This window comes from Mesorhizobium sp. WSM4840, from assembly GCF_055811755.1.
The window spans coordinates 1-57172 of record NZ_JBVVQD010000023.1; the positions used below are offsets into that span (position 1 = coordinate 1).

Annotated in this window: 52 protein-coding genes (1 of these 52 cut by a window edge); 27 read left to right on the forward strand and 25 right to left on the reverse strand. The window is 59.7% G+C overall.

Annotated elements, in window-relative coordinates:
* Positions 1-130 precede the first annotated feature (130 nt).
* The 4 genes from AC0L3I_RS25890 to AC0L3I_RS25905 all read left to right on the forward strand — a co-directional run bounded on the left by AC0L3I_RS25890 (position 131) and on the right by AC0L3I_RS25905 (position 3424).
* Positions 131-763: an alpha-ketoglutarate-dependent dioxygenase AlkB gene (locus AC0L3I_RS25890; RefSeq protein ID WP_473528777.1), complete on the forward strand. Its 633-nt coding sequence runs from the start codon at positions 131-133 to the stop codon at positions 761-763.
* A 46-nt stretch (positions 764-809) separates the two neighbouring features.
* Positions 810-1196 (forward strand): GFA family protein, encoded by a 387-nt coding sequence (locus tag AC0L3I_RS25895; protein WP_473528710.1) that lies wholly within the window; start codon positions 810-812, stop codon positions 1194-1196.
* Positions 1197-1292: 96 nt separating this feature from the next.
* A complete protein-coding gene (locus AC0L3I_RS25900; protein ID WP_473489110.1) occupies positions 1293-1991 on the forward strand; it encodes an MgtC/SapB family protein in 699 nt (232 codons plus the stop codon).
* Between the two features lie 158 nt (positions 1992-2149).
* Complete coding sequence (locus tag AC0L3I_RS25905) at positions 2150-3424, forward strand: DUF763 domain-containing protein (protein WP_473528711.1); 1275 nt, start codon at positions 2150-2152, stop codon at positions 3422-3424.
* A gap of 48 nt (positions 3425-3472) precedes the next feature.
* Here the strand turns inward: AC0L3I_RS25905 and AC0L3I_RS25910 are convergent, their stop codons facing one another.
* The gene (locus AC0L3I_RS25910) at positions 3473-3916 is read right to left on the reverse strand and encodes a PPC domain-containing DNA-binding protein (protein ID WP_123149561.1); all 444 of its coding nucleotides are present in this window, start codon (positions 3914-3916) and stop codon (positions 3473-3475) included.
* 101 nt (positions 3917-4017) lie between these two features.
* Positions 4018-4989, reverse strand: a complete 972-nt coding sequence (locus AC0L3I_RS25915) for an SDR family oxidoreductase (RefSeq protein ID WP_473489108.1) — start codon at positions 4987-4989, stop codon at positions 4018-4020.
* Between the two features lie 33 nt (positions 4990-5022).
* On the opposite strand from AC0L3I_RS25915, the gene AC0L3I_RS25920 reads away from it, so the two are divergent.
* Positions 5023-5319: a hypothetical protein gene (locus AC0L3I_RS25920; RefSeq protein ID WP_473489107.1), complete on the forward strand. Its 297-nt coding sequence runs from the start codon at positions 5023-5025 to the stop codon at positions 5317-5319.
* Positions 5312-6844 carry an FAD-dependent oxidoreductase gene (locus AC0L3I_RS25925; RefSeq protein WP_473528712.1) on the forward strand — a complete coding sequence of 511 codons (1533 nt, stop codon included), beginning with the start codon at positions 5312-5314 and terminating at the stop codon, positions 6842-6844. Before AC0L3I_RS25920 ends, AC0L3I_RS25925 begins: the two co-directional genes overlap by 8 nt.
* 37 nt (positions 6845-6881) lie before the next feature.
* Here AC0L3I_RS25925 and AC0L3I_RS25930 read toward each other — a convergent pair whose 3' ends face one another.
* On the reverse strand, positions 6882-7652 hold the full coding sequence (locus AC0L3I_RS25930; protein ID WP_473528713.1) for a TIGR01458 family HAD-type hydrolase: 771 nt from the start codon (positions 7650-7652) through the stop codon (positions 6882-6884).
* Positions 7653-7754: 102 nt separating this feature from the next.
* Positions 7755-7982 carry a hypothetical protein gene (locus AC0L3I_RS25935; protein ID WP_473528714.1) on the reverse strand — a complete coding sequence of 76 codons (228 nt, stop codon included), beginning with the start codon at positions 7980-7982 and terminating at the stop codon, positions 7755-7757.
* Positions 7983-8800: 818 nt separating this feature from the next.
* Here AC0L3I_RS25935 and AC0L3I_RS25940 point away from each other — a divergent pair.
* From AC0L3I_RS25940 to AC0L3I_RS25960, 5 genes are all read left to right on the forward strand, one after another.
* Positions 8801-10009, forward strand: coding sequence for an acyltransferase family protein (locus AC0L3I_RS25940; RefSeq protein ID WP_473528715.1), 1209 nt, complete (start codon positions 8801-8803; stop codon positions 10007-10009).
* 1059 nt (positions 10010-11068) lie between these two features.
* The gene (locus AC0L3I_RS25945; RefSeq protein ID WP_473489102.1) at positions 11069-11788 is read left to right on the forward strand and encodes a Crp/Fnr family transcriptional regulator; all 720 of its coding nucleotides are present in this window, start codon (positions 11069-11071) and stop codon (positions 11786-11788) included.
* 411 nt (positions 11789-12199) lie between these two features.
* Positions 12200-12970, forward strand: a complete 771-nt coding sequence (locus tag AC0L3I_RS25950) for a response regulator transcription factor (RefSeq protein ID WP_473489101.1) — start codon at positions 12200-12202, stop codon at positions 12968-12970.
* Between the two features lie 118 nt (positions 12971-13088).
* Complete coding sequence (locus AC0L3I_RS25955; protein WP_473489100.1) at positions 13089-14972, forward strand: GNVR domain-containing protein; 1884 nt, start codon at positions 13089-13091, stop codon at positions 14970-14972.
* Positions 14973-15270: 298 nt separating this feature from the next.
* Complete coding sequence (locus AC0L3I_RS25960; protein ID WP_473528716.1) at positions 15271-16137, forward strand: sugar transferase; 867 nt, start codon at positions 15271-15273, stop codon at positions 16135-16137.
* Between the two features lie 72 nt (positions 16138-16209).
* Here AC0L3I_RS25960 and AC0L3I_RS25965 read toward each other — a convergent pair whose 3' ends face one another.
* A complete protein-coding gene (locus AC0L3I_RS25965) occupies positions 16210-16452 on the reverse strand; it encodes a hypothetical protein (RefSeq protein WP_473489098.1) in 243 nt (80 codons plus the stop codon).
* Positions 16453-16602: 150 nt separating this feature from the next.
* On the opposite strand from AC0L3I_RS25965, the gene AC0L3I_RS25970 reads away from it, so the two are divergent.
* On the forward strand, positions 16603-18078 hold the full coding sequence (locus tag AC0L3I_RS25970; protein WP_473528717.1) for a hypothetical protein: 1476 nt from the start codon (positions 16603-16605) through the stop codon (positions 18076-18078).
* 12 nt (positions 18079-18090) lie between these two features.
* Here AC0L3I_RS25970 and AC0L3I_RS25975 read toward each other — a convergent pair whose 3' ends face one another.
* From AC0L3I_RS25975 to AC0L3I_RS25985, 3 genes are all read right to left on the reverse strand, one after another.
* Positions 18091-18864: a TylF/MycF/NovP-related O-methyltransferase gene (locus AC0L3I_RS25975; RefSeq protein ID WP_473528718.1), complete on the reverse strand. Its 774-nt coding sequence runs from the start codon at positions 18862-18864 to the stop codon at positions 18091-18093.
* A gap of 139 nt (positions 18865-19003) precedes the next feature.
* A complete protein-coding gene (locus AC0L3I_RS25980) occupies positions 19004-20326 on the reverse strand; it encodes a polysaccharide biosynthesis/export family protein (protein WP_473528719.1) in 1323 nt (440 codons plus the stop codon).
* A gap of 128 nt (positions 20327-20454) precedes the next feature.
* On the reverse strand, positions 20455-21321 hold the full coding sequence (locus AC0L3I_RS25985; protein WP_473528720.1) for a glycosyltransferase family 2 protein: 867 nt from the start codon (positions 21319-21321) through the stop codon (positions 20455-20457).
* 342 nt (positions 21322-21663) lie between these two features.
* Here AC0L3I_RS25985 and AC0L3I_RS25990 point away from each other — a divergent pair, with 342 nt between their 5' ends.
* From AC0L3I_RS25990 to AC0L3I_RS26005, 4 genes are all read left to right on the forward strand, one after another.
* Positions 21664-22947: a glycosyltransferase gene (locus AC0L3I_RS25990; RefSeq protein WP_473528778.1), complete on the forward strand. Its 1284-nt coding sequence runs from the start codon at positions 21664-21666 to the stop codon at positions 22945-22947.
* Positions 22948-23180: 233 nt separating this feature from the next.
* Positions 23181-24164 carry a class I SAM-dependent methyltransferase gene (locus tag AC0L3I_RS25995; RefSeq protein WP_473528721.1) on the forward strand — a complete coding sequence of 328 codons (984 nt, stop codon included), beginning with the start codon at positions 23181-23183 and terminating at the stop codon, positions 24162-24164.
* 30 nt (positions 24165-24194) lie between these two features.
* On the forward strand, positions 24195-25154 hold the full coding sequence (locus AC0L3I_RS26000) for a glycosyltransferase family 2 protein (RefSeq protein ID WP_473528722.1): 960 nt from the start codon (positions 24195-24197) through the stop codon (positions 25152-25154).
* 40 nt (positions 25155-25194) lie between these two features.
* Positions 25195-26250: a DUF707 domain-containing protein gene (locus AC0L3I_RS26005; RefSeq protein ID WP_473528723.1), complete on the forward strand. Its 1056-nt coding sequence runs from the start codon at positions 25195-25197 to the stop codon at positions 26248-26250.
* Here AC0L3I_RS26005 and AC0L3I_RS26010 read toward each other — a convergent pair.
* The 5 genes from AC0L3I_RS26010 to rfbF form a co-directional block, all read right to left on the reverse strand.
* Entirely contained in the window at positions 26237-27409 is a 1173-nt protein-coding gene (locus AC0L3I_RS26010) for an acyltransferase family protein (RefSeq protein WP_473528724.1), read from the reverse strand. The genes AC0L3I_RS26005 and AC0L3I_RS26010 overlap by 14 nt on opposite strands.
* A 145-nt stretch (positions 27410-27554) precedes the next feature.
* Complete coding sequence (locus AC0L3I_RS26015; RefSeq protein WP_473528725.1) at positions 27555-28727, reverse strand: class I SAM-dependent methyltransferase; 1173 nt, start codon at positions 28725-28727, stop codon at positions 27555-27557.
* 41 nt (positions 28728-28768) lie between these two features.
* Positions 28769-30022 carry a class I SAM-dependent methyltransferase gene (locus AC0L3I_RS26020; RefSeq protein ID WP_473489089.1) on the reverse strand — a complete coding sequence of 418 codons (1254 nt, stop codon included), beginning with the start codon at positions 30020-30022 and terminating at the stop codon, positions 28769-28771.
* Between the two features lie 19 nt (positions 30023-30041).
* A complete protein-coding gene (locus tag AC0L3I_RS26025; RefSeq protein WP_123149260.1) occupies positions 30042-31085 on the reverse strand; it encodes an NAD-dependent epimerase/dehydratase family protein in 1044 nt (347 codons plus the stop codon).
* A complete protein-coding gene (gene rfbF / locus AC0L3I_RS26030; RefSeq protein ID WP_077381112.1) occupies positions 31021-31860 on the reverse strand; it encodes a glucose-1-phosphate cytidylyltransferase in 840 nt (279 codons plus the stop codon). Before rfbF ends, AC0L3I_RS26025 begins: the two co-directional genes overlap by 65 nt.
* 89 nt (positions 31861-31949) lie before the next feature.
* On the opposite strand from rfbF, the gene AC0L3I_RS26035 reads away from it, so the two are divergent.
* From AC0L3I_RS26035 to AC0L3I_RS26045, 3 genes are all read left to right on the forward strand, one after another.
* Positions 31950-32390, forward strand: coding sequence for a PIG-L family deacetylase (locus AC0L3I_RS26035; protein ID WP_473528726.1), 441 nt, complete (start codon positions 31950-31952; stop codon positions 32388-32390).
* A 369-nt stretch (positions 32391-32759) separates the two neighbouring features.
* Positions 32760-33512 (forward strand): FkbM family methyltransferase, encoded by a 753-nt coding sequence (locus AC0L3I_RS26040; protein WP_473489087.1) that lies wholly within the window; start codon positions 32760-32762, stop codon positions 33510-33512.
* Between the two features lie 170 nt (positions 33513-33682).
* Positions 33683-35767 (forward strand): oxidoreductase, encoded by a 2085-nt coding sequence (locus AC0L3I_RS26045; protein ID WP_473528727.1) that lies wholly within the window; start codon positions 33683-33685, stop codon positions 35765-35767.
* Between the two features lie 308 nt (positions 35768-36075).
* Here AC0L3I_RS26045 and AC0L3I_RS26050 read toward each other — a convergent pair whose 3' ends face one another.
* Together AC0L3I_RS26050 and AC0L3I_RS26055 are read right to left on the reverse strand one after the other, a co-directional pair.
* Positions 36076-36441, reverse strand: a complete 366-nt coding sequence (locus AC0L3I_RS26050) for an oligosaccharide flippase family protein (RefSeq protein WP_473528728.1) — start codon at positions 36439-36441, stop codon at positions 36076-36078.
* A 91-nt stretch (positions 36442-36532) separates the two neighbouring features.
* Positions 36533-37990, reverse strand: coding sequence for a DUF4214 domain-containing protein (locus tag AC0L3I_RS26055; protein WP_473488814.1), 1458 nt, complete (start codon positions 37988-37990; stop codon positions 36533-36535).
* A gap of 408 nt (positions 37991-38398) precedes the next feature.
* Between AC0L3I_RS26055 and AC0L3I_RS26060 the strand changes: the two genes are divergently transcribed.
* Entirely contained in the window at positions 38399-39553 is a 1155-nt protein-coding gene (locus AC0L3I_RS26060) for a glycosyltransferase family 4 protein (protein WP_473528779.1), read from the forward strand.
* A gap of 8 nt (positions 39554-39561) precedes the next feature.
* Here AC0L3I_RS26060 and AC0L3I_RS26065 read toward each other — a convergent pair whose 3' ends face one another.
* Genes AC0L3I_RS26065 through AC0L3I_RS26075 form a run of 3 tightly spaced genes read right to left on the reverse strand, consistent with a single transcriptional unit; the run spans position 39562 to position 42468 of the window.
* The gene (locus tag AC0L3I_RS26065) at positions 39562-40515 is read right to left on the reverse strand and encodes a dihydrodipicolinate synthase family protein (RefSeq protein WP_473488764.1); all 954 of its coding nucleotides are present in this window, start codon (positions 40513-40515) and stop codon (positions 39562-39564) included.
* Positions 40505-41500: a Gfo/Idh/MocA family protein gene (locus AC0L3I_RS26070; RefSeq protein WP_473488765.1), complete on the reverse strand. Its 996-nt coding sequence runs from the start codon at positions 41498-41500 to the stop codon at positions 40505-40507. Before AC0L3I_RS26070 ends, AC0L3I_RS26065 begins: the two co-directional genes overlap by 11 nt.
* Positions 41497-42468: a Gfo/Idh/MocA family protein gene (locus AC0L3I_RS26075; protein ID WP_473528729.1), complete on the reverse strand. Its 972-nt coding sequence runs from the start codon at positions 42466-42468 to the stop codon at positions 41497-41499. Before AC0L3I_RS26075 ends, AC0L3I_RS26070 begins: the two co-directional genes overlap by 4 nt.
* Before the next feature lie 112 nt (positions 42469-42580).
* On the opposite strand from AC0L3I_RS26075, the gene AC0L3I_RS26080 reads away from it, so the two are divergent.
* The 7 genes from AC0L3I_RS26080 (at position 42581) to AC0L3I_RS26110 (ending at position 49809) form a co-directional block, all read left to right on the forward strand.
* Complete coding sequence (locus AC0L3I_RS26080; protein ID WP_473488767.1) at positions 42581-43330, forward strand: FadR/GntR family transcriptional regulator; 750 nt, start codon at positions 42581-42583, stop codon at positions 43328-43330.
* 41 nt (positions 43331-43371) lie between these two features.
* On the forward strand, positions 43372-44958 hold the full coding sequence (locus AC0L3I_RS26085; protein ID WP_473488768.1) for an ABC transporter substrate-binding protein: 1587 nt from the start codon (positions 43372-43374) through the stop codon (positions 44956-44958).
* 83 nt (positions 44959-45041) lie between these two features.
* Positions 45042-46001, forward strand: a complete 960-nt coding sequence (locus AC0L3I_RS26090; RefSeq protein ID WP_473488769.1) for an ABC transporter permease — start codon at positions 45042-45044, stop codon at positions 45999-46001.
* Positions 46001-46891, forward strand: a complete 891-nt coding sequence (locus tag AC0L3I_RS26095; RefSeq protein ID WP_473488770.1) for an ABC transporter permease — start codon at positions 46001-46003, stop codon at positions 46889-46891. Before AC0L3I_RS26090 ends, AC0L3I_RS26095 begins: the two co-directional genes overlap by 1 nt.
* 19 nt (positions 46892-46910) lie before the next feature.
* Complete coding sequence (locus tag AC0L3I_RS26100; protein ID WP_123149250.1) at positions 46911-47828, forward strand: dihydrodipicolinate synthase family protein; 918 nt, start codon at positions 46911-46913, stop codon at positions 47826-47828.
* A gap of 2 nt (positions 47829-47830) precedes the next feature.
* Complete coding sequence (locus AC0L3I_RS26105) at positions 47831-48838, forward strand: oligopeptide/dipeptide ABC transporter ATP-binding protein (RefSeq protein ID WP_192358944.1); 1008 nt, start codon at positions 47831-47833, stop codon at positions 48836-48838.
* Between the two features lie 2 nt (positions 48839-48840).
* The gene (locus tag AC0L3I_RS26110; protein WP_473488771.1) at positions 48841-49809 is read left to right on the forward strand and encodes an ABC transporter ATP-binding protein; all 969 of its coding nucleotides are present in this window, start codon (positions 48841-48843) and stop codon (positions 49807-49809) included.
* Positions 49810-49837: 28 nt separating this feature from the next.
* Here the strand turns inward: AC0L3I_RS26110 and AC0L3I_RS26115 are convergent, their stop codons facing one another.
* The 7 genes from AC0L3I_RS26115 to AC0L3I_RS26145 form a co-directional block, all read right to left on the reverse strand.
* The gene (locus AC0L3I_RS26115; protein ID WP_473528730.1) at positions 49838-50326 is read right to left on the reverse strand and encodes a nucleoside deaminase; all 489 of its coding nucleotides are present in this window, start codon (positions 50324-50326) and stop codon (positions 49838-49840) included.
* Positions 50327-50594: 268 nt separating this feature from the next.
* Positions 50595-52232: an ABC transporter ATP-binding protein gene (locus AC0L3I_RS26120; RefSeq protein ID WP_473528731.1), complete on the reverse strand. Its 1638-nt coding sequence runs from the start codon at positions 52230-52232 to the stop codon at positions 50595-50597.
* Complete coding sequence (locus tag AC0L3I_RS26125) at positions 52229-53152, reverse strand: ABC transporter permease (protein ID WP_473528732.1); 924 nt, start codon at positions 53150-53152, stop codon at positions 52229-52231. Before AC0L3I_RS26125 ends, AC0L3I_RS26120 begins: the two co-directional genes overlap by 4 nt.
* 3 nt (positions 53153-53155) lie before the next feature.
* Complete coding sequence (locus tag AC0L3I_RS26130) at positions 53156-54070, reverse strand: ABC transporter permease (RefSeq protein ID WP_473528733.1); 915 nt, start codon at positions 54068-54070, stop codon at positions 53156-53158.
* 82 nt (positions 54071-54152) lie between these two features.
* On the reverse strand, positions 54153-55667 hold the full coding sequence (locus AC0L3I_RS26135; RefSeq protein WP_473528734.1) for an ABC transporter substrate-binding protein: 1515 nt from the start codon (positions 55665-55667) through the stop codon (positions 54153-54155).
* A gap of 107 nt (positions 55668-55774) precedes the next feature.
* Entirely contained in the window at positions 55775-56680 is a 906-nt protein-coding gene (gene kdgD, locus AC0L3I_RS26140; protein ID WP_473528735.1) for a 5-dehydro-4-deoxyglucarate dehydratase, read from the reverse strand.
* A 62-nt stretch (positions 56681-56742) separates the two neighbouring features.
* On the reverse strand, positions 56743-57172 hold the 3' portion of the coding sequence (locus AC0L3I_RS26145; protein WP_473528736.1) for a FadR/GntR family transcriptional regulator. 323 nt of this gene lie beyond the right edge of the window; only the last 430 of its 753 coding nucleotides appear in the window; its start codon lies beyond the right edge, outside the window — the gene reads right to left on this strand; the stop codon is at positions 56743-56745.

Genomic DNA, 57172 nt, shown 5'->3' on the forward strand with positions numbered 1-57172 from the left:
CGCGCTGATCAGTCCGGCCCATGCCGGAGAGCACGGCGTCCAATGCCGTCAGCTACACCACGCCAGTGGGCACGATCCTCGGCGCCTCCAAGACCTTGCCTCCGCCGGCCGGCTTCACCAATTAGGGTTGATGCCATCGGTCAAAACCAAGCAGCCGGAATTCGCTGGGCAAGGCGACCTGTTTCGTGCGCCCAACGATCTGCCGGAAGGATTTCACTACCAGCCGGAGCTGATCACGGCGGAGGAAGAGGCCGAACTGGTGCGGCAGCTCGAAAGTCTCGCCTTCCAGCCTTTCGACTTTCATGGCCATCTCGCAAACCGGCGCGTCGCCGGTTTTGGCCTGCGCTATGATTTTGACCAACGCAAAGTCGTCGAGGCGCCGGCGATCCCTGCTTTTCTGATGCCGCTCAGAGACAAGGTGGCGGCATTTGCGCGGCTGCCCGCCGATGCTTTCGTGCAGGTTTTGATCAACGAGTACCGACCCGGCGCGGGTATCGGCTGGCATCGCGACAAGCCGCATTTCGATGCCGTGGCCGGCGTTTCTCTTCTTGCGCCATGCAGCTTTCGGCTCCGCCGGAAGAACGGCGCTGGATGGGATCGCGAGACCATCATCCTCGAGCCAAGGTCGGCTTACCTGATGACGGCACCGGCGCGCACCGAATGGGAGCACAGCATCCCGCCAGTTGTCGAGCACCGCTATTCGATTACCCTGCGGACCCTGCGGCCGAAACGGCCGCTTCGGTCAGAAGTGGTGGTTCGATGACCAGGATCGAGACCGGCTCCTGTTTTGCGGTTCGATAACGGCTAAGATGGATGGTGACCCGTTCTGGATTTGCTCCGACCATGATGACGATTGCCGCAAGGCCATAGGGAGCCCGCTGGCCGTCTGGGTCGGCTATCGACCGGCCCAATTCAGACTGCTGACCGGCTGGCCAAAGACGTTCTCAAGGACCCGAGGCGTGCTCCGCACCTTCTGCGCCGATTGCGGTACATCCATAGCCTATCTCGACCGAGGGCTTCCGGAAGAACTCTATGTGACGATCGGCTTCTTCGACCACCGCGAACGCTTTGCGCCGCAGGCCCATGCCTATTGGGATGTGAAGCTGCCGTGGGTGGAATTTCGTGACGATCTGCCGCGTGTGGGAAGATATTCAAGACGGCGCGATCCGGCAGTCGGAAATCCAGCCGATCGGTGACCGGCAAAACGCCGCCGATGGAACCCGAATGGCCCTAGCCGAATTGAATTGCGATCAGTTCGTAATCCAAACACCAGCGGCGATCAGGGTTGACCGATGTCTCTTATCCCGGCCTACGAAGACATCGCGGCACGCCTGCTTCTGACCGTGCTCGCCGGTTCATTGATTGGCCTCGACCGGGAGGCGCGCGGACAGGCGGCCGGCCTCAGGACAACCATCCTGGTCGGGCTGGCCGCCGCGATCGCAATGACACAGGCCACCATTCTGCTGGAGGTTGGCGGCAAAGCTCCGAATTCCTTCGTCCGTATGGACGTTCTGCGCTTTCCCCTGGGCGTGTTGACAGGCGTCGGCTTCATCGGTGGCGGCGCCATTCTTCGCCGGGGCAGTCTTGTCAGCGGTGTCACCACAGCAGCCACGTTGTGGATGATGACGATGATCGGATTGGCTTTCGGGGGTGGCCAATACGCCTTGGGCGCAGCCGGGACGGCGCTGACGCTAATCATTCTGCTCGTGTTGAAATGGGTCGATCTGGTGATACCGCGCGAACACCACGCCGTGTTGGCGCTCACCTGGAAGGCGGCGGATCATGACGACCTCGACGCGATCATCGGGCCCTCCGGTTATCGGGCGCGCCTGGTTGGAATGGAGCGGCGCCCAGATCGCGACAGCCCCATGGTGTTGTTTGAGATCAGCTGGAGGCGGCCTGAAAGGGGACCGCCGCCGACGGATTTATTGACACTGGTAGGTGAGCATTGCGAAATCGAGAAGTTTAATCTCGTCAGCGAATCTGTGTGATAACCGCTACACTGATTGCCAAGCAGGTCGGGCACTAGGCCGGCAATCGAATTCGGATCGCGCATCGACAGCCTAAAACGGGCATCATCGCTTCTTCACTCCGCTTTCGGTACCTATCGGTTGAGCGCAAGGCATAGATCGGGAACAGGCAGCAAGATTTGGCACAACGATCGGGAAGCGCAGACCTTCCACTTCATGGCGGACGCGTGCCGAAATGGCTTGGCGACCGCATGACGCGCCTTGGCGCGGTCATGTGCGAGGCGATCATTCACCACTACGGTCGCGAGGAGCTGCTGCGCCGGTTGGCGCATCCCTTCTGGTTCCGGTCGTTTGGCGCCGTCATGGGAATGGACTGGCATTCATCCGGCATCACGACCAGCGTCATCGGCGCCCTGAAACGTGGTTTGACTCCGCTCTCCGGCGAACTCGGTATTCACGTGTGCGGCGGCCGCGGCGCGCATTCGCGCAAGACCCCGCACGAGCTTGCCGCCATCGGCGAGCGCGTCGGCTTCGACGGAACAGGCCTGGCAACTGCCAGCCGGCTCGTCGCCAAGGTTGACAGCGCCGCCGTCCAGGACGGCTTCGATCTTTATCTGCATGGCTTCATCGTGACCGATGATGGCGACTGGGTCGTGGTGCAGCAGGGCATGAACGGCGACAACAAGGTGGCGCGCCGTTATCATTGGCTGTCCGAAGGCCTGAAGAGTTTCGTCGACCAGCCGCATGCCGCCATCGAGGGCGCCAACCAGGGCGAGATCGTCAACCTGACCGACCGCCGCGCCGATGCCTCGCGCAAGGGGCAGCCGGAGCTGCTGCAGGACCTCGGACCGGATCGCATCCTGAGGGAATTCGCCGCGCTCGAGCGTGACGTGACTACAGAACCGGAGCCCGAGCAGCCGGTGCTGCCGCACCTAGTCATGCCGGCGCACCACGACGTTCGCGAAAGCGATGTCGTCATGCGCCGTCTTCATGGCAACATGGCTGCGGCTGCCGAGCGTGGCCCCGCCGATTTCTCCGACCTTCTCCTGGTCCCCGGCGTCGGTGCGCGCACGGTGCGGGCGCTGGCGCTGGTGGCCGAGGTTCTGCATGGCGCGCCATGCCGTTTTTCCGATCCCGGCCGCTTCTCGCTGGCGCATGGCGGCAAGGACAGGCATCCATTCCCGGTGCCGCTGAAGGTCTATGACGAGACGATCGGCGTGCTGAAGTCGGCCGTCCACAAAGCAAGGCTCGGACGCGACGAAGAAATCGGCGCCTTGAAGCGGCTCGACGACCAGTCACGGCAGGTCGAACGCTATGTCACAGGTCCCAGCTTGAAAGAAATTGTCGCCGGAGAGTTCGATCAGTCGCATCTGCTCGGCGGTCGCAGCGTGTTCGGCTGGGAGGCCGCATCCGAGGCCCCCGCGGACGTCGAACAAATCAAGCAAAAGGGATAATCGGCCCGGAACGCAATTCAGCGGACCTGTCTCGATCCGCGTTCGGCTTCAGGCATCCAGATCGATCAAGGCGATGCCGAGTTCCGGCCGCTTCCTGCGGCGCAGGTGGCCAGGCGCTTCCACCAATGTGACTTCGAGTGTCGGCCGAACAATGCCTTCGAGCAGATGTCCGCCCCGCGTCGTGCCATCGCGCAACCCGAGCACCGCGTGGATATGAAGGCTGGGCTTGCCGTCGTCGCCGATCGCGACATCGCCGATAGCGCTGAGCACCTCACACTGTTCGCGGACCGGGATTTTGCGAAAGGTCTTTTGCCCAAAGTCGAACCAGCCGACGGTCGCCGTTTCGAAGGCGCCGAGCGCAGTCAGCGAGGCGCCGCCAATGTCCTGCTCGACCGCGAAAGAGGTAAGCGCCGCGAACGCTTCCTCGCCAGGATCAAGCACCACCACAAACGTCCGTTGTCCGGCGCTTTCGGCGACGAGTTGCGATTTCATGATTTCACTCCAGACGCCATCTCGGCTTTTGCGTTGTCGTCTGTTCTGTCGATGGGGTTTGGCGGCGCTAATTGTGTCGCGCCACCAAATCGGAAATGTAACTAGTAGCCGCCGATGATCGGCAATATCTCGCCGGTGATGTAGCTCGAGCAGTGCGGCGAGGCGAGGAACACATAGGCCGGCGCGATCTCCTCCGGTTGTGCGGGCCGTTTCATTGGCGTGTCCGCGCCAAATTTCGAAACGTCACCGGCTTGCTTGTCCGACGGGTTGAGCGGCGTCCACACCGGGCCCGGCGCCACGCAGTTCACCCGAATTCCCTTTTCGATGAGGTTGCCGGAGAGCGCGCGCGTGAAGGCATGAATGCCGCCCTTGGTCATCGAATAATCGACCAGCTGCCTCGAGCCCTCGATGCCGGTTACGGAGCCGCTGTTGATGATCGCCGAACCGGGCTTCATATGCGGCACGGCCTCCTGCGTCATGTGGAAGTAGCCGTAAAGGTTGGTCTTCAGCGTCGTGTCGAAATGCTCTTCGGTCAGCTCGCTGAAGTCGCTGGAATGGACCTGGAAAGCGGCGTTGTTGACCAGCACGTCGATCCGGCCGAATTCCTTCACCACCTCAGCCACAGCCTTGTGGCAGTGGCGGCGTTCACTGACGTCGGCCTTGACCAGCATGCAGCGCCGGCCCTCGGCTTCGACGGCCTTCTTCGTCTCTTCGGCATCCTTGTCCTCGCAAAGATAGACGATCGCCACATCCGCGCCTTCGCGCGCATAAAGCACGGCGACGGCTCGGCCGATGCCGGAATCGCCGCCGGTGATGACGGCCACTTTGCCATCGAGTTTTTTCGATCCGATATAGAAGGGCGCGTCATAAAGCGGCGCCGGCTCAATCGCCCATTCGTGCCCCGGCTTCGGCTGATGCTGTTCGGGAAAGGGCGGCTCGGGATATTTGCGTGCTCCGGCCTGCATGGCGCCTTGTTGCTTGCCCTTGCCCTTCGATTTGTCCTTGGCATCGATGCCGCGCTGGATATGGCGTTGCTTGGCGGCCTCGCCGGCGATTTCCGATTTCATCTGCATGGCTGCCTCCTTGGCTTGGAGGAAGGACAACGCATGTCCGGCGAAAAAGTTTACGCGACGGCGTCTTTGCTTCAGTCCCGCGATGCGTTCGACAAGCGACGTTGCAGCCGCGGCAACGCGTCCAAAGCGCCAGGAAATCGACGGCGCGTACTGCCCAACCGGCAACGAATGGCGCGGCCGGACGTTTGGGTACCAGCGGTGTCCGAGAACCTGAAGGCGCGCCAGCCCGGCAGAAGGTATTCCGAGGCTGGTGACCTGAAGATTTCCCGCTTCTCGGCCGTACAGGCGATCTTGTCACTGGATCGCGCCAAGGGAGAGGAAAATGGCTGAAGGTCATACCAAACCAACCGGGCCGGATCTGGTCGAGGGCATCGCGTTATCCGACCTTGCCGATGGCGCAAAGCTCCTCGGCCATTGCGGCGATGAGCAGGTGCTGCTGGTGCGCCGCGGGGCCGAGATCTTCGCCATCGGGGCGACATGCACACATTATGGCGGGCCGCTCGTCGACGGTCTTGTGGTGGGAGACACCGTCCGGTGTCCCTGGCATCACGCGTGCTTCGATTTGCGTACAGGCGAGGCCTTGCGCGTTCCAGCTTTCAGTCCACTCGCTTGCTGGTCGGTGGAACAACGCGATGATTGGATATTCGTGGGCGAGAAGCGCAAACGGACGGCAGCCAAGCAGCGCGATGGAGGCTCCGGCCAGGTTCCAGAGAAGATCGTCATTGTCGGTGGCGGCGCGGCCGGTTTCGCGGCGGCAGAAACACTGCGGCGCGAACATTATCAAGGCAGCCTTGTCATGCTCAGCGACGACGAAGCGCCGCCCGTTGATCGGCCCAATCTTTCCAAGGACTACCTCGCCGGCAAAGCACCGGAGGATTGGATTCCGCTGCGCCGAGAAAGCTTCTACTCGAAGAACGATATCGATCTGCGCCTCAATGCGAACGTCGCCAGCATTGATGCACGTTCTGGCGAAGTTGTACTCGCGGACGGGGCCCGGACTGCTTACGACAGGCTGCTGCTTGCGACCGGAGCCGAACCGGTTCGCCTGACCATACCCGGCGCCGACCAACCACATGTTCACACACTGCGCTCGTTCGCAGATTGCAAGGCGATCATCGAGCGAGCCACGACTGCGCGCTGCGCCGTCGTGCTTGGCGCCAGTTTCATTGGCCTGGAGGTTGCCGCGGCCCTGCGCTCGCGCGAGATCGAAGTTCATGTCGTGGCGCCGGAAAAACGGCCCATGGAACGGATCCTGGGTCCGCAAATGGGCGACTTCATCCGCGCCCTCCATGAGGAGAATGGTGTCGTATTCCATCTCGAGGACACCGCGAGCAGCATCGACGGCAGCAAGATGAAACTCAGCAGTGGCGATACGTTGGCGGCGGATTTCGTCGTCGTCGGCATCGGCGTGCGACCGCGGACAGGGCTTGCCGAAACGGCGGGGCTCATCCTTGACCGCGGTGTCGTAGTAAACGCCTTTTTGGAGACGAGCGTACCAGGCATCTTCGCGGCCGGCGACATTGCGCGGTGGCCAGATCCTCACAGTGGCGAGAACATTCGGGTCGAGCATTGGGTAGTTGCCCAGAGGCAGGGGCGAACCGCGGCCCTCAACATGCTCGGCCATCGCGAGAAATTCGTCGCCGTGCCGTTCTTCTGGAGCCAGCATTACGATGTTCCCATCAACTACGTCGGCCATGCCGTGCAATGGGACGAGATCGCGATCGATGGAGACATCGTTGGCAAGGATTGCCTGCTCCGCTTCAAGCGCGAAGGGCGCACGCTGGCGGTCGCTTCGATCTTCCGCGACATCGAAAGTCTAGAGGCCGAGGTGGAAATGGAGCGCCAAATCACCTAGCGAAGCGCCCGCTGTACGGCCGGTTCAGCCCGCGCAATCAGTCTCGGCGCGCAATGATCCAGTCGGTTGCTGCCGCGAGATCGGCGACGGTTGCGGTCGGGCGCGGATCAAACCGTTTCTCATCGCCCTGCCGGTATTTGCCTGTCCGCACCAGCAGCGCGCCCGAAAGTCCGGCGCGCAGGGCGCCAGCTATATCGGCCTCGGCGTCGTCGCCGACCATGATCGCCTGATCTGGCGGACAGTCCATGCTTGCCAGCGCCGACAGAAAGAATTCCGGCGAGGGCTTGCCGAGAACGGTTGCGCGTTTCAGGGAGGCAAATTCCAATGCCGCGACGAATGGCCCTGCATCGAGGCTGAGCTCGCCGTCAGCATCCCGAAACGTCCGGTTAGTGGCAAGGGCCAGCAACTCGGCCCCCGCGCTCAGTTCGCGGAACGCGTCATTCAACGCCGCATATGTGAAGGCCTCTCCGGCATCGCCGACGATGACGGCACGCTTGTCGCGATCCGGCAGGTCGCAAAAATCCGGCGCAAGGCCGGGGTGAACCAACAAGTATGGCGCGCGGCCATTGCGAAGCAGCCATTCGCGTGCAGCGTGCGCCGGCGTGAAAACATCTGCATTGGTAACGGTGAGTCCCATCGCCTCCAGACGTTCGAGAACCCTCTGTTTCGACGAGCGCGTGGTATTGCTTATGAAGCGTATGGCCAAACCGGCCTGACGCAAACGCGCGACGGCGTCGATCCCGCCTGGTATGGCAATCTCGCTATCGTAGATGACGCCTGCGAGGTCCAGCAGTACACTCCTTGTCATTGGTCCAGCATGACTACGAGTCCGCCATGCGTCAAATCCGGAACAAGGCCATTGTTGTTCCTTTTGGATCAGGGCGGGCAGGCGCACTCGATTAACCGGCGGTCACTGCCACCATTCGAGGAAGGCCGTGCGGGCGGCTTCGGCCAGCGTCGCGATCTCCCGGTCGGGAACCGAGCTGTAGGGTCGGAGCAGTCGCGGGCCAAGCGGCTCCCAGCCGCCGGCCGCCACCATCGCTTTGTCGAGCGTGAATTGCACCGCCGCCGGGCGAAGTGCCAACACCCGCATCAGGCTGATGCCGATCTGGAAGGGCAGGCGCGCGCGGTCGGCCATCGCGGCCACCAGGTCGCTAAGCCGGTCGACTCCGCAAGCGCAGGAGGCACCTCTTCGCGACGCAATGCGTGTGGACCCGCAGACAACGAGGCCGGACGCGACCCCAACCGACAACGATCCTGCCGGGCGGCGGTGAACGACGACGTTGGGCCCTGTCGGAAATCCGCCAGGAGCGATCTTTACAGTTGGCCGCCCAGCCATTCCCGCAAATCGCGGTCTTGCTGACTTTCGGCAATGGGCGGCGAGGGCCGCATCCGGACATACCAGATGGCGGCAAGCGCTCCGGCAGCCCACGCGCCGGCGAAAACATTCGCAATGAGGTCGATTGGAACCTCCCAAGCCGGCCAGAACATTAGCACGGCATCATTTAGGGGCGCGACACCAATTAGGAGTAGAGCAGGTGGAGCCGTGGGAGCAGAGGGAGCGTCACCGCAGTCCACCGTCTCAACCAGCTTGCGAGGATGCAGCCAGCCGGCCAAGGCCTGGATGGGCGCTTGTGAATCGGAACAATCGTCGCGGCCAAGATGGCGATGAGCAACAGCCATGCGGCCTTGAAGGCGGCGCGTAGCATTCTCAGGCAATAGCAATGATCGGAGGATCGGTCGCAACGCTCAACGTATTAAGGCGCCGAACAATCCATAAGTTATTAAACCTCACCTGGAGGAGGCCATGCGTAGCAGATCGGTGGATCTGCCGCAGGAAACAGGTCATATCCGACGGTTAATCAATTCGGCTTATGTCCGAATGTAGTAGCAGGTGTACTGACCGTTTCACGATAGTATTCGACCTTGGCCTCTGGCAAGGTTCGGAAACATTATATGGAACGCAATGTCCACTACCTCGTCATGGACTTCTTGCGCATTTTTGCAGCGCTTTTGGTGTTACTGAACCATTTCGCGACATTCGCCTGGAGCAGTGCGTCAGTCGCCGAGGGAAGCGATGTCGCCTTCGGTTTTCTGTCGGCGTTTGCCGGTTTGGGTGCTGTAGGGGTCGAAGTTTTTTTCGTAATTTCCGGGTTTGTCATTGCCATGAGCGCCTCAGGCGAAGGGGGCGCGTCGCACGCGCTGCGTTTCGCGCGCATGCGCGCTACGCGTATATTGCCCGCCTTGTGGCTGTCCGCGCTCGTCAGCCTGGCCGCACGAACTCTTTATGGCGAGGATTTTTCCCGTCTTCTGATGGATTTTTGCAGATCGGTAACGTTGTCTCCTAAGGGCCCTTATATCGACGGGGTCGTATGGTCTCTCGTCGTCGAGGCCGTATTTTACGTCTTGGTGGCCGCGTCAATTTTGTCGAGGTTTCGTTTATCACTCTATGATCTGGCCAAAATAATAGGGTTTTCCAGCTCGGTATACCTTCTTGTTCTCTCCGGGTTGCATTTGCTGCCGTCGTCCTCGTGGTCGGAGGAAGCGATTTTGGTGCTTTCGCGGTTCCCCTTCAAACTGCTTCTGCTGCAGCACGGCGTTTTCTTCGCTACAGGCATGATCTTCTTTCTTGTCAGGAACGGCGGTGATGACCGTAACAAAATGGGGCATGCGGCGAAGACAGTATTGATATTGTTTTTTGGCAGTATGAGCACGGTGGAGATCTTCATTTCGATTGAACGCGGTTATGAGTACAAGCTCTCAGCAGTGATAATTTGGTTGATATGCATGTATGCAATGGTAGCAGGAATAAAATATGGTGAGTTCGTTAAACATAAGCTTTATAGGTACAACGCACTTGTGAAGTATATTGGAGGAATAAGCTACCCTATATATCTGAATCACTATTCATTTGGCATGATTATGGTATGGTGGTTGTTTTCATTTGGTTTTCCGATGCCCATTGTTTTCGTTCTCTCCATCCTGCTCGTTTTAGGTTTGAGCATGGCCGTTATGTGGTTGGAAAAGAGGATTCAAAACGCCGTCAGGGGACGGTTCCCTAAGCCCGCCGCCAAACGAGATCAAAATGGCGGTTTAGCGTCCCCGATAGGGAATCAGGAAACCCCACGGCTATTGGGTGGTGAGCAGTGGGGACGTAACCGATGAGATGCGGGCCGACTACATCAACAGCCAGGTCCTGCCCGAGTCAGGCGACATTTTCAGCGTGACCTGAACTCAGTCCGCCAAGGGTATACCAATTTGGCGGTGGAGCGTTCACGCTATGGAGCGCAATTAAGGCGGTTGAAGTGCCGCTCGCCCTAAGCGCTGGATTCCATGATGCGCAAAAGCCGATGCGCCCCCCGTTGCACGGGCTTCGGTCGGTGGCATCGGCACTCCAGACATACCCTCTTCCGGGTACGTGGCAGGCGGTCTCTTCGCAGTTGCGAGGTAATCGGGGAGTCATAGCTACCGCGAATGAGGTATACCTTGCCACTGTCGCGGCTGAAACCGGAGACAGTTTGGCTCGAAAGAGGGGCGTCAATCGACCCATTCCGGGTCCTGGAACTGCAGCGAAGGTTACTCATCGAGCCGGAGTAGTTCCGAGCGTGTGAACTAACGCTCTTGTCCGGTGAAACGTCGTCACGGCAAAGAGAAAATCTCGTGCCGGCCCCATTGGCGAGCCGCTGGTCCTGTGAGGCAGCTGACCTACAGCGGCTTGCAGCGTTGCACTTGAGTGAATCGGGGCTGCTCGAGTTGGAGCATTCCGAGGTGTTACCTGCGAGTGAAATCAGAGGGTTGCATAAAGGAAGTGGCACGTTCCGCCCGATTGAACGACCGGGCGGTTCGCGCCGGACAACGTCAGCGCGACCTCAAGTCAGCAGCGATGCTTGGCTTGCAGTCGGTACGGCGAGCCAGTCACACCGAAGGTCGTAAGCGATCCGTAAGCGTGCGTGTTCGAAAGTTGCACGGTGAGTGGCTGGTGTTACCAAGCGCTTCCGACCGCCGGAGGCCTTGCCATTCGAATGGATGGTGCAGAGAGTCGGTCAAACTTTATGATGAATTTCGGGTCCTACTGCGCTCGATCAGGCGTGATCCTTGCCTTTTTGTGAGAGTGCAGTGCAATATCACCCATTGGTTGTAGCCCGCGCAGGGTACTCAACATGTCAAAGCTGGAGTACGTTTTTGCGTAGGGAGGTTATCTAGGGGCGGATTGGCGGGGTTCGAATGACGTATGCTACAAGCCTTTCATTGAGTGAGAATGAACACCGGCCGACGTCAGTCGCAATCAAAAGCGACGATAAGGCGTATATCAAGGCGCTAGGCTTCGTGCCAAAGCGATATGCGGCGGAAACCGCTATCGTCAATCAGGGCGAGGACGGCGATCGCGTCTTCATAATCGAGTCTGGCTGGGGATGCATTTCCCATGATCTTGCCGGTGGCCAGCGACAGATTTTGGATTTTGCGCTGAAGGGCGACATTGTCCGGCCACAGACGTACTCGGGCACTGCTCTTGAGACATTTGTGGCTCAAACCGACCTTGCGGTGTTAGAAGCCTCGACCAAGACACTTGCTCTTGGCGCAGCGAAGTCGCCCTACATAGCCTCCCTTTTTCTCGAAACTCTCGCGCGCCAGAGAGCGATTGTTGCCCAACACCTAACCAATGTAGGTCGACGCAGCGCCTTGGCCCGTACAGCGCACCTGCTGCTCGAACTGAGAGCGCGATTGGAGCGCGTCGGCGCTGGCAGTCGCACTGCCTATGCTTGCCCTCTCACCCAGTACGACCTCGCGGACGCGCTCGGGCTGACGCCCGTCCATGTCAATCGAAAGCTGCGGGAATTGCGGGAACGCGGGTTTCTGGAGTTCCGCCAAGGTCATGTCCGCGTGCTGGATCGACTGGGCGTAACGAAATTTGCCGAGTTCGATGACAGATATATCGATGGTTGACACTTACATTGGCGCTCGACGCCAAGGCGGCGCGACGCGCGTCAAAGCAACACCGCCATCGGCGAAGCCGGCTGTCCTTTATTTTCGGCGACTACCCGCGCCTGGCAAACAACGCGAGATCCAGATTCCGGTCGGTGTGTTCTCTGATACCCTCCTTCCTAGACCAAATGAATTAGGAAAAGTGAAGGAGTAGAAATTTTTTAGGTTTTGTTAACCTAAATTAGTGAAGGCGCATCTTTTCGGCGATAAACATTATGGACGGGATAGTGCTGGTCCATGGCGGGGCTTGGGAAATCCCACAGTTATAGTGAAGGCGACGCGAACAGAACATCGCTCGTGGGAAATAGTATTTGCCTGAAGTCCATCTCGTACTGGTCTTGAAACGTGGGTAAAAGTTTGGGGAGTAAGTTCATGGTTCCGACAATTCAAATGGATAGCAAATCACCCGGTGCACTGGAATTCGTATCGCGGACGACCGGGAATGGAATACATCTTCATAGACACGGCTTAGCCGAATCCTGCCTGGCTCTGCTGGATGAGCGAGTGCTTGACCGACAATGTCTTGCGCAATGCCTGACCGCCTATGGCATCGGGAAGGAAATCCTGTCGTTCAGTTCGATCGAAGAGTGGCGGCATCAAGAGAATACACTGTCGACGTCGGCTATTCTGCTGAACGTGGGCAGCCGAAAGGTGACAGACGCAAAGACCGGCAGCGAAATCGCCGATCTTGTGAATGAGGCCCACCCGGTTCCGGTGCTGATTTTGGCCGATACCGACGATCTAGAGCAGATTCTGAAGGCGTTGAATTATGGCGCAAAAGCCTATATCCCGTCGTCGATCCGTTTCGAAATCTGTGTTGAAGCCGTAAATCTTGTCCTTGCCGGTGGCACATTTGTCCCTGCAAGCAGTGTGCTTGCCCAGCACAAGGCAATCGACACGGGCGTCGATGTGACAAGGCCCATGGCGAGTGTGTTCACGGAGCGGCAAGAAGAGGTCGTCCAGGCTCTCAGGCGCGGGAAGGCGAACAAGATAATCGCTCACGAGCTCAACCTCCGAGAGAGCACGGTCAAGGTCCATATCCGCAATATCATGAAGAAGCTGAAGGCGACGAACAGGACGGAGGTCGTCTACAAGCTCAATGAGATGTTTCCTGGCGTCCACGTGTTGAGCCGACCGAGCTAAACGGTTTTGTCGTCATGACAGCGGCACGCTGCATGCTCGCAATGGAGTCCATCGGTGGCGATCCTGCTCGACCGTTGCAGTTCGCCGCTCTTTTCGCTGCAAGATATGGATTGAAGCCATGCTAGACCGGCCGTTGGCGGCAATTGCTCACAAGCCATGGCTCGGGGCGGATGCCGCGCAGGACTTTATCAGCCTCGCTGACGTTGTTTCATTTGTTCGGCAGTACCTTTTCTCGATACTGGCGTTCATCGTCGCCGGAATCGTTTGCGCCACGTTTTACTTTGCTACATCGGATCCTATTTATGTCGCGCGAACCCAGATCCTGATCGAACCAAAGATACCCAGAAACCTTCAGCAGCAACCCGCCGAAGTGAATCTGTCGCTCGATACCGCTCAGGTCGAGAGCCAGCTCGCAGTTCTGCGCTCCCAGAAGATCGCGATGATGGTGATCGATGACCTTGGACTCATGGACAATCCAACGTTCAGGGATATGCACGGTCCGAACATCGGCGAGAGGTTTCGCAGGGCTTGGATGAGTGTCGTTGAGGCCGGCGGGCTCAATACCAGCTATGCTGCATTGACCAATTTCTTCCAACGAGTGCTGCCCGGGCCGGATCGAATCCAAACCAATAGTCCGCAGCTGGAATCCGAGCGTCGGCGTAGCGCGGTCGAAATATTCAGCGATGGCCTGGATGTCCAGCGCGTCGGTGTCTCGTATGCAATAGACATTTCGTTCCAGTCTCTGGACCCGGCATTGGCGGCACGCATCGCAAACGCCACAGCGGAGGCGTTCGTGCGTGAGCAAGTGCAAACGACAACAAAAGCGGCCGGCGAAGGCATCGCATGGTTGGAAAGGCGGATGCGGGAGGTCGGCGATCAGATGAACAGGGCGACCAGGGTCGCCCAGGAGTTTCGCGCAAAACACGACTACAGCATAGGTCAGGACGAGACGCCCATCGAGGGACAGGGTCTCGCGCCCAGCGAAGAACAGCCAGCACACCAGACAACGCTAGAGCAGTTGGAAGTTACAGCCGACACCTATCGCAAGATGTATGAAAGCCTGCTCGGGGCGTATACGAACTCGGTCGACCAGCAGCCTTATCTGATCGCCAATGCTCGTGTCATTACATCCGCAACGAGCCCAAAGAAAGCAAGTCAGCCGCGCAAGACGCTGATCCTCGCCTTTGGCGCACTTGCCGGAATGGTGGCTGGCATCGGATTTGCCGTGGCGCGGCGCGGCCTCGATCGGAACGTGAGGACTCCGCATCAGATCCGCCGCGAACTGGGCCTGGCCTGTATCGGAGAATTGCCGGTGGTCAGTTTCAGGCGGGGTGGTTTTGGCCGGCTTGACGAGGTGCTCAAGAATCCGGACTCTTCATTCAGCGGCAGCCTCGGGAGCGTCAAGGCGATCATGGGCTTGGCCGGGGCCACCCCTTCAAGACGTCGCATCGGAATCACATCCGTGTCCCCCGGTGATGGAAAGAGCACCGTTGTAAGCAATCTGGCGGCTCTGTGTGGGGTGTCGGGCACCGCGACCCTCGTGATCAACGCCGACCATAGGTCGGCACTGGCCAACGAACTTCTCTTGTCCTCCGATCTCAACGTGATCGATGGGGATTCCGGGAGCCGCAAAGATATCGGCACGCAAATCCAGTTCATTGAAAAGACATCGTTTTATTACCTGAAGAACGATGTGTCGAGTTCGACGAATTTGCTTGTTCCCGATAATATGGAGAAATTACTGAGCGACGTTGGCGCCTACAGTGTCGTCATTGTTGAGCTCCCACCGTTTAGTTCAGGTGCCGAAGGGCTTGCTGTCTGCCCGCTTCTTGATGGCGTGATTGTGGTGGCGCAGTGGGGCGTGACGCCGCTTGATCAACTGGAAGACCTGACGCAGACACTCAAAAACACCAATTCGTCCGTCCTTGGCGTGTTGATGACACGTGTTCGTTCTGTTTCGGCTCATCGTTACCGGAAGCGCGCAGGCCAAGCACCGCGCTGACATACTGTCTTCCTCGCGGCGGTGTCAGTCGAGCGCGAGCCCAGCGGCAAGTCTCGACACCGCCTGTCAATTCGAACACCTGCCTGTCAAAATGAATCTGCGCCCCTGGCAGGGCGATCGATTCTGATATCGTGCCACATTGGACGGAGCAGCCATTCGTCCGTACCCCAGCCTAGCATCTTAGGGGTAGCCCCCGCTGCCAATCATCCCCAATCTACCACCTTTTCCCTGCTTGCCGGAGATCATCCGTCGTTGACAAAATGCAAACGAAAACAGCTGAAATCGAGCGCAAGCGAAAATGTCCAACGTGATCGAAAGCAACCTGCGGCACTGCGATGACTTGGCTATTGAAGACTGGGCCATTCTGGTCGGAGCTAGGCCTGCGGCGACATTGCTTCTTCGGCGTGAAAGCGACGCGCCCGCCACATCGAACACGCCAGACCCATCGTCGCCTCAACTCAACGCAAGCCAAGACCATGGCACCGTCTCGCTTGAGCCGGATATGCAAACGGCAAGCATTGAAGACGACGCGCGGGGCGACCGGCGACAGCCTCTCGGCGGTTGGGCCAAGAGGCTGCTGGATCTGATGGTAGCCTCGACAGCGCTCATCCTGGCCAGTCCGATCCTGGTTCTGATCCCGCTTCTGATCAAGGCCACCACAGGCGGTCCGGTGCTGTTCGTTCACCGCCGTATTGGATTCAACGGAAAGGTCTTCGACTGCTACAAGTTCCGCACCATGGTACAGAATGCCGAGGAGGTGCTCGAACGGCATCTGAGCTGCAATCCACAAGCCGCCCAGGAATGGGCAGCCAACCAGAAACTGAAGTGCGATCCGCGTATCCTGTTTTTCGGAAACATGCTTCGCAAATCGAGCCTGGATGAGCTGCCGCAGTTGTTCAACATCTTGCGGGGCGACATGAGTTGCGTCGGTCCGCGTCCTGTCGTTGCCGACGAATTGCAACGCTATGGCGCCGCATCGCATGAATATTTGAAGACGCGGCCAGGACTGACCGGCCTCTGGCAGATAAACGGGAGAAACATGATCGAGTATTCGCATCGCGTATTGCTGGATACGCGGTACGTTCGGACATGGTCTCTACGCCTCGATCTTTCGATCCTGATGCGGACGATACCGGCAATGATGAAGTTTGATCAGACCTCCTGAACTTGGCTATGTCAGGGGGTGCGGCAGAAACGGCCTCAAGCGATTGGCGCCCGCAAGGGATTGCCGCCCACTCTATTGTCGTCTTGGGCGGTGCCGCAGCACGGCAATTGCAAGGCCGACCAGATAGGCAATTTGGGTGACGACAACAAGATAAAACGTCGAGCGGATGGTGCTTTGAACAGTCAGGTGAAGAAAACTGCCTACAGCGATGCTGCCGACGATCACTACCAAGGTCGCCACTATCAGCGCCGGCGCGCGCAGCGTAAGCCCTATTGTCAGGGCAACGCCCGCAACGCCGACAATGGCAAGCAACACGGCGACCTCCTTCCAGGGGCAATTTACGCCGCGCAAGACCAACCCTGTCCCAAGGAAATCAGAGTCGCTCGTTTTTGTGAAGCCAACCATTTAGCTCAGCGGTTCCGGCGGCGCCGTCAGGGTCTGGATCATTGATGGTCGGAGTGTGAAATGCAGGTTTCCCTCGTTGGGGCACTGATTTGCACGGGACTCCTGGCCCTCGTCGTTTATATGCGCTGGTCGCTGATCACTGCACTGATTGCCTCGCTGGCTTTTGGTGCGACGGCAATCGGGACAATAACCTCGCTTGGCGGTTCATCGCCGCTTATCTTTACCGTCTTTGATATGCTCGTGATAGTAGCCGCGCTGGCTCGACGGGGAATCTGGAGAGAAATAGGCGCGGTCTTCGTTCGTATAGGTGCCGCATGGATCGTCTGCGCGCTGATGATCTATGTCTGCATCGGAGCGCTGTTATTTCCGAGGCTCTTTGCAGGGCAGACAAGCGCCTTCGTCGCTTCCCGCACCGGCAAGGGCGTCTACGAAGCGGCCTTGGCGCCGGTATCGGCCAATATCTCTCAGGCGGGATACTTTGTTCTGGGAGGGCTGACGTTCCTGGCGGCCTGTCTGCTGCTTCAGCGCAGCGGCACGTTGGCCGACATCAGGCGAGGCTTTTTCCTTTGGTTCAGCTTGCACGTGCTGATGGGCATTCTGGATTTGGTGGGCAAGGTGACCGGCGCCGGCGACATCCTCGCCCCGATTCGTACGGCCAACTACGCCATGCTGACGCAAGTTACGGAAGCTGGGTTTTGGCGGATCGCGGGGGCGTTTTCAGAGGCATCGTCGTTCGGTGGGGCATCGCTGGCAGGGCTGGCGTTCACCTACACCTATTGGCGCAAGACCGGATCCAAATTCGCATTGGCGTTAGGAGCGGCCCTGTTTGTTCTTCTGCTGCTGTCGACATCGTCGACCGCCTACGTTGGTCTTGCAATCGTAAGCGTGCCCGTTGTCTTTTCCATCGTGAAGTCGCTCGCTTCAGGTCGGCTGAGGTCGGGGGAGGCACTGCTTATCGCGTTGCTACCGCCCTTGCTCCTCTCCGCGATGGCCGCCAGTCTGTTCTATCCGCATTTCTTCGATCCGGTCTTGCAGCTTGTCGACAACACGGTAATCAACAAAGTCACATCAGCCTCCGGCCAGGAGCGCAGCTACTGGAACTACAAAAGCCTGCAGTCTTTCTTCGATACAGGTGGACTGGGGGTCGGGTTGGGAAGCTCGCGGGCCTCGAGTTGGCCGATCGCGGTGCTTTCCCAGTTGGGGCTGTTCGGCACCGCGATGATGACAGTTCTGTTGGCAATGCTGGTGCGGGGGGTGCGGGGTGGCCGCGGTCGCATCGATCCCGAGATCGACGCGATCGCGTCGAGTGTCCGCGCTTGCGCCTTATCGGCGCTCGTGGCTGGATCCCTGGCAAGCGGCGGCGCCGACCCGGGTATTGTGTTCTTGATTCCTCTCGCTGTCGTTCTTGTCAGCCGGTTCTTGCCTGTTGAAGACGACAGTGTTGCTGAGGCTCCTGTAAGGACGCTCCGGCATTGGCGCGATTCCAGCGAACAGGTGATTCAATCGCAGGTCGGCACTGTTCCCGGCCGCGCCTAAAGCGATATAGGCTCAGAGCTTTCGGAAGTATCCATGAGCTCCGAAACCCATAGTGCTATCGAATCCACCATACAAAAGCGCAACCTTTTCGGGTTTATCGCTAAGGAACTCGTCGCAGGCCTTCTTTACCCCCGGATAGAGATCGACCGAGTCGAACAATCCAGGATCACTGTAGTCGTCTATCAGACATGCAGCACCCTTTGATAGGCGAGGATACACATACTCCAAGCTGACCTTGACCGAGTCGTATAGGTCACCATCCAGATGCGCAAATGCAATTTTGTCCGGCAACTGTGTGGGAAGCGTATCTTCGAACCATCCCTGGTGAAGAATAGGCTGCCGAAGATTCAAACGCTTGAAGTTTGCCATGAGCGCATCCTTCGTAGTGGCCATGTCGCCTTTGTGAGCGTTGGCGTGGCCGTCTTCGGCACTGGCGTTCGGGAGACCTTCGAAGCTGTCATACAAGTGAAGGTTCCTGCTTGGATCGTAGTGCTGAAGTATGCGTTGGAATACCACGGCTGACTTGCCTTCGTGGCATCCCAATTCACAGAAGTCTCCCGGTACGTTGTAGAAAAGCGCTGCGCCTGCCAAGTGATACATGTCCATTCTCTGTTCAACACTGGTCATCCAGCCCGTGCGAACAGGTGGTGCGAGGGCGAGATTTATTCCAAGTTTTCGGAGAACCTTGTTGGCAAAGCGAACCGCCTGAGACTTGGATGGCTTCTGTTGAATCCATTCATCGAACGTGTTGGTCAAGAAGACGTTCGGTAGTTCAGTTGCTTGCATAGCGAAGTCTCTTTTCCTATCTAAGAACGCGATGGCGATAGAGCCATATAGTGCGTGTATTTGTCAAAGGAAGTTACCTGATCTACATCAAGCAGTCGCGCGTTTCTACCTAATCCTTCTTGCAAGACCCGCCGGGAGGCTACGGAATGCCTACAGTATCGCCGACGGTTTCTGCTTTGAGTTCTATTCCTGGCGCCTCATGCCGCTCGGTCGATGTCAAGTCCAGCGCGCCTGTTTCATCCGGAGCCAGTGGTATTTCAATCTTGATCGTGTCTCCGGGCTCCACGACACTCGTCTCGTTAGCTTGGATTTGCACTGTCGTACCATCCGCCGACGGTCGGAAAATCGTGTAGATCGGCGCAGCCAGATCCGCGTCGGCTCGCCGGGCAAGAAGATTCGGGGCAGATATCGCGGAGTCGTACAATAGCCGCCTTGCTGTTTCTGTCTTGCTGTCGAGAGCATCGAGTTCAGCTTGAGTTTGACGCAGGTCGATCGTTATCTCTTTTTTCCGTCCGTCCTCGAGTTCGAGAATTGATATGTCTGTCTTACTGATTTCCTGACGCCCGCGCAGCAGACTGGTTTCCGCCGACAACCTCTCGCTCTGCGCCTGGGCAAGGGCTCGTTCTAGAGAAAATTCCCGCGGCGCCGCCGCAAGACCTTTGACCACAAGCGCCGAAACCGCTGTCAACTCTTTCTGGATGGAGCCGATCTGCTTGTCGAGGAAAACGAGTTGCTCTCCCAGCGAGGCGAGTTCTTTCTGGAGGAACTCACGCAGACCTTGAAGCGCCTTGATCTGAGTGTCCAATCCTTCGCTGCGCGCTTGGAAGATCAAACGCTCCTGCTTCATGAGCATAGCAAAGACGTCGTCCTGAATGCGCGACGTCAACTGGGCTGGAAACTGAATGTCGCTGGCATGCGAGAGTTCCGCCTCGAGTCGTGCCTTGCGAGCGAGGAGATTGGCCTCGTTCAGTCTAAGCAGGTTCACATCCCCTCGACCTTGGATCACCTCGCGCTCGAACCTGGCATCCCTGTCCTCTCGAGTCCGCAACCCGCCCGCGATGCTCAATGCCTGCAAGACGGTCAGCCCAGGCCGATATGCGAATTCTCCCGATTGCGTCACCTTGCCGACAACGTAAAACGGTCGGAACTGGACGATCTCCACCGCCGTGTCCGGTTTTCGCATAAGGCCGACACTTTTCATCAGCCTGTCGCCGATGGAGTTCGCAATCTCGCCGGTGGTGAGGCCGGCAGCCTTGATTTCACCGACCAGCGGTAGCGAAAGGGAGCCGTTGGGACCGACCGTGTATTCGTCGTTGAGAGCCTCCCAGCCAAATATCGTGTCGCGCGACGCACGCCATTCGTAAACCTTGATGCGGAGCTTATCCTGCGGGCCGAGCACATAATCTTTGGCGTTTGCGGCCGAAACACCCAACATGCTGGCCAAGGACATCACCGCCGACATCACGACGTGAAGCAGGCGCCAAGCCTGGCGCCGATTGGACAGCCTGCCGGAGCACCGGGCTCGGTGATTTGAGCAAGTGCCTCTGTCGATCGAAAAGGACGGGTCATCGAGCATCTTTTACCTCTGCGTTAGATCTCCAGAATATATTCTGGCTGCACCCGGCCTCTTGCGACGTGTGAAAGAGCCAGGAGATTGCCGCGCAGGCGTCCTCTCCGGTCGATATAGGATTCCGGCCAGAGGCTGCGCGCGAGATTGGCAAGCAGATTTTTGCTCATCAATCTAAGTGCGACAGTCGATGGAACGGTCCCTTTGCGGATGAGGTAGATTGGGTTCGCCACCTGAGAATAGCCGAAACGAACGCCGTTTACGCGACCGCTCTTGATGCCGAGATGAACCCCGCGGATCGACTGCAAAAAGACGACCCGCCCTCTGGCTCTCAATTGGCTGGTGAAATCAACGTCTTCCTGCCACCCATAGAGCACGAGCCGCTCATCGAAGCGCAGGCCGCCGATGAATGCCGCCCTGATCGACATGTTGCATCCATAGGCGCTGAGTCGATCCACGGCGCGCGCTTCAGTCGCTGTGCCGGCTTCGCGAAGCGCCTGGATACCCTCGTCCCACGTGAGCCCTGCAGTCGTCGCACCGTCCTTCAGCACGTTTCCAGTCACCACGGCCCAGTCGGGCTGCTGCTTGAACGCCTTCGATACGCCTTCGAGATAGTCGTCTGCAGGAATGAAATCGTCGTCGAAAAAGGTGATTATGTCGAAACGGTCGCCTGCGATATCGAGGGCGATGTTGCGCTGCGCCGGCAAGCCGGTTTTTCCGAATACGCGCGATACAGGAAACCGGCAAACTATGTTGTTGGGAGTATGATCGGCGTCAGGAGCCGAGACTATCACCGCGTCAGGGAGCAGGGTCTGTCGCTCAAGCTGTGCGAGAAGCCGAGCCACATGTTCCCTGCGACCAAACGTTGCGACTATAACAGCCACTTTCATCGACGATCAACTCTCCTCGCGGGCAATGGATGCAGATACGGCGCGCGACCACTGCTTGCGAAGTGAGCGCGCTATGATCCTAATCCGCCGGTCGCGCCGATACAGCCTGCGCATAAGGTTAGCGTTGAGGCGTGCTTAGGCCCATCGAAGTAGGAGACGTACCTCGTTGGAGTACATCCGGCCTCGGGAGGGTGCGGCGCTTAACCCGATAGGCAACTTGTTTGGACGGGACGGACGACACACAGTCGCTGAGCATCCGGGCAACAAGAATTCCGGAAAAAGGTGCCAACATTCCGTGAGGGGCAAAGCATGCGCCATGTGCGACAGCCGAAAGCAACCACCATGGTGGGCCGTGATGCCAAACATTTGCGATCCATCAGCAAGACGCCATTTGCCGCGATAGACCGCAACGCCCGCATCGCCGTCGTGCATGATTGGTGCCCCAACTTTCGGGGAGGGGAGCAGGTCCTTGCTCGGATCTGCAAGACTTTTCCGAGAGCCGAGGTCTTCACCCTCTTTGATTTTCTCCCGAAGGAAATCAAGGAAGAGTATTTTCCAGGCGTAATTTTCCACGTTTCCGGCATGAATCGACTTCCGTTCGTGGAAAAGTACTACAGGTCACTTTTCTTTCTCTGTCCGTTTATGATCGAACAATTTGATGTCACAGGTTATGACGCGGTAATTTCCTCTTCGGCCGCATTCTCTCGAGGCGTTCTGACTCGCCCAGACCAACTACACCTGTGCTATGTGCACAGTCCGGTGCGGTATGCGTGGGACGAACAATTCTCCTATTTGCAGCAAGCCGGCTTGGGATTTGGACCGAAAGGTCTTGCCTTTCGTTACATGCTTCACAGGCTGCGGACCTGGGACACCCGAACGGCACATGGTCCTGACCTGATGCTGGCAAACTCGAATTATGTCCGCTCTCGAATCGAACGGATTTACGGCCGCGACGCGCGGGTAGTCCATCCGCCCGTCGCCATCGAGGATCTTAAACTCGTCGTCAACAAGGATGACTACTACGTCACGGCCGCGTTCCACGCCCCGTATAAGCGTACGGATCTGATAATCGAGGCGTTCAGCAAAACGCCGTCGCGTCGCCTGGTTGTTGTAGGCGACGAAGTACAATCCAAGCATCTGCGATCGCTTGCCGGCTCCAACATAGTCTTCACCGGTTATCTGCCGCGGCATGAATACATCGAAAGAATCGCCAATGCTCGTGCGATGGTGTTCGCTGGATGCGAGGATTTCGGGATAACGCTTGCCGAGGCCCAGGCGTGCGGCACGCCATTGATCGCCTTCGGCCGCGGAGGTGCGCGTGACATTGTCCGGCCGCTTGGCGAGAGCGCCCATCCGACAGGTGTGCTCTTCGACCGTCAGGCCGTCGATTCCGTAGCTGGGGCCATCGATCTATTCGAGAAAAATGCGCTGTCCATTACGCCGCACGCCTGTCGCATGAACGCGACCCGGTTCTCCGAGGAAAGATTCGACCTGGCGATTCTCGACGCCCTCGGCCTGGCCCAGTCTGTCCAACTCGCTCGCGCAACCGAGTACAATGAACTCTTCGGAGCCGAGAGCTCGACGCGCGATATAACCGGTTCACTTATCGAGCCAATTCTACAATGAATTCATTTGACCTTCACATGGCAAGCAACAGCAAAGCGCTTCGACCGGCCGCGTGTCCGTGCTGCTCGGCGCCCGTCAGCCGGTCAATCTACCGGGTCGAATCCATCCCGGTGCATAGCTGCGTCCTGCTTAATTCGGCCCAAGCAGCCCACGCCTTTCCCCGCCGCGACCTTGACCTCGCATTCTGCGAAGCATGCGGGTTCATATTCAACAAGGCCTTTGACGAAACGGTCATGGGCTATTCGACCAATTTTGAGGAATCCCAGCATTTTTCCAGCACCTTCAACAATTTCGCGAAGGGACTTGCACGCGAGATTGCACAAAAATGTGCGATAGCCGGCAAGCACGTGTTGGAGATCGGCTGCGGCAAGGGTGAATTTCTCCGCGAACTTTGCATATCGGGTGGCGCCACCGGGCTCGGCATCGATCCAGCTTATCGAGCCGACAAAGGCCGTAATGACGAGTACGGCGACGTCAAGATCATCGTCGATTTTTTCGGACCAGACTACCAGCATCTCCAGGCGGATACGGTCCTCTGTCGCCACACGCTCGAACACGTAAGCTCGGTTTCGAGTTTCGTGCGGCTGATCCGCAAGATGATCGGCAAAAGGACCCAGGATTGGGCCGTATTCGAAACGCCCGATGCAAAACGTGTGCTCGTCGAGAGCGCGTTCTGGGACATTTACTACGAGCATTGCTCCTATTTCAGTCCTGGCGCGCACGCACGCCTGTTTCGCCAGGAAGGTTTCGACGTTACCGATCTGGAGCTCGTCTATGACAACCAGTACATAGTTCAGTATGCCCGGCCGTCGGCAGGCCGGACGACACCGAGATTACCGCTCGAGCACGATCTGGAAGTGATGCACCGTTTGGCGGAAACCTTTCCCGCTCGCGTGCGAGCCGTTCAGAATTCCTGGCAGGAGCGCATTCGCGCCGCGCACGCCGCCGGCCGGCGGGTCGTCCTGTGGGGCGGCGGCTCCAAGGCAGTGTCGTTCCTGACGACCTTGCAGCTTGGAGACGAAGTCTGGGCAGCAGTCGATATCAACCCCTACAAGCAAGGCAAGTTTACGCCCGGAACCGGTCACCCGGTCATCGCGCCGAGCGACCTGTTGGACACTCCGCCTGATCTCGTCATCGTCATGAACCCGATATACCTGAATGAAGTGGCGCAATCCTTGATTGCGCTCGACCTGCGACCGGAAGTCGTCGCGGTCTGATTGCGCTCTCGTCAAAGAAGAATCCGGAAAATGGAACGTTCCAAGTCGCCGCAAGTGTCCCTTGGTATGCCGGTTTACAACGGCGAGAATTTCGTTGCCGAGGCGATCCAGTCGATCCTTGAGCAGGACTTCGATGATTTCGAACTTGTCATCACCGACAATGCTTCGACAGATAGAACAGCCGATATATGTTTGGAATACGCGCGGCGGGACAAGCGCGTCCGCTATGTCCGAAACGCACGCAATTTAGGGGCCGCGGCCAATTTCAATCGAGCTTTCGAATTGAGCTCGGGCGAATATTTCAAATGGTGCGCGCACGATGACCTCTTGAGCAGCGGTTTCCTGATGGACTGCGTGCGTGCGCTTGACGCGAATGCCCGCCACGTCATTGCCTACCCGCGACTGCTGGGAATCGACGAGACCGGGCAGCTGACTTCCTATGTCGAAAGGGTGCTGCCGGACATGCAAGGATCGTCGCCCGCGTCCCGCTTCCGGTTGATGGTTGCTGCGCACGGATGGGATGCGGCGATGTTCGGCCTTTGGCGTCGGGATTCCTTAGTCAAAACGACATTGCACGAGCCCTACTACGGCTCCGACTGTGCGCTTCTGGCCGAGATGGCTCTTCTCGGGACGTTTGTTCACGCGCCCAACGCGATACTATACAGCCGCGACCATCCGACGCGCTCGGTGCGGTTGCCGAGCTCCGAACGATTGGCTTGGCAAAATCCTGGCGGCTCTAATGCAAATGCGTTTGAATTGTCGAGGCGGCTAAAACACCTCGTCGCGATTGCCTATCGGCACAGGCGCACAGCACCGATGGGTATGACACTGTTTCATCTGGTTGCATGGATCTTGGATCCGCTGCTCATCGCGAGATTTTGCCTGGAACTTGTGGGCGTTGTTTCTCCGAAGCTTCGTACCAAGCTCCGCGGCGCTGGGCTGGGAGCGCTGAAACGCATTCATGCCGTCTCAAACCGATCTCCTGGCTAGAAACGAGTGATCTGGTGCGGCGCCCGCCGGGAGGCTTTGCATGAACCTTCGCCAAGTCACGCCCGCGGCCGCGGCAGTGTCAGCCTTTCGGAAATTGCCGGAGGGCTCGGGCAAGAGAAATCTGGTGATCGTCCGGGCAGGGCGTAGCTCTTTGCATGCCGGCTGGACTGAGGGGACGGGCGAAGCCGACTTCGATCTTCTCGTGGCCGCCTACGAGCCTGGCGTCTCCCATGGACAGAACGATTTCAGCGTATTTCTGCCGGGGCGCAAGATCGCCGGGTATCATGCCTTGTTTCAATGCTACCCTGAAATTGTGACGCGGTATGATCTCATTGCATTGATCGACGATGACATCGAGGTGACGAAGCTGGACTTGAATCGCCTGTTCGCAATCGGCCGCCAATATAAACTTGATCTGTTTCAGCCAGCGCTGTCTTGGGATAGCTATTTCTCCTACGCAGCGACACTTGTCAGCGGCAAGCGATACTTGTTGCGATATACCAACACGGTCGAGATGATGTGTCCGGTGTTCAGCGCCAGGTGCCTGCAAACGGCGTTGAAATTATTCGGGCTTGGCTACGAGACGGGAATAGACCTTCTTTGGACCCGCCTGACTGACATGCCTTGGTTGCGTTACGCCATAGTTGACGATGTCGTTGTAAGACACACGCGGCCAGTCGGGACAACAAAGTCGCTTCAAGGTTTCGCCGCCAACGAGCGTTACGACGTACAGGTTGATGCCGTGCTGAAGAGGTTCGGCGCTGCGTTTCGCGGGTTCGTAACCTATGCAGCGGTTGACCGGCGCGGGCAGCTCATCCGGTCTCGCTTTCTGATCGGCCTTAACTCGCTGTCCCTTTGGCGGGCGCTGTCCAAGACGCCACTTAAATGGGCGCAGTTTATGCGCCGCTCAACCGACTATACGCGACACTGCTGGCTGAGGCCGGTCAACCTGCAACGGATCGACGTCGATGGAGTGGTAAAGTCAGGCCGCCAACCGCAAAAGGTGGGTCGCCGAATGCCACCGCCTGGATCTACCGAGCGTCCGTCCACCCGCTCATCCGGAAAATCGCAAGGTACTGGTTTCACGTCGTCTTAGATTGTGAGTCTGACTCTAAGGCATCTGGCCTTTGGACTTTCCGGGTAGTCCCCATCACAGTTTCCTCGGTAATGGCGCGCGGCTGCATGGGAGGCGGTGCCACAAACAGCCTGGCGAGGCGTTGGTAGATGCCGAGGTCACCAGCGAATGGACGCTCCAGCAGATGATAGGTTGCGAAACCCACGGCTACCGCCGCCGCCATGGTGGCGGGCGCGAGCAGGGCGCGAGCAGCGTCGTTCAACTCCAACCGATTGGCAACGGCGATGACCGCCGCGATAAAGAAATAGTGTGACAGATATATCGAATAACTTGCGTCACCCGCACGTTGCATCAGTGGAGAGCCGATCCTTGTCCCTGATTGCTCCAGCCCGACTACTCCCGCCACAATCAAGCCGGATGCGATGCCGAACCTCAGGAAGGTATCGGTCGGTGGCGAGACGGGGACGTCGCCGAAACCGATGACTTCCCCTCCAAAAGCGAGCCAAGAGACCCCGGCGGCGAGGCATACCCACCACCTCATGGGATTTCTGGCGGTGCGCGCCGAATCGTGGAAGTAGCCCGCCGCCAGCACTCCCAATACGAAATCCATCAGGATTGGCCGCGTATAGAAAAAAGCCGCGACCCCATAATCGGAAAGACCTCCAATGCTGTTTCCGATACCGGCAAGAGAGACGATAACAGCGGTGATCGCCATGAGCCTGGCGCGTTTGGGCAACAACAACGCGACTGCAAAAATGCTGTAAAAAAACATTTCGTAGTTCAAAGTCCAACCAAGGTAGTAAATTGGGTAAAGGCTATCTGGCGTTTTCTCAAACGGAATAAAAACTAGAGATTTTGCGATTTGAGAAACTTCTATTTGAGTGCTGTTTAAAACATCAGGCATGGTCGCGCTCAAAATCACTATAAGAATTGTGAAAAACGCGTACAGAGGGGCCACCCTAAGGATACGCTTCCTGTAGAATTGAATGGGCCGTATATTTTTATTTTGTGTCGTGCGGACCATGATGAATCCACTTATGACGAAAAATAGGTCCACACCTCCGTATCCAAAACTCCTGAGCCAATGCGGAAGGACGTCGGTCACGATCAGTTCCTGGGTATGAACCCAGACCACCAAAGTCGCGGCGATCGCCCGCATGACCTGAACATTGAAAACCATACCGGAAGGATTCCCGACTTCAACGTGGGCTTGGGCTCCGCATTTTCCTCTCGTCGCTGCCTACAAGGCGGGCGCTCCAGTCAACCTCGACCGGATCGACATCGGTGGGATCACAGACGCAAAGCGCAAGCCGCAGATCGCCGAATTATGCCACAATGATCTCCGCTGAGAGACCGAGCTTGCAGGCGGCCTGGGCAACTTCGTCTCGATAGAGCGGATTCATCACGACGATAGACTGCAGGGGCTTGCCGCGCAGGCTCTCGGGAGCAACCACCGGTGTCCCGGTGCCAGGAGCAAAGCGCCCCTGCTTGTGCGGGTTGACGTCGACCAGCGCCCCAATCCGCGCCCCTTCAGGAACGATGTTGACGAATGTAATGCCCTTTGATCCCGCACCCCAGACAACGGTCTGCTCCGGGTCTCGTGTTGCAAGGTAGCTGCGCCACCAGGCGACCTTGTCGCGATAGGTTCGGTCGAATCGGTGGACGAGCGCATCGATCTTGTCAGATTTTGAATACGGGGCCATCATCCGGGGTTCGCTAGGCTTTGCTTCGATGAAGAGGTACTGGTCACCGAACGACGCGCCCTGGTTAAGCACCTCGAATCCTGCTGTCTCCATCGCCACCCGCAGTGAGTGCGGCGTGAAGTAGGATACATGCTCGTAGATCAGATCCCAGATCCCCATGTCGCGCAATGTATAGAGGGCATTAGGCACTTCGATGTAAAATACGGTGCTCGGCTCAACGCCTGGATGGGAGCGAAGCCCATGCAGGAAGGCGATCGGGCTGGCTATGTGCTCCAGGACGTGACGGCAGGAGACGAAGTCAGGCTTGACGTCCGGATAGGCATCGCTGAACCAGTCATTGATGAACTCGACGCCGGCGACGTCGTCGCCCCGATTGTCTTCGAAGCTCCTGTCGAAACCAATGCCTCTGGCGCCGCTGGTTGAGCAAAGCCGTTTGAGGAAATCACCCTTGCCGCAACCGATATCGACGACCAATTTTCCGTCAATCGCGTAGGCTGTGGACAGGCGACCCGCGAGATCCTCGACAAAGGCCACGAAGCGCGGCGAGAAATGCAGGGAGTTCTCGTAATTCTGCGTATAGCCGATCCGACCATCTTCGAACGCCGCGTTGAAGAAATGTTCACAATTGCCGCAAAACGCGAGGACGAATTGGCCAGTCGGCGCAGCAGCGGCCGACTCTGCGTCAGGGTGCAGGGAATTGCACGAAAATGGGATGGCGTCCAATGATACCGAATGCAGCAGATCCTTGCACCGACAGACCGGACAATCGCCGCGAAGACGCATCGAATTCGTCACCGGTTCATGCGCCTCGCAGGCAGCGCTTTGGACTTGCACGGTCACACGATCCGCGGGGTCGGCACGGGGACGATGAATTTTCCGCCCCTGGCTCGATATTCAGCCTGTTGTTCCATGATTTCATCGAGGAAGTTCCAGGCAAGCACCAGAACATAGTCAGGTTGCGCCTCCAACAGAGCTTCCGTAGAACGGATCGGAATTTTCTGACCGGGCATGTGCTTGCCCTGCTTGTGGGTGTTGCGGTCTACGACGAAGTCGACGAGGTCGCGTCCGATGCCGACCGTATTGATCAAGGTAGCGCCTTTGGCTGCTGCTCCATAGGCAGCAATTGAGGCGCCGCTGGCTTTCAGCCGGTGTAGCAATGTGGAGAGCTCGACTTTCAATTTGTCGACCGTCGCGGAAAAATCGAGATAGTAATCAATGGCGTCAATCCCTCGTGCTCTTTCATGAGCGATCTGGTTGGTGACGCTCGCTCCGACATGTTCCCGCATTTCGACATACAGGCGAAGTGAGCCGCCATGAATCGACAAGTGTTTTACCTCGTTGAGATAAAGGCCATGCCGTCGAAACAGCTTGTCCAATGCCGTCACTGAAAAATAGCAGAGGTGCTCGTGGTAGATCGTGTCGAATTCGCAATGGTCGATCATTGGTTCGACATATGGCGCCTCGATCACCGCAACGCCGTCGTCCTTGAGCAACCGCGCAATGCCTGCAACAAAACCATTGGTGTCGGCCACGTGGGCGAGAACGTTGTTTGCGTGAATGACGTCGGCCCGCATCTTCTGTTGGCGAAGCTTCTCCGCCAGTTCACGGGAAAAAAAGGCCAGGCGTGTCGGCACGCCTATTTTCTCCGCAGCGGCGGCAGGTCCTTCGGCGGGGTCGATGCCGAGTACTGGTATGCCCGCCTCGACATAGTTCTTCAGGAGATAGCCGTCGTTACTCGCCAACTCGATCACAAAGCTGTTGGCATCCAAGTTACGACGCTCGATCAAGTCACGCGCATTGTCTCGGGAGTGCCTCAGCAGCGCTTGCGAGAACGAGGAGTAATAGGGGTAAGCATCGGCAAACAGAATTCTCGGGTTAACCGTCTCCGTGATCTGTACCAAACTGCAATCACAACAGAAGGCGACGTTGAGTGGGAAGGCCGGCTCTTCCTGGTCATCGTCGACGCTCACGGGAAGCCGATCGGCAAGTGGCGTCGTGCCGAGCTTCAGGAACGTGTCGATATGACTCCCGCCGCAGGAGCGGCAAACCTGCTCGGTTACAGATGCTGCACCAGCAATCATCATGGCCATGGCTCCCGGCTGTGTTTGCTCAAACCGCTACCGCAAACTGCGGCATGCGGCGCAGATCGGTATCCAGTTCGCCATCTTGGATCAGCTTCTGCACATGGGCGATGCGCTTGAATCGCTCGCCCTCGAAATCCCCAAGTGCAAGGCCTGCTGCGCGAAATGTGTAATAGAGCTGTTCGATACCGCGCCGCGCCGTCCATTGCGGCTTAAAACCGTGCAGGCGGCGACCAATATAGGTGCAGTCGACGCGATAGCACCGCTTGTCTGGCCCGGCGTCGGGCGCGAACTTCACGCGGCTGTCGGGAACGATCGTTTGCACCAACTCCGCGATCTCCCGAATCTGATAGTTTTCCGTGGTCAAGCCGACATTGAATGCCTCGTTGTGGACCAGCTCTCGCTCGGCTTCGAGTACGGCAATATAGGCCAGCGAAATGTCCTCAACATGGACGATTGGACGCCATGGCGAGCCGTCGCTCTTGAGATAGACCAGGCCGGTCGTGTAGGCCCAGGCGGTCAGGTTGTTGACGACGAGATCGAAGCGGATGCGAGGCGACAGGCCGTAGGCAGTGGAAGCACGCAGGAATGTCGGGCTGAACGATTGATCCGCCATCGGCGCGACCGCTCGCTCCACATTTGCCTTTGAGGCGCCGTAAGGCGTCACCGGGTTGAAGGGAGCATCTTCAGTTAGAAAGCTGTCGCCGGCCGCGCCATAATTGCTGCAAGAGGAGGCATATAGGAACCGCTGGACACCGGCGGCCTTGGCGAGCTGCGCAAGCCTGACCGAAGCGCCGCAGTTGATCTCTTCGGTAAGGAGGGGTCGGTAGTCCCCCAACGGATCGTTTGAAAGTCCTGCGAGATGGATGATCGCGTCGAAGCCGGCGACGTCGTCGATTTCGATGTCACGGATGTCTTTCTCGATCGTCGGCACTTCGGCCAACGTCCCTACGAAAGTGCATGACCGGAAGATGTCGCTGTCTAGTCCCGTGACGTGATGGCCGCGTTCAAGCAGCATCGGAGTCAGGACGGAACCGATGTAGCCGAGGTGGCCTGTAACCAGAACTTTCATCGATCAATTCCCATGTTTTCCAGGGCGCCTGCCCGCTGTCCCACAATTTCTGAAGGAGATGCTTTTCGCGGATGGTGTCCATGCATTGCCAGAAGGATTCGTGGCGATATGCCATCAGTTGGCCGTCGGTTGCGAGCCGTTGCATTGGCGCGTGTTCGAACATGACGTCGTCGCCATCGATATAGTCCTTTATGCCCGGCTCGAGCACGAAGAAGGCGCCATTGATCCAACCCTCTGAGGCCTGTGGTTTTTCTGTGAAGTCGACAACGCGATGGCCATCGAATTCGATGTGCCCGTAGCGTGCCGGCGGACGCACCGCCGTCATCGTTGCAAGCTTGCCATGCGATTTGTGGAAGGCGATCAGTTTATCAAGGTTGACATCCGAAACGCCATCGCCCCAGGTGAGCATGAATGTCTCGTCGCCCATCCAGTCGATCAGGCGTTTTATGCGGCCGCCCGTCAGCGTATTCAGCCCCGTCTCCACAAGATCGACGGACCAATCAGGCAGCGAGTTCGAGTGGCGCTTGACGCTTCCCGATGCGGCATTGACAGTCAAGCTGCCATCGAATGCTACATAGTCACTGAACCAGCGTTTGATGTATTCGCCCTTGTATCCCAACGCGACAGCGAACTCGCGGTGGCCGTATGCATAGTAATGCATCATAATATGCCAGAGGATCGGCTTTGCTCCGATCTCGACCATTGGTTTCGGCCGGATTTCGGTTTCTTCCGCCAGCCGTGTTCCCAATCCGCCAGCCAGAATTCCTACCTTCATTGTTTTCTCACCCCAATCGCCTACAGTGTTTTGCTACCATGCGCAGGTCGGGTTGAACCACACCGAAGAAGGGATGATCGGAACCATCGATGCATGACGTCAGGCATACGATTGGCGCTATGCTCGATACAGCGATGCGTAAGCGGTCTCATCCATTCGACGTAGCAGACTGGCAGGCGTCGGCTGTCATCATTGCACCCCATCCCGATGATGAGACGTTGGGATGTGGAGGGGTCGCCAGCAAGAAGTTCAGCTCGGGCGCCGATATCCGGTTTATTTTCGTTACCGATGGTTCGGCATCCCATTCAAATCGGCTTGATATGGAGGCCCAGCGGATCACCGGTGAGGACGAAGCGATCGAGGCGGTTTGCCGGTTGGGCGGATCTGCCGATCGGAGTGGGGAAAAGGGCAGGCCGACCACGCAAAGGCCTGTTGGTGCGCAATCCCGGCGACTTCAGGTCAAACTGGGAGCAGCAGGAAATCACCTCGCGTGGCTCCCTCAACAGTCTTTCGGTGGCCGATATGAATGACGATGGCCGGCCGGACCTCATCATGGCAATCTGGACGGGCGGTTCGTCGAGCAACTGGTCGGCGAAGGTTTGGAGAACCATCTCGGCGCCCGCGCGGTCGACCTCGACGGCGACGGCGATCGCGAGTTCGTTTCAATTGGATGGGATGCTCCCAAGGATATCCATGTCTGGCGCAACGATCCCACCGTTCCATTGGACCGAAAGGCCGGCAGATACCCAGAATGAGACAATCGGAGTAGCGATCAGCCGGAGGAAGTAGGAGGCGGCCAACCGTTGTCGGGCTCGATCCCGGGTGCACAATCTGTCACCTTCGCGGCGAGCGGCACGGCTGGCCCGCGTCCCGAGGCGTCGCAGATTGGGGAAGAGCGCGTGAGATTGACGGCAAAGTTCCTCGGCGTGTTCTGCGACGCACGCGTCATAGCCAAGGGAGAGGCTGCCGGTCTCAAGCTCGTGGCGCAGAGCGCCGACCCGAACTTTGTTCGCGGCACGTACGAGCCGCCCATCCAACAGGCGATCGCGGCAAACCTGGCGCCCGGCGACGCCTTTTTCGACATCGGCGCGAATATCGGATTCTTCTGTCTCATCGCCGCGCGCCGCGTAGGGCCGCGTGGCCAAGTCTATGCGTTCGAACCTGTCCCCCGCAACGCCGCCGCTGTCGCAGAAAGTGCGCGGCTCAGTGGGTTCGACACGATACGGGTGTTCGCCGAAGCCGCGGGCGCGACAACCGGTCGTGGCCAGCTTCTGCTCGCCCATCACATCGGCGGCGCCACACTTGCCTCGGCGGGAGCACCGCCGGACATGAATGGCCGGCTGGAAGTCAGCATAGTCACTATTGACGATGCCATCGCCCACCGAGGCCTCAGGCCGCCCTCGCTGGTCAAGATCGACGTGGAAGGCGCCGAAATCGACGTCCTGGGCGGTATGACGGAAACGCTACGGAGGCACCGTCCGAAGGTGATTTATGAGGTCGACGATGCATCACGCGAGGGGCTCGACCGCAAGGCCCGAAAGATCGCGGAACTCCTGACTGCTGCAGGCTACGCATTGAAACCGCTGCCAGCCTCCTATGGCAATGGAGGATGGCGGGTCGAACACGTCCTGGCGCAGCCGGTGGGCGCCTAAGAACTATATTTGCGGCGCTATCGAAGGGAATCTCATACAAGGACAGCAAGCGTGATCAAACGGGAAAAGCGAGGCGGTGCGCGACTTCTGCCCGGGGCTGCGACACGTCATCGATGCCTTGAAGAACCTCGTACGATTCTCGCGCAGTCCATGACGTGAGGAGGGTCTAGTTGTTGCACCGTCATGACTGGGCAGAAACTGCTGAAGAGGCTGGGTCCGGCGTTGCCCGGCCGGAGGTTCTTGTCGCAGACAATTTTCAAGACGAACGCGCCCGCGGTGCGGTAATTGGCACCTTGGCAGTTAAGGGAGGTATCAGGCGAGGACGCGACATCGAACGTCAGATCGCGATCGATCACGGAGCACTTCGTTTCCAGCCGCTCGTCAGGCCAGGCTGGGGCCGGCAAGGGATCTCCTATGGTCCCTTTCAGCGAGAGGCTGGTCTGGTCCTATTGGTCTCGATCACCAACGGCCACAACACATCGCAGGGATCGCCATTGCCTGAAGACCTCGCCAGGCGAGTCTACCGTTGGCTGCGAGGACCCGGCATTGACCCATGGCCCGGCCGTCTGGTTTCCCTGATGCGTGCGCCACGAAAGAGGCTCACCCTTCGCCGTTTTTGGTGGTGGACGCTTAGCACCTCCAGGACCTACCGGGGATCGAACATCGACGAGAACCTGGCTGTCGGTTGGTTCCCCAGTGAGGCGCCGATTAATCCCGTGGAAGAGGGCTGCGGCTTTGTCGTGCATGCCGCCGAAGGCGAAAACGGCGAGTTGTGGGCTCGTGTAGGAAAGCAATGCCTTAGTGCGTTTCGGCGCCTAAAGAACGTTCATGTCTATTACGTCGTGGCGTTGCGAGAGCAGGGCGCTATCTATTATGCGGCCGCCGACCAAAAAGCTCACGGTCTTGCCGCTTTTCCGATGATGCGTCCGATCGCGATCGATCCTTTCAACAAGGACGAAAAGCTGTTTGCGGGTGTTCATCAGTCGGCACTTGGCCAGATCGGGTTTCGGGTCGACACACGCGTCCAAGCGGTTCAAGTCGGGCGGATACCTGAATTTTCGACGCTGTTTGGCACCGCCCACGCTGCCGATGCACTCGTTGAAGGCTGGCCGGGGCAAATCGCTGCGATCGGGGGGCGGTGGCATTTTTCGCAGGACGCTGGCGGTAACCTATCCGTCGTCGATCCTGGTCGCCCTTCAGGATTGATCCACGGACTGCTGGAAATTGGCGCCGTCTCGGATGTGTGTGGTCTCGTCTTTCGGTTTCGGGACAAGGACAATTTCTGGGTGCTGAAACTGTCGACGCTCGGATGGACCTTGGTGCGCAAGCAATCGGGCAAAGAGATTGCGATCGTGACCGGTACGGAACACGCTTTGCGCGAGTGTACTACTCATTCGGTCCAGATTCTTGACTGGAACGGTCAGGTGAGCTGCTTTCTGGACGGGTTTCGCCTTTTCGAAGCGTCTGTCGAGGCCGATTCAGTCGAGAACGCTACCGGAGTAGGTATATGGAAAAGCTTCGACAGCGAGCCGCGCTGGCATAATTTCGAGGCTCATCCTTGCGAAGTTCCCATCCCATTAATGGCGCCTCTGGGGGCACCTTGGAAGCAACTCGGAGCAAGCCTGTCCTACGCCGACGGCTTTACCGGTACTGCCGGCGAACTAGATCGCCGCACGTCGGAGCTGGGCGGCGGGCAATGGGCCAGAACACTGGGCACCGGGGTCATCGACGTCGACGGGCTGGGCAGCGCCCGTGTGCGCGCGAGCGTAGACACGCCGAACCCGGGTCGAACATTCTATTCGCTGCCATGGGACCTACCGGGATTCGCCGATCTCGAGGTCACAATCGAGCCTCCTGGGGAGCGCCGAGGACAAGATCAGCGCGGCCGGGCAGGACTGCTTTTCTGGCAAGACAGCGACAACTACGTTTGTGTCACGACTTGGCTCGACGACGTCTACCACGGTGCTTCGATTTCGGTGTTCATCAAGCGGCTCGGCTTTGAGGAACTTTATGACGCGGTTTGGACCAATGTGGCGGACAAGGTCGTTTGGGGAAAACGTTTTCGCATGCGCGTTGCATTCGACGGAAATCGGTTTGCAATCTTGATCGACGACGAACTGGTGATGCAGCGAAGCCTCACCGACATCTATCCCGATGATGCCGCCCTTCAAATTTTGCGGGTCGGACTCGCCGTCAACTGGGAGTGGGGAGATGACACGGGCTCGGTGTTCACGTCGTTCAAGGCCCGGCGCTGAGCGAAAGAGCGGTTTCCCTTTCCAAGCCGTGAACGGTTGGGCCTTATCGTACAGGTCCCGGGTCGACTGGGCTTTTTTTCCCCCGAATAGAGATCGGCGACCAGCGCGGCTCCCTGGCGTCCCAGTTTTGCCGCCTGCCTGGATCTCCAAGAAGGCCGATGATTTGGGCTGCAAGCGCTTTCGGGTCATTCTTCTCAACCACAACGCAATGGCGGCTTCGACTGCGGCCTTCGTGAGTTGCATCCACACGAGGCTCCACACGCAAACACACCAGCGATAACCATGCCTACGCCCCAACGCGCCGCCGACTACCGAGCCTGTAAGCGTGCGACGGCAAACAGTCGAAATTCAGTTGCCGCTTTGAGGACTGCCGCCGGTACGACACCAAACGCCTGGATCACAACGATGGCGCTGGTCCATTTTACGGGCGCCTCCAAACACGGTTGGTCGAACGCGGCCGCGATGGCACCGGCGGATATCCAGATAAGTGCAGTGATCGCAACGCCTGTCGCCGCTACGAGGCAGAAAGCCGAACCAAGGTGGATGGGATCGATTTCCTCTCGCTGGATATTGGCGTCAGGTAGACCCCTCGTTACCGGAGCAGCCGGAATATTGGGCACCACCATGGCGAGCGCCGCAAGCCCGAACGCCTCGGGGCCAAGGTGCCGCGCCACACCACAAATACGCCGAACATTGCGATCTGCCGGCCCCAGGTCTTGACAGCAGCCCAAACAGCGCCAGTGACGACCTGTCGGCCGAAAACGTTCATTGAACCCCCTGCTGAGGCTCGTTCTGAAACAGAACCGTGTGTCTCGAGCGAAACTCATACGAATGGATCAATTCCGCCACGATCTGTTCTCCACTTACCTCGCCGCTGTCCAGTTTCGATACGTAAGCAGAAAGCCCCTGGCCGTCTGGCTCCCGTCCCAGCAATGTCCGATAGAGAAGGGCCACAAATTGCGCATTTCCAAGCCCAACTGGCTGATTGTCAGTCCTGAATTCGACCGAAAGCAACATCTTCGTCAGTGTCGGAAAGATAGATGGATCCTTCTTCATCGCGACGACCTCGCGCCACTGCTCGGTCGGAGACGGCATGCGACGCAAGATTAGGCAGTAAGCATATGCAATCTGGTTGGCATGGTTGAAGGCAGACTTGTCGAACGCATCAAGCGAACAGGGGTGAAATGCACCGGCATCGGCAATGGGGGGTACCGACGTCTGGGCCGCAGGCGGCAAGCTCTTCGTCGAGACCGTCGGCGAACTCAAGCCGGCATCGCCGTCCGCAATGACTTTCTTTACGGCATCATATGCCAGCTTTTGCCCGCTCGGCGCCCATAGCCCGTTGTCACGCTTCTTCAGGCGGACGAGGCCCATAAAGGCCTCGTAGCTTGGCGCCCAGTACGTCTCGTCGAGCAGTTCGTAGATATGGGCAGCTTCCAATCCATATAGAGATTGATATCTGCGCAGGAGCGTCATGATCTGGACCAGACCTTCGGCCTGCTGCTTTTCCCCTCGTTGGCTGCCGCCGCTGTAGTTGAACTCTGTCAGCCAGATGGGTTGGCCGAACGTCGCCAGGAATTTGAATGCTTCCTCCGGGTCACCCTCGTAAAGGTGCCAGACCGATATATCCCATTTGATACCGTCCTGCAGCATGCGGATGAACGCTGCGCGGTGACCCCAGCCGGCCGTTCCCATTGCTTTTCTTATGGTCGGATCCACTGCGACGGTTGCATCCGATAGACCGCGCAACACTGCGCTTACTTTCGCCCAGCGCGGACTGAAATAGTCGGACGTCTCGGTGCCCCCGGCAGGGCCCCAGGAGCAGTTGTATTGTATTCCGCTGTCCTGCATCTCGCAGGGCATCAAGATAGCGTAGTTCTCCATCTCGTTGCCAAGCTCCCAAACGCGGATGTCGTCCTTGAAGCGGGATACGAGTGTCGACGCGAGATCGTAGGCCTGCGCATAGAGGTCATCGACGGATTCATTGTCGAGGTCTAGTTCGGGCGTGATTACCGGTAGGATCTGGACTCCGCGCTCCTTGCCCGCTTTGACCAGTTCGGCAAGTTTGGTGGCGCTGTCGGCGCTGGAAATGTTGACGCGATACGACTTCATGCCGAGGTCGCGGATATAGTCGAGTTGCTGTTCGATCGATATCCCAGGATAGGCGTTGAAGGGATGGCCGTTCACCCCCCATAGCAAATCCGCTGCGCACGAAGCCGTCATGCCAAGCAGGCATGCCAGGGTTGTCCAAAGACGTCTGGTCGCGGCGACGGCCCGTCTAATGGAACCTGGTTGCGATGGATTGGTCGGCCGCTGCATCAGCGCGAACATGCTTGTCTTGCGCCAGACATTTTCGGCATCACTCCATTCGCTGAACTCTGCCTGACATCCATCCGAGCACGACGATTGAGACCTGCCGCACTGCCCAACGCAGTCTACCACTGCCGCGCCACGCCGAACCTCAAACATTTGGCGTAAACGCCCATGATTTGCCACGCCATTCGGATGAGAGCTGCCGGGAAGCCTCTCGGGCAAACGACCGGTTACGTCCCAAAGGCCAAGATGACCCTGCCGTCTTGGTCGTCCAAAGTCGCGGAACTGAGACATGGCGCTGGTGACCAAAACCCTGTGATGACACGACATTGGACGATCAACGGCCGTTTTCTCGCGCAGCCGACCACCGGAGTTCAGCGGTACGCACGCGAGATCGTTTCGGCGCTGGATGCCTTGATCGTGGGCCAAGCTCCCTTGGCGCGGGATCTAACGGTCGAGTTGCTGGTCCCACCGGGGACGCTTGACAAATTGTCCTTAGCCGCGATCCGTGTCAGGACTGTCGGCAGCTTCGGGGGGCATGCATGGGAGCAAGCTGTGCTTCCGGCCTATCTTCGCGGCGGCCTGCTCAGCCTCTGCAATACGGGCCCTCTCGCCGTACGCCGGCAGGTGCTGTGCATTCACGACGTCAATACACGGGCATGCCCACAGAGTTATTCATTTCCATTTCGGCTTCTTTACCGCACCTTAATTCCTGCCTTGGGCAGGACCGCGCTTAAGGTCGCGACAGTATCGCAATACTCTGCAGCTGAACTGACGCGCTATGGCGTGTGCCCGGCGGCAAAGGCCGAGGTTGTGGGTAACGGGCATGAACATGCGCTGCGATGGGCTTCTTGTCACTCGGAACAAACCCTGGCAGTTGCCGGCCCTGGTACGATCGTCGTACTCGGCAGTTCTATCCCGCACAAAAATGTCGGCTTGATCATTGGCATGCACGACCGCCTTGCCGCGGCGGGGCTACGGGTTGTTGTTGTGGGCGCGTCAACGCCCCGTGTTTTCGGCAGCATTGGCAACAAGACGTCGACGAACGTCATTTGGCTGGGAAGAAGGTCGGACGCGGAACTCGGCGCACTTCTGCGCGATTCCCTATGCCTCGCGTTCCCCTCCCTGGTTGAGGGTTTCGGACTGCCGCCCCTCGAAGCCATGACACTTGGATGTCCGGTGGTCATGTCGGACCGTGCCAGTCTGCCCGAAATCGGCGGGGATGCGGTTTTGTACGCATCACCTTGCGATGAGAATGCATGGTTCGATTGTTTCATGCGCCTGGTCCACGAAAAAGGCCTCAGAGCCAAATTAATCGCACGCGGTCGCGCAAGGACGGCCCGATTTCAGTGGGCCGCGTCGGCGCAACGGTATTTGGAACTGATGGCCAGCGTAGATGGATTTCCAGACGTGCCACCACTTAGGGAAGTCGAATGCAGTCCGAATGAGCGACGTGCGGCCGCAGCGCCCTAAACCGACGGTCACTGCCACCATTCGGGGAAGGCCGTGCGTGCGGCTTCGGCCAGCGTCGCGATCTCCTCGTCGGGAACCGAGCTGTAGGGCCAGAGCAGTCGCGGGCCAAGCGGCGCCCAGCCGCCGGCCGCCACCATCGCTTTGTCGAGCGCCGCATCGCTGACAGCGTAGCGAGCGCGAAAAGGCAGAACGTGCGTGGCGAGAAAAGCCTGGATGCGCTTCTCGACCTCGGCAGCGGCTGCGACGTTGGTGCGGATCATCTGCCACCACGTCACCGCGCCCTTCGGGTTGAGGCAGGCAACGTTGGAATAGCTGCCGTGGGCGCCCAGTGCATACCCAGTCGCCAGCGTATGGCCGGGCACGAAGATCGAAAATCCCGGCAGTTCGCGGCGCATGTCGGCGTACCAGCTGGCGTCGCCGCCCGGCAGCTTGGCGCCGACCAGCGACGGCACGGCCGCACGCAGCCCGGCGATGCCTTGGAGCATCAGGCGGCGCTTGGCGTGCGGTGGATTGTATAGCACCAGAGGCATGTCAGGCGCGGTCTCGCAAAGACCGCCGACGAAGCGCATGACCTCGTCATCGCTGGGCGGCCACCAATCGGGCAAGGTGAATTGCACTGCCGCCGGGCGAAGCGCCGATGCCCGCATCAACCGCTCGCGCGCGACGCGCGGATTGGACTGGCTGATGCCGATCTGGAAGGGCAGGCGCGAGCGGCCGGCTATCGCGGCCACCAGGTCGCAAAGACGGTCGAACTCGGGTTCGGTCTGGCAGTGGAATTCGCAGGCCGTGCCGTTGGAATAGATGCCATCGACACCTGATGCACAGAGCCGTGCGACCGTCTCGCCCGTCGCCTCCCAGTCGATCGCTGCACGATCGTCGATGGCCAGCATCACCGCGCCCCAGACGCCGCGCGGCGCGTGTGCGGGCAAGTGGCTCAGGTGGTCGTCCGGTTCAGCGCGCACCGGCGATCTCGTGTTCGCGCCGGGTTTCGTTCGACGCAAAGGCGGCCTCGATGATGCCGATGATCTTGCGACCATAGGCGCCGTCGACCGGCACCGGCTTGTCGTCGGCAATGGCATCGCGCATCGCGCTCCACTCACGCACCAGCGCATTGTGCATCCAGTTCGGCTCGAAGGAACCGGGCAGGTCGATCCAGGTGGTATCGCGGCCAAGCATCGTGCCGCGGTCCATGTCGATGCGCAGCGTCCCCTGCTCGCAGACCAGGTCCATAGCGTAGCCGGCCGCGCCATTGCGATAGCCGACGCTCTGCACCTGGCCGAGCCCGCCGCCGGCGAAGCGCAGTCCGAGCAGGGCGGTGTCGTCGGCTTCCTGGTCATGGAACTTGGCGCCGAGCATGGCGCTTACCGACACGACGTCGTCATCCATCAGCCAGACCAGGCGGTCGAGCGCATGAATGCCGGCGGTCAACAGCATGCCGCCGCCGGTCGCCTTGCGCAGATGCCAGTCGCGGCGATTGTGCTCCATCCAGAGTTTGATGATCCAGCTCGATCCGATGAGCGGCCGGCCGAGCGCTCCTTCCTCTAGCGCCTGCCTGGCGGCCATGCAGGGCAGGGCGAGATGCATGAGATGGGCGACCATCAGCTTGACGCCACCGGCGGCCACGGCGGCATTGATCGCATCGCAGGCCGCCGCCGTCGGCGCCATCGGCTTTTCGAGCATGATGTGCTTGCCGGCCCTTGCCGCACCGATCGCCATCTCGGCATGGAGATGGTGAGGGCTGGCGATGAGGACGGCGTCGACATCCCTGTCGTCCAGCAGCTTGCGCCAGTCGGTGTAGCCGCGACCACCGTGTTCGCTGGTGAAGGCGGCCAGGGCATCGTTGTTCCCGCGGCACGATGCGACGAGATGCAGGCCGTGCACTTGCTTGATTGCCCTTGCGTGGGCCGCGCCGAAATCGCCGGCTCCGATAATGCCTATTCCAATCATCGTCCTGCCTTGTCATACGCGGCGTCGATCAGCGACATCGCCGCAACATAGTCATCGATTGAAGTCGCCGGCGGCGCCGTTCGAGCCAGCCGGTCGAGCGTGTCGCTCATGCACAGCCGGTAGCGCGTCGCCGGCAATTCGATCGCCAGGTCGACGATAGCGCCATCGTCGAGCGTCGCACAGATGGCGCGGTCGCCATAGTCGATGAGGGTCGCATTCTCACTGACGATGCGCCATTCGAAGTCGCCGCCGGGGCGCATCGACGCGAAAGTGTATCCGGCCTCGATGATGAACAACGTTCCGGCAGCGTCTTCCAGCATAAGCAGCGCATGATCCTCGACCAAGGCGCGGTGAATGCGGTTCTCGATCGAAACGGCTTTCAGTCCAAGCCCGCCTGTTGCCAGACCGAGCGCGGCGTCGACGCCGTGTATGCCTAGGTTCCTCAGCGCGCCGCCGCCGCCGATCGCCGGATCCACGACCCAGGCAACGCCTTCGGCCGCGTAGCGCTGCGGCGGGCCGTTGACCAGCCGGAACTGGCAATGCGCAACCGCACCGGCGCGGCCTTGGCTGCGCAGCCGTTCAAAGGCAGCGACGGCCGGCCCAAAACGGTTGGGCAGGGGAACGCTGACAAACGCCTTGTGCTGCCTCGCCAAGTCGCGCAGCGCGGCCAACGCTGCGGTGCTGCTCGCCGCCGGCTTTTCCAGGATCAGCGGTATGCCGGCTTCGATGACGGCACGCGCTAGCGCCGGCACCGTCGAAGGATGTCCCATCAACAGGACCACGTCGGGCGGGTTGGAGAGGATTTTCGCAAAATCGGTGATGAACGGCAAATGATGGCGCGCCGCGAAGGCGCGTGCATGCTCCGCGTCCTCATCCCAGATGCCGGCAATCTCGGCGCCACAAGACTTTGCGGCGTCGAGATGCATTTCGGCGTGCCAATGGCTTGAGCCGGCCAGAACTATCTTCATTCAGCGATGTAATCCTCTTGCTTGCAGGATATCCTACAAGTCGCTATGCTACAAGCATCGACCGCTTTTGCGACGCGCCATCGGGCGCATTTGCAGCGGCTCTGGGAGCAAAATGCCGGAACCCAAATCGATCTCGGAGACCAAGTTGATCTCGGAACAAAAATCGATCGAACCGCTGACCCGACCGCCGCTGCTTCACGTCAGCGTGCAGGAGAGCCTCAGGAAATATATCCAGAGCAACAAGCTCAAGGCGGGGGACCCCTTGCCTCCGGAGACCTTCCTGGCGCAGCGGCTCGGCGTCGGCCGCAACTCGGTGCGTGAAGCGATCAAGGCGCTGGAGTCGATCGGCATTCTGGAGACGCGTCGCGGCATCGGTGTGTTCGTCAAGGAATTCTCGTTCAAGCCCTTGCTGGATAATTTGGCATATGGCCTGCAGGACTCGTTGCGCGACGTCGAGGAGCTGCGCGAGATCCGCCGGGTCCTTGAAACCGGCCTGATCGCCAAGACGATCGAGATGATCAGCGCCGAAGACATCGCCGCGCTGCGCCAGCTGACCGAAAGCATGCGGCGGCGCGCCGAGCGCCAGGAGAGCTTTGCCGAAGAGGACCAGCAGTTCCACCAGCTGCTGTTCCGCTGCCAGAACAATCACATGCTGAGCGCGCTGATCGACATCTTCTGGGTGGCGTTCAACAAGGCCTCGAACTTCACCAGCCTCGACAATCCGACACCGCTGGCGACGTGGCGCGACCATCACGAGATCGTCGAGGCCGTCGCCGCCAAGGACGTCGACCGGGCGCGCGAGCGCCTCGACGACCACTACAGGGGTATTCAGCAAGTCATCGCCAAAAACCGGATTACCTGACCCAACGCCGGACTACCTGACAATGCAAAGGGAGGAATACCATGCGCATCAAGACTATCGCTCGTCATCTGGCCGTTACCGGACTGCTGCTCGGCGGCATCGGCCTGGCCACTAGCGTCCAGGCACAGGACGCCAAGACCATCACCGGGGGCTTCGACGTCGGGCCCGGCGGCTTTCCCAAGAACTTCAATCCGCTGGCCGCGACCGGCGGCTTTACCTGGCTCAGCACCTATTTTGAACCGCTGGTCATCTACAACGCCGATCTGACCGAACTCGAAGGCGATCTGGCCAAGGGCTACAAGGTCAGCGACGACAAGCTGACCTATACGTTCAACCTTGCCCAGGAGAGCTGGCACGACGGCAAGCCGTTCACATCCAAGGACGTCAAGTTCACGCTTGAGCTCGCCAGGAACAAAGCCTCCGGCAGTTTGTTTGCCGCGCGCCTCGGCGACATCGCGTCGGTCGACGCGCCGGACGATCGCACCGTGGTCGTCAAATTGTCGAAGCCCAACGGCTCCTTCCTGTCGGTTCTCTCGCAGGTGATGATCCTACCGGAGCATGCCCTGGCCGCGATGCCGCCGGAAACGCTGGCCACAAGCACCTGGTGGTCCACCACTCCGGTCGGCACCGGCCCTTTCAAGTTCAAGCGCTATGTTAGCGATCAATATGTCGAACTGGCCGCGGATGACGACTATCGCGGCGGCAAGCCGAAGGTCGACGTGCTCATCAACAGGTATTTCGAAAGCCCGGCGGCGGCCGTTGCCGCGCTGCGCGCCGGAGAAATCCAGTTCACCTATGTCGAGCCCGACGATGCGGTATCCTTCAAGAGCGACAGCAATTTCAAGGTGATCGAGGGCGCCTCCTATGTGGTCAACTACATCGGCCTCAACCAGAAGGTCGAGCTCTTTAGGGATGTTCGCGTGCGCCAGGCGATCATGTACGCGATCGATCGCAATGCGATCATCGAGAGCCTCTATGGCGGGGCGGCCAAACCGGCCAATTGCGGCTACGTCGCGCCGCACCTGCTTCCCGAAGGCCTCGAACCCTATGCCTATGATCCGGCAAAGGCCAAGGCTCTGCTTGCCGAGGCTGGCTGGGACAAGATCAACGGCGACAAGCCGATCACCTTGCTGACCTATTACGGCTCGCCGCAAGCGGCCAATGTGATGGCTGCCATCCAGTCGATGCTGGCCGAGGTCGGGATCAATGTGGTGCCGCGCGTCGTCGATACGCCGACTTATAACGGCATCGTCTACAAGGAAGGCACGCCGGACTGGAACGCGTTTGCGATGGTCTATGCCGGCCTGCAGAACGGCCCGAATCCGGCTGGCATCAGCCCGGGTCTCAACAAGTCCCAGATCCCGCCGGCAGGCTTCAACACCATGCGCATCGAGTTCGACGATCTCAGCGCTGCATTGGACGCCGCGCTCGGCCAGACCGATCCGGCCAAGATCGATCAATCCTGGCAGCAAGTCTGCAAGGTGATGAACAAGGATCTGCCCTGGGCGACATTATGGGTGGCCAATCGCTATGGCGTCGCCTCCAACAAGCTGCGTGACTTTGTCTGGACGCCGGCGCCGGCCGGCGGTCCTTATGCGGCTCACCCGGAACGCTGGGATATCCAGTAAAAACGGCTGGCGGGCCACGCCGGCGCGCCAATGAAACGGGCCGGCACGATACCGGCCCCGCTCACCATCACCACGGATAGCCAATGCTGAGTTTCATTGCCCGCCGCAGCGCTACAGGACTGTTGATGCTGGTCGCCCTGAGCGTCCTCATCTTCATCCTTCTGCGGCTGGCGCCCGGCGATCCGATCGACGCCTATATCAACCCGTCCAGCCCGATGTCTGCTTCCGACGTTGAAGTCCTGCGCGACCGGCTTGGGCTCGACCAGCCGCTTCCCGTGCAATATCTCGCCTGGCTTCGCGCCGCGCTCGGCGGCGACTTCGGCTATTCGATCCAGCGCGGCGGCGTTGCCGTGCTGCCGCTGGTCATGGAGCGCATCGGCCCAACCGCGCTGTTGATGGGCACCGGCCTGGCCATCGCCATCGTGCTCGGCATTTCCGCCGGCATCTTCAGCGCCGTCCGCCGTAACACGCTGCCCGACATCGCTCTGTCGGTGGTTTCTTTCGTCGGCATCTCCAGCCCGGCTTTTCTGACGGCACTTCTCGGGCTGTACTTTTTCTCGGTGCTGTTGCGCTGGGCGCCATCAGGCGGCATGCAGACCGCCGGCGCACCTTTTTCCGTATCGGACGTGCTCGCGCATCTCGTCCTGCCCGCCTGCCTGCTGTCCATCGGACACGCCGCGCTGATCATGCGCTACATGCGCGCGTCGCTGCTGGAAGTGCTCAACCAGGACTATGTGCGGACCGCGCGCGCCAAGGGAGTGCGCGAATTCTGGGTGATCATCAAGCACGCGACCCGCAATGCGCTTTTACCTGTTATCACCCTGATCGGCTCGACGGTCGGCATCGCGATCGGCGGCGCCATCTTCCTCGAAAGCGTGTTCAACTGGCCGGGCATGGGCCTGCTGCTGGTCAACGCCGTCGGCACAAGGGATTACCCGGTGATCATGGGCGCCACCTTGGTAATCGGCATCTGCGTCATCCTGGTCAATCTCCTGACCGATATTGTCTATGCCGTCGTCGACCCGCGCATTCAGGTGTCGTGATGACAATCACCGCGCCAGACCCGACAGCCGTGCCGAAAACCAAGGGACCGCTCCGCCGCGCGGTCGACCGCTTCTTTGAGAACCGTGCGGCGCGCGCCGGTCTGCTTATCGTCGTCCCCATCCTGCTGGCAGTCTCGACCTATCCTCTATGGTGGCCGTTCAGCCCCAACTCCATCGATCTCAGGGCGATCAACAAGGGACCGTCCGCCATTCATTGGCTAGGCAGCGACGGCGTCGGCCGCGACGTCATGGCCCGGCTGCTGCAAGGCGGGCGGATCTCGCTGCTGGTCGCCGTATGCTCGGTCGCCATATCGATCGTCATCGGCTTCCTGGTCGGCGCCGTCGCCAGCTTCGGCGGGCGCCTTGTCGACGGCACGGTGATGCGCTTCGTCGATCTCGCAATGACGCTGCCGCCGGTGATCTTCCTGCTCGTGCTCGCTTCGATTGCCGGCACCGGCATTGCGCCGACCATCCTGGTGATCTCGCTGCTCTCCTGGCCGGTGCTGTCGCGCATGGTGCGCGCCCGGCTGCTCGAGCTGCGCGAGCGTGACTTCGTCGTCGCCGCCCGTGGCATGGGGGCGGGGCTGCCGCATCTCCTGTTCCGTCACGGCCTGCCGAACTGCATCGACATTCTTGTCGTCTACGCCACGCTGCAGATCGCCAACGCCATTCTACTCGAAGCCGGTCTCTCCTTCCTCGGTCTCGGCATCGCGCCGCCCGAAGCCAGCTGGGGCAACATGCTCAATCTCGCCCGCTCCACCGTGGTGCTCGAGCAATATCCCTGGCAATGGATGTTTCCCGGCGCCGTCCTCGTGCTCACCGTCCTGGCCATCAACTTCATCGGCGATGGCCTGCGCGATGCATTCGACCCCCGTTCCGATCTCAACTGACCTGAAGGTTTTTTCAAAAATGCCCCTGTTTACCGGCGTCGTGCCACCTGTCGTCACCCCGCTCCATTCCGATTTCAGTGTCGACTTGCCGTCGTTCACCCGGACGATCGAAAACCTGCTCGACGGCGGCGTCCACGGGCTCTTCGTGCTCGGCTCGACCAGCGAAGTAGTCTTCCATGACGAGGCCGGCCGCAGGGCCATCATCGAGCACGCGGTCAAGGTCAACAACGGCCGCGTTCCGATCTTCGCCGGGGTCATCGACCCGACAACCGATCGTGTCATCAACCACGCCCGGACAGCCAGATCGGCCGGCGCCGACGCTGTTGTGGTCACAGCGCCCTTCTATACCCGCACCAGCCAGCCCGAGATCGGCGATCATTTCCGCTATATCAAGGACGCGGTTGACATCCCGATCATCGCCTACGACATCCCGGTCTGCGTCCATGTCAAGCTGGAGCGCAGGACCACCGTCGGCCTTGCCAGCGAAGGCGTTATCGCCGGTATCAAGGATTCCAGCGGCGATGACGGCAATCTGCGTTATGTGCTCAAGGACATGGCCAACGATCCGAGTTTCTTCGGCATGACCGGGTCCGAGATCCTGGTCGACAGCGTGCTTGCCATGGGTGCGCATGGTGTCGTGCCGGGCCTCGCCAATGTCGACCCGCACGGCTACGTCAGGCTGTGGAACCTGATGCAGGCGGGTCAGCACGCCGAAGCCCGCCTGGAGCAGGAGCGGCTGTTGAAGCTGTTCGAGATCGTCTGGATCTCGCTCGGCAGGACAAGCGCCGGCTCGGCCGGCGTCGGCGCCTTCAAGAGCGCGATGAAGAGCCTCGGCATCATCGCCTCCAACACCATGGCGCGGCCGCAACGCAGCTTGAACGACGAGGAAACCGCAAAGGTCGAAATCATCCTTCGCGACGTCGGATTGCTCCGCTGACCGTGGACGCTCCGATACTCTCGATTTCCGGTCTGCGGGCGGTGTTCCGTATCGCCGGACGCGACATCGCCGCCGTGCAGGACGTCGATCTGGTGATAGGTTCGGGCGAGACGGTCGCGCTGGTCGGCGAGTCCGGATCGGGCAAATCCGTCACCAGCCTGTCGATCATCGGCCTGCTGCCGAAGAAGATCGGGCGCATCGCCGAGGGATCGATCGCGCTGCGGCGCAGGGACGGCACTGTCACCGAGCTGACCGGCCTCGATCCTGAGTCGCTGCGCAAGGTGCGCGGCAACGACATCGGCATGGTGTTCCAGGAGCCGATGACCAGCCTCAATCCGGTCTACACCATCGGCGAACAGATCGCCGAGCCGATCCGCATCCATCTCGGCAAGTCGCATCGTGATGCGGCCACTGATGCCGTGCGACTGCTGGCTCAGGTCGGCATTCCCGATCCCGATCGGCGGGCGCGGCAATACCCGCATGAGCTGTCGGGAGGGATGCGCCAGCGCGCCACCATCGCCATGGCATTGTCCTGCGATCCGACCTTGCTGATCGCCGACGAGCCGACCACTGCGCTCGACGTCACCATCCAGGCCCAGATTCTCGACCTGCTGGCCGAGCTGCAGGCGCAACGCGGCATGGGCATTCTGTTCGTCACGCACAATCTCGGCGTCGTTGCCGAGATCGCCGACCGGGTCGCGGTGATGTATGCCGGGCGCATCGTGGAATCGGGTCCGGTGAGCGAGGTGTTCACTCGTCCGCGTCATCCCTACACCGCCGGGCTGATGCGTTCGGTGCCGCGGCTCGGCCAGGCCACCATGCTGAAGGCAGCAGGAACGCCACTTCCGACCATCGCCGGCAATGTTCCGTCGCTGGCCTTGCTGCCCAATGGCTGCTCCTTCGCGCCGCGTTGCGCCCTGGCTGTCGATGCCTGCCGCACTGCTGTACCGCCATTGTTCGCGGCGACACCGACCCAGCAAAGCCGTTGTTTGCGCTGGGAGGATCTCTGATAGTGGACGCCCCCTTCCTTTCGGTCAGGTACCTGACCAAGCATTTTGCGCCGACGGCGTTCTCGCGCGGTCCCGTCGTCAGGGCGCTGGAAGATATTTCCTTCGACATTGCGCGCGGCCAGGTGGTCGGTCTCGTTGGCGAATCCGGATCGGGCAAGACCACGATCGGCCGCTCGGTGCTGCGTCTCATCGAGCCGACGTCCGGCGAAATAAGATTTGACGGCGTCGATATCACCAAGCTGAGCGCCGGCTCGCTGACTCGCCAGCGCCGCAAGATGCAATATATTTTCCAGGATCCGTTCGCCAGTCTGTCGCCGCGCATGACCATCGGGCAGATCCTGACCGAAGGCCTGGATATTCAGGGCATCGGCAACAGGCCCGAGCGGCGGGCGAGGGCGGAGAAGGCACTTGCCGCGGTCGAGTTGCCGGTCGACGCCTATGACCGCTACGCCCACGAATTTTCGGGCGGGCAGCGTCAGCGCATCGGCATCGCCAGGGCGCTTACGCTCGAACCCGAATTCATCGTCGCCGACGAGCCGGTCTCTGCCCTCGATGTCTCGATCCAGGCGCAGATCATCAATCTTTTGCGCGACCTGCAGGTCCGGCTCGGTCTGACCATGCTGTTCATTTCGCATGACCTGGCCGTCGTCGAATATATCTGCGACACGGTGATCGTTCTCTACCTCGGCCGGATCATGGAAGTCGCGCCTGCCGCCGCGCTCTATGCCCGGCCGCAGCATCCCTATACGCGCGCGCTGCTCTCGGCCATTCCCTCGCTCGACCCACTGGCCAAGCAAGGCCGGCAGGTGCTGAAGGGCGACATTCCAAGCCCGGCAAATCCGCCAACCGGGTGTGTTTTCCGAACCCGTTGCCCGGTTGCCCTGGATGCTTGCGCCGGAATCGTCCCGCCACTGCGGGCAACAACGTCCGATGGCCATCTGAAGGCCTGCATTCGCGACGATATCGCCTAGCACTCACTCGTTTTCCGCGCGAATTGAGCTACTTGTCTTCCCAGAAATCGGCGTGGAGTTGCGCCGCTTCATCGGCAAGCAGCGGGCCGACGACTTCAGTCGGACGCTGCCCAGCTTCGAAAACGATCGTGCAGGGGAGGTCGAGTGTGGGATTCTCGGCGTGTGCACCCGTCAATGCTTTGACGTCATGCTCGCTCTGCCCAAAGACGACCCTTCCGATGCCCGCCCAATAGATTGTCCCGGAGCACATCGCGCAAGGTTCGGCCGAAGTGTAGAGTGTGAAGGAGGCCAGCTTTTCGAGACTGAAATGCATCCCCGCCCACGAGGCCAGCAGCCTTTCGGCATGAGCGGTGCGGTCGCCTCCTCCGGATTTGTAACCGTTGAGTTGCTCGCGCAACACATTGCCGTCTTTGTCGGCGAGGAGCGAACCAAAGGGATGTTCGCCAGCATCGCGGGCCCTGCGCGCGACTTCGAACGCCTGACGGAGCAGGCGCTCATCATAGGGGCGTTGTGGCATCGGCGGATCCTCCGGCAGCGCCGTTTGATCATAGTGCCGAACAATCCGCCGACTCAAGTGGGTGGATTCAGCTCGGCAATGAGTGGCTGAACAGCGTCGTTGTGTTCTTTGTTCCGTCAGCCATTGTCCCGATCTCGGACGGACCAGACCAGAATGTCCTCATCAATCCTCGTCATCCTGCCGCGGCCCGAATTAAAATCGCACGGATCGATCCGTTCGAGCTTGACGTTCGGCTGTTCAAGGGCTGACTGCGGGAGGATGAGGACTACTAGGCTTGCGTAAGCCATTTGGGCCTGGGCACAGCCTGCAACAGGCTTTGCGTATATTCGTGGCGAGGCGCCCCGAACAGCGCCGCGGTTTGGCCTTCCTCGACAATGCGTCCATCTTTCATGACCATGATCCGGTCCGCGAAATGGCGCACGATCGGCAGGTCGTGTGTGATGAAGATATAGGAGAGGCTGAGCCTCGTCCTAAGGTCGGCCAGAAGGTCGATCACCTGCGTCTGGATAGAGATGTCGAGCGCCGAAACCGCCTCGTCACAGACGATCAGTTCCGGCTCGCTCGCAAGCGCCCGTGCAATGGCGATGCGCTGTCGCTGGCCGCCGGAAAACTGATGCGGGTAGCGGTCGGCGTGCTCCGGCAACAGCCCCACCAATTCCAGCAGCTCTGCCACTCGAGCCTTCCACCTGTTCTTCGGCAGAATATCGCGGTGGATCACCCAGGGTTCGGAAATGATCGAATAAACGCGCATGCGCGGATTCATCGATCCGTACGGATCCTGGAATACCATCTGGACCTTGCGCCGAAACGCCATAAGCCGCTTCTCGTTCATTTCGAAGATGTTCTCACCGGCAAACACAGCCTTGCCGGCGCTTGGCTCGTTCAGCCCCAACAGCATGCGTGCGACGCTCGATTTGCCGGAGCCCGACTCGCCGACGATGCCGAGCGTTTCTCCTCTCCTGACCTCGAAGCTTATGTCGTCCACCGCCTTGAACGTCCGCTTGCTGCTGAAGGCTCCGGAAGCAAGCACATAGTGCTTGGTGAGATGTTCCACCTTGAGCAGGGTCTCGTCGGCGGTCGTCGTCGAACGCTTGTTCGGCGCCCCCGCTGCGTTGCCGTGGGGCAGGGCGGAGATGAGGCGGCGGGTATAGGCGTGCTGCGGATTGCTGAAGACCTCCTTGGCGATGCCTGTCTCCACAACCTTGCCGCCGTTCATGACGATAATCCGGTCCGCCATGGACGCGGCGACTTCGAGGTCATGGGTGATCATGATCAACGCCATGCCGGTCTCGCGCTGGAGATCACGCAGCAGATCGAGAATCTGCGCTTGCACGCTGACGTCCAAAGCGGTCGTCGGCTCATCGGCGATCAGGATGTCCGGTTTCAGCGCGATCGCCATGGCAATCATTACGCGCTGACGTTGTCCGCCCGAGAATTGATGCGGATAGAAGTCAACGCGGTTTTCCGGCTCTGGAATGCCCACGCGCCGAAGCAGCTCTATAGTCTTGGCGCGTGCGTCCTTGCCGGCTCCCGCGCCGTGGCTCTCATAAACCTCCTCGATCTGGCGCCCCACCGTGTAGACGGGGTTCAAATAGGCGAGCGGATCCTGAAAGATCATCGCAATTCTGCGGCCGTTGATGCTTCGGCGCGCCTCGGCACCGAGGCCCGAGAGTTCGACGCCATCGAAGAGGCAGGAACCGGCCACGACATCGCCTGGCGGACAGTCGATGAGATCCATCACCGTGCTGGTGCTGACGCTCTTTCCCGAACCGCTTTCGCCGAGGATCACCAGTGTCTCGCCACGGCTGACGTGGAAAGAGACATCGTCGACGGCGCGTACCGGCTCATCGTCCGAAAGGAAATCGACGGTCAGGCCCTCGACTTTGAGAATGGTCGCGTTGCTCATCGGGCAGCTTTTCGCAATGTCTGAAGACGCCAGCGTTGCTGCGGATCAGCGACGGTGCGCGCCCAGTTCGAGAGGATGTTGAGCGACAGCGTCGTCAGCATGATCGCAAGACCCGGCCAGAATGCGATCCACCAGGCGGTGGCGAGATAGCCGCGGCCGTTTGCCACCATTGCACCCCAGGTAAAGTCAGGTGGCTGAATGCCGAGGCCAAGGAAACTCAGCGCCGATTCCGATAAAATGACGGTCGCGAAATCAATGGCGGAAATCGTCACCAGTGTCGGCAGGACCAGGGGTGCGATATGCCGGACGATGATCCGGGTCGGCTTCGCACCCATGGCTCGCGCCGCGCTCACGAACATGCGCTCGCGCAGCTCCAGCACCTCTGCGCGCGCCGTTCTGAGGTAGATCGGCATGCGCGTGACGGCGAGAACGATCACCAGGTTGGTGATGCTCGGGCCCAGCGTGTAGAGCACGATGAGCGCCAGCAGCAGCGAGGGAAAGCTCATGACGACATCGGCCAGGCGCAGGATGAGATGGCTGTACCAGCGCTCCGAATAGCCCGCTATCAGGCCGAGTGTTCCGCCAACCAGCATCGACGTGAATACCGCAGCCGCGGCAATGCCGAACGTGTTCTGCGCGCCGACAATCAGCCTGGCCAGAATGGGCCGGCCGAGGGTATCGGCGCCGAGGACATAGATCCAGCCGCTGGCCAGCGAGAACGGGGCGAGATTGCGCTGGCGCAGCCCCAGCCGCGAAGCGGCGTCGCCCACCAGCCACGGGCCGAGGACCGCCGCGATGACGACGATCGCCAGGAAAATAGCGGCGGCGAGCGCAAGCCTGTCGCGCTTCAAATAGGAGAGAAGCACGCTGCCGCTGCCTGGAACGGCCGCCGGCTTGATGTCGGGGGTGATGATCGTCATGGCTCAGTACCGGATGCGCGGATCGAGAACCGCATAAAGCAGGTCGATCGCGATGTTCAGGATGAAGATGGCGGTGGCCGTCACCAGAATGGTCGACTGGACGACAGCAAAATCGCGCTGGATGATCGAGTCGATCATCAGCTTACCGATGCCGGGCCAGCCGAATATCGATTCCACGACGACAGCGCCGTTGACGAGACTGGTCGCCAAGTCGCCGGCGACCGTGACGACGGGCAGCAGCGAATTGCGAAGCGCATGCCCGAAGATGATCTTCTGACGGGGCAGGCCCTTGGCCCTTGCGGTCTTGATGTATGGAGAGGCAAGTGCGGACAGCATCGTTCCGCGCACGACCTGCACCAGGAGACCGAAGGGACGAAGCATCAGCACGAAGCTGGGCATGATCCAATGCGCCGAGCTTCCGGTGCCGGATGTCGGCAAAAGCCCGAGCCCTACGGCGAAGACAAGGATGCCGACGATGGCGACCCAAAAATCCGGCGCGCTTGCGCCGGCCAGGGAGACGAAGCTGGCGACACGGTCGAAGATGCTGCCCGGCCGTGCGGCCGCCAGAGAACCGACAAGGATAGCCAAAGCGGTCGACAGGGTGATCGCGACGGCGGCAAGCTTCAGCGTTTCCGGGAACGCCTCAAGCGCGACCTGCATCGCCGAGCGGTTCTGGCGCAGCGATTCACCGAAATCCAGCTGCAGAAGATCGCGCAAATAATCCAGAAACTGCCAATAGATCGGCTGATCGAGGCCGTTCAACCGCGCGAACGCGGCCCGAGCTTCCGCAGTCGAGTCCAGAGGCAGGTACAAGGCGGAAGGATCGCCGGTAAGCCGTGTCAGGAAAAAGACCAGCGTCAACAGACCTATGACCGACAGGATGCTGTGGAACGCGCGGCGTCCAAGATAGGTAATCATTTGGGATGCCCTTGGACGGATATCGACGGAGGCAACGGGTCAGGGCGCAGGGTCTCGATCGGACCCAGCGCCCCTGTATCACTCAGTCTTTTTTGATAGCGATATTGGCCAGCGGTATTTCGCTGTTGGTGGTGATATCAGGCTTCCATTCCAGCCTGGTGCCAACGCGGGTATAGCCGATCATATGAAACATCGGGATGTCCGCCACTACTTCGTTGCGGGCCTTGCCGAAGATCGCCTTGAAGCTGTTCGTGCGGGCCTCGCCGGTCGCCGCCAGGGCCGCGTCTATCTCCTTGTCGAATGCCGGATCGGCCAAGGTCGAGTAGCTGCCGCTCGATCGGTAGAAGATCGGAACCGTGAAGGCCGCATCGCCCTTGTTGTTGTCATGCATCATCTGCAGGAGATTGGGGCCGCGCTCCGGCGGGAACGGCTTTTGCAGATAGCGCAGCCAGTCGGCGACATCGAGCATGGTAAGCTTGACGTTGAGGCCGGCGTCCTGCCACATCGTCATCATGGCCTCCATCGCTTCGGCGCCGTTCGGATAGATGCCGTTTCGCCCGATGAGCTTGATCTCGGTGTCGACCGCGACACCCGCCGCGCGCGCTTCTTCGATGAGCTTTTTCGCCTCTTCCGGATCGTACGGCCAAGGCTCGAGCGCATCGTCATGCCCGTTGATCCCGGAGACGACCATCTGCGACGCACGCTTGACGTCGTCGCCGAACAGCTGGGCAAGGCCCTCCCAGTCGATCGCCAGGTTGAGCGCCTTGCGCACGCGCAGGTCGTCGAGCGGCGGCTCGGCGGCATCGATGCGGATGGCGGTGGTTTCGGAGTTCAGGTAGGCGAAATCCGTCTCCGGATTGCTGGCGTCCTGGATGGCAATCGACGGCGTCAGGTCGGCTTCCCCGGTTTCGACCATGGCCGCTCGAATCGAGGATTCGGGCCGCCAGACATAGGTTGCCTTCGTGATCTCCGGCTTCTTGCCCCAATAGCCATCGAACGCGTCCAGCACGACGGTTTGCGGGGAAAAGGTCGACAGCGTGAACGGGCCAGTCCCGACCGGATCGTTCACCGCCTGGCCGACCGGCGTTTTCGGCGAGACGATCATGACCACGCTCAACAGCGTCGGCATGATGGGTTCGGGCCTGTCCGACTTTATTTCGATGGTCAGGTCGTCGACCGGCGTCAGCGTTAGTTTGGCATCGCCGAATTTCGCTATGTTGCTGCAGGTGATCTTGCCGCTGATCATCCTGTTGATGGAGAATGCGACCGCATCCGCGTTGAGTTCCGTTCCGTCCTGGAATTTCACGCCCTCGCGCAGCTTGATCCGCCAGGTCGTCGGGTCCACGCTGGTCCACTCGGTTGCCAATTTCGGCTGAGGTTGTCCGGTGACCGGATCGATGACGGTCAACGATTCAACAACGTTTTGGCTGAGTATCTGGCCGAGATTCGTGATGATGGTGCCGCAGGGCTCCAGATTGGCCGGCTGCTCCGGCAGGACGACACGGATTTCCTGCGCCGCACCTTGTGCGACAGCCGATGGCGCGGCGGCAGCGGTCATCAATACGGCAGCTGCAATCGTATGAACGCTTCTATTCATGTCTCTCCTCCCTTTGATCTTCCGTTTGGGATCTTCCGTTCTGGCTGTCGTGCGACGGGCGAACCTCCTCGTCGCGTTCGTCCGACAATTTGCCGATCTCCCGGCGACTAGGCGGCGATCTTCTCGATCAATCCGCGCAGCACGTCTTTTTCCTGCGGCTTCAGATCCGTCAGCGGCGGACGAAGCGGGCCGGGTGTCCGTCCTATGAGTTCGACGCCTGCCTTGATGATCGACACCGGATAACCTTGTTCTCGATCGCGTAGAGCCGCGAAGGGGAAGAAGAAGCTGTGCAGGATTTCTTCCATCGCAGCGCGATCGCTTGTCCGCATCGCCCTGTAGAAGCGCTGTGCCAATTCCGGCACAAAATTGAACACCGCAGAGGAATAAGTCGTCACGCCGGCGCCGTTGAAGCCCTCGGCAAAGAGCTCATGCGTGGGCATGCCACCGATGTAGCAGAGACGATCGCCAAGTTTTGCGGTGACGTGGCGGACAAGATCGATCTTGCCTGTGCCGTCCTTGAAGCCGATGAGGTTTGGGCACTCGTCAGCAAGGCGAGCAACCGTGTCGGCATTGGCGACCGAGTTCGCACGGTTGTAGATGATGACGCCTAGGCCGGTGGATTGGCACACGGCTTTGACATGCCGGAATATCCCCTCTTGCGAGGCCTCCATCAGATAGTGAGGCAGAAGCAAGAGACCGTCGGCTCCCGCAGCCTCGGCGCGGCGGGCGATTTCCGTAGCGAGCGCCGTGCCGTAGCCGCAGCCGGCGATGATCGGCACGTCTCCCGAGGCATCCTTGGCTGCACGGGTAACGTCGGCGACCTCTTCCGGCGACAGGGAGAAGAACTCACCCGTGCCGCCGGCCGCGAACAGGGCAGCGGCGCCGAACCCCGACAGCCATTCCACATGCGCGCGATAGCTTTCGAGATTGAGGCTGAAATCCTCGTTGAAATGTGTGACCGGAAACGACAGCAGCCCTGAAGCGACACGCGACTTGATTTCATCTGGCGACAAAGGAACTCATCCCACAATTAATATGATGTCATCCAGATTCATATGATGAGTATGCGGACGAGTCAACTGCTGGTGTTGTCTTGATTTGTCGAGCGCCGGACGGTGAGGGCACGATAGCGCTTAATCCCCGTCACCAAATGGCGGCGCATCGCCTCACGTGCCTTTTCCGGGTCACGGGCGAGAATCGCATCCGCGATTTCCCTGTGCTCCTCCAGAATTGGATGGTCGCGATTGGGCAAGGGGTCGATGCCGCCCATCATCGTCTTGAACTTCACCCGCGGGATCATCCGCCGGCCGACATGTTCGAGGAATGCCTTGAACCGGGCGTTGTTCGTTGCGGTGGCAATCGCCATGTGGAACTGGAAGTCCGCCTCGTCGGTGGGTTGTCCTTGCGCCATGAGATCGGCGAACCTTTCGACCTGGGCCTCGATTTCGGCCTCCTGCGCCGGCGAACTGCGGGCTGCAGCAAGGCCCGCTGCCTCGACTTCGATG

Coding starts and splice junctions, on each gene's coding strand:
- AC0L3I_RS26070 (WP_473488765.1), bottom strand. CDS start 41,500: ATGATTGGAATAGGCATTATCGGAGCCGGCGATTTCGGCGCGGCCCAC.
- AC0L3I_RS26120 (WP_473528731.1), bottom strand. CDS start 52,232: ATGAGCAACGCGACCATTCTCAAAGTCGAGGGCCTGACCGTCGATTTC.
- AC0L3I_RS25970 (WP_473528717.1), top strand. CDS start 16,603: ATGCAGGTTTCCCTCGTTGGGGCACTGATTTGCACGGGACTCCTGGCC.
- AC0L3I_RS25930 (WP_473528713.1), bottom strand. CDS start 7,652: ATGACAAGGAGTGTACTGCTGGACCTCGCAGGCGTCATCTACGATAGC.
- AC0L3I_RS26075 (WP_473528729.1), bottom strand. CDS start 42,468: ATGAAGATAGTTCTGGCCGGCTCAAGCCATTGGCACGCCGAAATGCAT.
- AC0L3I_RS26005 (WP_473528723.1), top strand. CDS start 25,195: ATGAACCTTCGCCAAGTCACGCCCGCGGCCGCGGCAGTGTCAGCCTTT.
- AC0L3I_RS25985 (WP_473528720.1), bottom strand. CDS start 21,321: ATGAAAGTGGCTGTTATAGTCGCAACGTTTGGTCGCAGGGAACATGTG.
- AC0L3I_RS26125 (WP_473528732.1), bottom strand. CDS start 53,152: ATGACGATCATCACCCCCGACATCAAGCCGGCGGCCGTTCCAGGCAGC.
- AC0L3I_RS25920 (WP_473489107.1), top strand. CDS start 5,023: ATGTCCGGCGAAAAAGTTTACGCGACGGCGTCTTTGCTTCAGTCCCGC.
- AC0L3I_RS25980 (WP_473528719.1), bottom strand. CDS start 20,326: ATGTCGGCGGTGATGTCCTTGGCCAGCATGTTGGGTGTTTCGGCCGCA.
- AC0L3I_RS26055 (WP_473488814.1), bottom strand. CDS start 37,990: ATGACGGCTTCGTGCGCAGCGGATTTGCTATGGGGGGTGAACGGCCAT.
- rfbF (WP_077381112.1), bottom strand. CDS start 31,860: ATGAAGGTAGGAATTCTGGCTGGCGGATTGGGAACACGGCTGGCGGAA.
- AC0L3I_RS25950 (WP_473489101.1), top strand. CDS start 12,200: ATGGTTCCGACAATTCAAATGGATAGCAAATCACCCGGTGCACTGGAA.
- AC0L3I_RS26115 (WP_473528730.1), bottom strand. CDS start 50,326: ATGCCACAACGCCCCTATGATGAGCGCCTGCTCCGTCAGGCGTTCGAA.
- AC0L3I_RS26085 (WP_473488768.1), top strand. CDS start 43,372: ATGCGCATCAAGACTATCGCTCGTCATCTGGCCGTTACCGGACTGCTG.
- AC0L3I_RS26080 (WP_473488767.1), top strand. CDS start 42,581: ATGCCGGAACCCAAATCGATCTCGGAGACCAAGTTGATCTCGGAACAA.
- AC0L3I_RS26130 (WP_473528733.1), bottom strand. CDS start 54,070: ATGATTACCTATCTTGGACGCCGCGCGTTCCACAGCATCCTGTCGGTC.
- AC0L3I_RS25955 (WP_473489100.1), top strand. CDS start 13,089: ATGCTAGACCGGCCGTTGGCGGCAATTGCTCACAAGCCATGGCTCGGG.
- AC0L3I_RS25895 (WP_473528710.1), top strand. CDS start 810: ATGGATGGTGACCCGTTCTGGATTTGCTCCGACCATGATGACGATTGC.
- AC0L3I_RS26000 (WP_473528722.1), top strand. CDS start 24,195: ATGGAACGTTCCAAGTCGCCGCAAGTGTCCCTTGGTATGCCGGTTTAC.
- AC0L3I_RS25995 (WP_473528721.1), top strand. CDS start 23,181: ATGGGCTATTCGACCAATTTTGAGGAATCCCAGCATTTTTCCAGCACC.
- AC0L3I_RS25900 (WP_473489110.1), top strand. CDS start 1,293: ATGTCTCTTATCCCGGCCTACGAAGACATCGCGGCACGCCTGCTTCTG.
- AC0L3I_RS25925 (WP_473528712.1), top strand. CDS start 5,312: ATGGCTGAAGGTCATACCAAACCAACCGGGCCGGATCTGGTCGAGGGC.
- AC0L3I_RS26035 (WP_473528726.1), top strand. CDS start 31,950: ATGCATGACGTCAGGCATACGATTGGCGCTATGCTCGATACAGCGATG.
- AC0L3I_RS25910 (WP_123149561.1), bottom strand. CDS start 3,916: ATGAAATCGCAACTCGTCGCCGAAAGCGCCGGACAACGGACGTTTGTG.
- AC0L3I_RS26135 (WP_473528734.1), bottom strand. CDS start 55,667: ATGAATAGAAGCGTTCATACGATTGCAGCTGCCGTATTGATGACCGCT.
- AC0L3I_RS26010 (WP_473528724.1), bottom strand. CDS start 27,409: ATGGTTTTCAATGTTCAGGTCATGCGGGCGATCGCCGCGACTTTGGTG.
- AC0L3I_RS26100 (WP_123149250.1), top strand. CDS start 46,911: ATGCCCCTGTTTACCGGCGTCGTGCCACCTGTCGTCACCCCGCTCCAT.
- AC0L3I_RS26090 (WP_473488769.1), top strand. CDS start 45,042: ATGCTGAGTTTCATTGCCCGCCGCAGCGCTACAGGACTGTTGATGCTG.
- AC0L3I_RS26020 (WP_473489089.1), bottom strand. CDS start 30,022: ATGGCCATGATGATTGCTGGTGCAGCATCTGTAACCGAGCAGGTTTGC.
- AC0L3I_RS25945 (WP_473489102.1), top strand. CDS start 11,069: ATGACGTATGCTACAAGCCTTTCATTGAGTGAGAATGAACACCGGCCG.
- AC0L3I_RS26095 (WP_473488770.1), top strand. CDS start 46,001: ATGACAATCACCGCGCCAGACCCGACAGCCGTGCCGAAAACCAAGGGA.
- AC0L3I_RS25935 (WP_473528714.1), bottom strand. CDS start 7,982: ATGGCCGACCGCGCGCGCCTGCCCTTCCAGATCGGCATCAGCCTGATG.
- AC0L3I_RS25975 (WP_473528718.1), bottom strand. CDS start 18,864: ATGCAAGCAACTGAACTACCGAACGTCTTCTTGACCAACACGTTCGAT.
- AC0L3I_RS25960 (WP_473528716.1), top strand. CDS start 15,271: ATGTCCAACGTGATCGAAAGCAACCTGCGGCACTGCGATGACTTGGCT.
- AC0L3I_RS26025 (WP_123149260.1), bottom strand. CDS start 31,085: ATGAAAGTTCTGGTTACAGGCCACCTCGGCTACATCGGTTCCGTCCTG.
- AC0L3I_RS25915 (WP_473489108.1), bottom strand. CDS start 4,989: ATGCAGATGAAATCGGAAATCGCCGGCGAGGCCGCCAAGCAACGCCAT.
- AC0L3I_RS25940 (WP_473528715.1), top strand. CDS start 8,801: ATGGAACGCAATGTCCACTACCTCGTCATGGACTTCTTGCGCATTTTT.
- AC0L3I_RS26060 (WP_473528779.1), top strand. CDS start 38,399: ATGACACGACATTGGACGATCAACGGCCGTTTTCTCGCGCAGCCGACC.
- AC0L3I_RS25990 (WP_473528778.1), top strand. CDS start 21,664: ATGGTGGGCCGTGATGCCAAACATTTGCGATCCATCAGCAAGACGCCA.
- AC0L3I_RS25890 (WP_473528777.1), top strand. CDS start 131: ATGCCATCGGTCAAAACCAAGCAGCCGGAATTCGCTGGGCAAGGCGAC.